The sequence below is a fragment of the Ethanoligenens sp. genome (genome assembly GCF_047718355.1).
In the GTDB taxonomy this organism is placed as follows: Bacteria; Bacillota; Clostridia; order Oscillospirales; family Ethanoligenentaceae; genus Ethanoligenens.
This window is the reverse complement of the sequence record NZ_JBDNLG010000014.1, coordinates 1-45,098: the sequence shown is the minus strand read 5'-3', so window position 1 is coordinate 45,098 and position 45,098 is coordinate 1. Positions and strand designations below refer to the sequence as shown.

General features: G+C 52.2%; 41 protein-coding genes and 3 tRNA genes. 31 read left to right on the top strand and 13 right to left on the bottom strand.

Features of this window, described 5'->3' with window-relative positions; genetic code table 11:
• The first annotated feature begins 186 nt into the window (after positions 1 to 186).
• Both ABF463_RS03865 and nrdR read left to right on the top strand, forming a co-directional pair.
• Entirely contained in the window at positions 187 to 468 is a 282-nt protein-coding gene (locus ABF463_RS03865) for a DUF6514 family protein (protein ID WP_415532235.1), read from the top strand.
• A 90-nt stretch (positions 469 to 558) separates the two neighbouring features.
• Positions 559 to 1,017 (top strand): transcriptional regulator NrdR, encoded by a 459-nt coding sequence (gene nrdR / locus ABF463_RS03860; protein ID WP_415532234.1) that lies wholly within the window; start codon positions 559 to 561, stop codon positions 1,015 to 1,017.
• A gap of 121 nt (positions 1,018 to 1,138) precedes the next feature.
• Here nrdR and ABF463_RS03855 read toward each other — a convergent pair whose 3' ends face one another.
• Together ABF463_RS03855 and ABF463_RS03850 are read right to left on the bottom strand one after the other, a co-directional pair.
• Positions 1,139 to 1,522, bottom strand: coding sequence for a DUF4363 family protein (locus tag ABF463_RS03855; protein WP_415532233.1), 384 nt, complete (start codon positions 1,520 to 1,522; stop codon positions 1,139 to 1,141).
• 28 nt (positions 1,523 to 1,550) lie between these two features.
• Entirely contained in the window at positions 1,551 to 2,255 is a 705-nt protein-coding gene (locus ABF463_RS03850; RefSeq protein WP_415532232.1) for a DUF421 domain-containing protein, read from the bottom strand.
• 213 nt (positions 2,256 to 2,468) lie between these two features.
• On the opposite strand from ABF463_RS03850, the gene ABF463_RS03845 reads away from it, so the two are divergent.
• The 10 genes from ABF463_RS03845 (at position 2,469) to ABF463_RS03800 (ending at position 15,322) form a co-directional block, all read left to right on the top strand.
• The gene (locus ABF463_RS03845; protein ID WP_415532231.1) at positions 2,469 to 3,374 is read left to right on the top strand and encodes a hypothetical protein; all 906 of its coding nucleotides are present in this window, start codon (positions 2,469 to 2,471) and stop codon (positions 3,372 to 3,374) included.
• A gap of 16 nt (positions 3,375 to 3,390) precedes the next feature.
• On the top strand, positions 3,391 to 5,496 hold the full coding sequence (ppk1, locus tag ABF463_RS03840; protein ID WP_415532230.1) for a polyphosphate kinase 1: 2,106 nt from the start codon (positions 3,391 to 3,393) through the stop codon (positions 5,494 to 5,496).
• Between the two features lie 201 nt (positions 5,497 to 5,697).
• Positions 5,698 to 8,460, top strand: a complete 2,763-nt coding sequence (secA, locus tag ABF463_RS03835; protein WP_415532229.1) for a preprotein translocase subunit SecA — start codon at positions 5,698 to 5,700, stop codon at positions 8,458 to 8,460.
• An 83-nt stretch (positions 8,461 to 8,543) separates the two neighbouring features.
• A complete protein-coding gene (locus tag ABF463_RS03830; protein ID WP_415532228.1) occupies positions 8,544 to 9,014 on the top strand; it encodes an RpiB/LacA/LacB family sugar-phosphate isomerase in 471 nt (156 codons plus the stop codon).
• A gap of 104 nt (positions 9,015 to 9,118) precedes the next feature.
• Positions 9,119 to 9,319 (top strand): CDIF630_02480 family spore surface protein, encoded by a 201-nt coding sequence (locus ABF463_RS03825; protein ID WP_415532227.1) that lies wholly within the window; start codon positions 9,119 to 9,121, stop codon positions 9,317 to 9,319.
• A gap of 577 nt (positions 9,320 to 9,896) precedes the next feature.
• Positions 9,897 to 11,210: an MFS transporter gene (locus ABF463_RS03820; protein WP_415532226.1), complete on the top strand. Its 1,314-nt coding sequence runs from the start codon at positions 9,897 to 9,899 to the stop codon at positions 11,208 to 11,210.
• Positions 11,211 to 11,458: 248 nt separating this feature from the next.
• Positions 11,459 to 12,475, top strand: coding sequence for a zinc-binding dehydrogenase (locus tag ABF463_RS03815; protein WP_415532225.1), 1,017 nt, complete (start codon positions 11,459 to 11,461; stop codon positions 12,473 to 12,475).
• A 71-nt stretch (positions 12,476 to 12,546) separates the two neighbouring features.
• The gene (locus ABF463_RS03810; RefSeq protein WP_415532224.1) at positions 12,547 to 13,302 is read left to right on the top strand and encodes an SDR family NAD(P)-dependent oxidoreductase; all 756 of its coding nucleotides are present in this window, start codon (positions 12,547 to 12,549) and stop codon (positions 13,300 to 13,302) included.
• Positions 13,303 to 13,419: 117 nt separating this feature from the next.
• Positions 13,420 to 14,196 carry a sugar phosphate isomerase/epimerase family protein gene (locus ABF463_RS03805; RefSeq protein WP_415532223.1) on the top strand — a complete coding sequence of 259 codons (777 nt, stop codon included), beginning with the start codon at positions 13,420 to 13,422 and terminating at the stop codon, positions 14,194 to 14,196.
• 151 nt (positions 14,197 to 14,347) lie between these two features.
• Positions 14,348 to 15,322, top strand: coding sequence for an NAD(P)-dependent oxidoreductase (locus ABF463_RS03800; protein WP_415532222.1), 975 nt, complete (start codon positions 14,348 to 14,350; stop codon positions 15,320 to 15,322).
• Between the two features lie 235 nt (positions 15,323 to 15,557).
• On the opposite strand, the gene ABF463_RS03795 is transcribed toward ABF463_RS03800, so the two are convergent.
• From ABF463_RS03795 to pdxS, 3 genes are all read right to left on the bottom strand, one after another.
• Positions 15,558 to 16,838, bottom strand: a complete 1,281-nt coding sequence (locus tag ABF463_RS03795; RefSeq protein ID WP_415532221.1) for a glycosyl hydrolase family 18 protein — start codon at positions 16,836 to 16,838, stop codon at positions 15,558 to 15,560.
• Between the two features lie 341 nt (positions 16,839 to 17,179).
• Entirely contained in the window at positions 17,180 to 17,752 is a 573-nt protein-coding gene (pdxT, locus tag ABF463_RS03790; protein ID WP_415532220.1) for a pyridoxal 5'-phosphate synthase glutaminase subunit PdxT, read from the bottom strand.
• 2 nt (positions 17,753 to 17,754) lie between these two features.
• The gene (gene pdxS / locus ABF463_RS03785; protein WP_415532219.1) at positions 17,755 to 18,633 is read right to left on the bottom strand and encodes a pyridoxal 5'-phosphate synthase lyase subunit PdxS; all 879 of its coding nucleotides are present in this window, start codon (positions 18,631 to 18,633) and stop codon (positions 17,755 to 17,757) included.
• Between the two features lie 91 nt (positions 18,634 to 18,724).
• Here pdxS and ABF463_RS03780 point away from each other — a divergent pair, with 91 nt between their 5' ends.
• Positions 18,725 to 20,185, top strand: coding sequence for a PLP-dependent aminotransferase family protein (locus tag ABF463_RS03780; protein WP_415532218.1), 1,461 nt, complete (start codon positions 18,725 to 18,727; stop codon positions 20,183 to 20,185).
• Positions 20,186 to 20,257: 72 nt separating this feature from the next.
• The gene (locus ABF463_RS03775; RefSeq protein WP_415532217.1) at positions 20,258 to 20,425 is read left to right on the top strand and encodes a hypothetical protein; all 168 of its coding nucleotides are present in this window, start codon (positions 20,258 to 20,260) and stop codon (positions 20,423 to 20,425) included.
• A gap of 68 nt (positions 20,426 to 20,493) precedes the next feature.
• Here the strand turns inward: ABF463_RS03775 and ABF463_RS03770 are convergent, their stop codons facing one another.
• The 5 genes from ABF463_RS03770 to ABF463_RS03750 form a co-directional block, all read right to left on the bottom strand.
• Positions 20,494 to 21,441, bottom strand: coding sequence for a tocopherol cyclase family protein (locus ABF463_RS03770; RefSeq protein WP_415532216.1), 948 nt, complete (start codon positions 21,439 to 21,441; stop codon positions 20,494 to 20,496).
• A 118-nt stretch (positions 21,442 to 21,559) separates the two neighbouring features.
• Positions 21,560 to 21,832 carry a DUF4321 domain-containing protein gene (locus ABF463_RS03765; RefSeq protein ID WP_415532215.1) on the bottom strand — a complete coding sequence of 91 codons (273 nt, stop codon included), beginning with the start codon at positions 21,830 to 21,832 and terminating at the stop codon, positions 21,560 to 21,562.
• A gap of 24 nt (positions 21,833 to 21,856) precedes the next feature.
• On the bottom strand, positions 21,857 to 22,315 hold the full coding sequence (gene dut, locus ABF463_RS03760) for a dUTP diphosphatase (protein ID WP_415532214.1): 459 nt from the start codon (positions 22,313 to 22,315) through the stop codon (positions 21,857 to 21,859).
• A gap of 69 nt (positions 22,316 to 22,384) precedes the next feature.
• Positions 22,385 to 24,478, bottom strand: a complete 2,094-nt coding sequence (locus ABF463_RS03755) for a DUF3656 domain-containing U32 family peptidase (protein WP_415532212.1) — start codon at positions 24,476 to 24,478, stop codon at positions 22,385 to 22,387.
• A complete protein-coding gene (locus tag ABF463_RS03750) occupies positions 24,475 to 24,840 on the bottom strand; it encodes a cell division protein ZapA (protein ID WP_415532211.1) in 366 nt (121 codons plus the stop codon). The genes ABF463_RS03755 and ABF463_RS03750 overlap by 4 nt, the downstream gene beginning before the upstream one ends.
• Positions 24,841 to 25,283: 443 nt before the next feature.
• On the opposite strand from ABF463_RS03750, the gene ABF463_RS03745 reads away from it, so the two are divergent.
• The 13 genes from ABF463_RS03745 (at position 25,284) to ABF463_RS03685 (ending at position 40,698) form a co-directional block, all read left to right on the top strand.
• Positions 25,284 to 25,820, top strand: coding sequence for a stage V sporulation T C-terminal domain-containing protein (locus ABF463_RS03745; protein WP_415532210.1), 537 nt, complete (start codon positions 25,284 to 25,286; stop codon positions 25,818 to 25,820).
• A 426-nt stretch (positions 25,821 to 26,246) separates the two neighbouring features.
• Positions 26,247 to 27,266 carry a rod shape-determining protein gene (locus tag ABF463_RS03740; RefSeq protein WP_415532209.1) on the top strand — a complete coding sequence of 340 codons (1,020 nt, stop codon included), beginning with the start codon at positions 26,247 to 26,249 and terminating at the stop codon, positions 27,264 to 27,266.
• 215 nt (positions 27,267 to 27,481) lie between these two features.
• Positions 27,482 to 28,354: a rod shape-determining protein MreC gene (gene mreC, locus ABF463_RS03735; RefSeq protein WP_415532208.1), complete on the top strand. Its 873-nt coding sequence runs from the start codon at positions 27,482 to 27,484 to the stop codon at positions 28,352 to 28,354.
• A gap of 40 nt (positions 28,355 to 28,394) precedes the next feature.
• Entirely contained in the window at positions 28,395 to 28,907 is a 513-nt protein-coding gene (mreD, locus tag ABF463_RS03730; protein ID WP_415532207.1) for a rod shape-determining protein MreD, read from the top strand.
• A gap of 100 nt (positions 28,908 to 29,007) precedes the next feature.
• Positions 29,008 to 31,179 (top strand): penicillin-binding transpeptidase domain-containing protein, encoded by a 2,172-nt coding sequence (locus ABF463_RS03725; protein WP_415532206.1) that lies wholly within the window; start codon positions 29,008 to 29,010, stop codon positions 31,177 to 31,179.
• A 250-nt stretch (positions 31,180 to 31,429) separates the two neighbouring features.
• Entirely contained in the window at positions 31,430 to 32,173 is a 744-nt protein-coding gene (gene minD / locus ABF463_RS03720; RefSeq protein WP_415532205.1) for a septum site-determining protein MinD, read from the top strand.
• A gap of 82 nt (positions 32,174 to 32,255) precedes the next feature.
• Positions 32,256 to 32,663: a methylglyoxal synthase gene (gene mgsA / locus ABF463_RS03715; protein ID WP_415532204.1), complete on the top strand. Its 408-nt coding sequence runs from the start codon at positions 32,256 to 32,258 to the stop codon at positions 32,661 to 32,663.
• Between the two features lie 177 nt (positions 32,664 to 32,840).
• Complete coding sequence (hisS, locus tag ABF463_RS03710) at positions 32,841 to 34,130, top strand: histidine--tRNA ligase (RefSeq protein WP_415532203.1); 1,290 nt, start codon at positions 32,841 to 32,843, stop codon at positions 34,128 to 34,130.
• A gap of 3 nt (positions 34,131 to 34,133) precedes the next feature.
• Positions 34,134 to 35,918: an aspartate--tRNA ligase gene (gene aspS, locus ABF463_RS03705; RefSeq protein WP_415532202.1), complete on the top strand. Its 1,785-nt coding sequence runs from the start codon at positions 34,134 to 34,136 to the stop codon at positions 35,916 to 35,918.
• Between the two features lie 96 nt (positions 35,919 to 36,014).
• The gene (locus ABF463_RS03700) at positions 36,015 to 37,031 is read left to right on the top strand and encodes an ABC transporter ATP-binding protein (RefSeq protein ID WP_415532201.1); all 1,017 of its coding nucleotides are present in this window, start codon (positions 36,015 to 36,017) and stop codon (positions 37,029 to 37,031) included.
• The gene (locus ABF463_RS03695) at positions 37,028 to 37,732 is read left to right on the top strand and encodes an ABC transporter permease subunit (protein WP_415532200.1); all 705 of its coding nucleotides are present in this window, start codon (positions 37,028 to 37,030) and stop codon (positions 37,730 to 37,732) included. Before ABF463_RS03700 ends, ABF463_RS03695 begins: the two co-directional genes overlap by 4 nt.
• A 15-nt stretch (positions 37,733 to 37,747) precedes the next feature.
• Entirely contained in the window at positions 37,748 to 39,265 is a 1,518-nt protein-coding gene (locus ABF463_RS03690) for a Gldg family protein (RefSeq protein WP_415532199.1), read from the top strand.
• A complete protein-coding gene (locus tag ABF463_RS03685; protein ID WP_415532198.1) occupies positions 39,262 to 40,698 on the top strand; it encodes a DUF4340 domain-containing protein in 1,437 nt (478 codons plus the stop codon). The genes ABF463_RS03690 and ABF463_RS03685 overlap by 4 nt, the downstream gene beginning before the upstream one ends.
• Before the next feature lie 99 nt (positions 40,699 to 40,797).
• On the opposite strand, the gene spoVAE is transcribed toward ABF463_RS03685, so the two are convergent.
• The 3 genes from spoVAE to spoVAC all read right to left on the bottom strand — a co-directional run bounded on the left by spoVAE (position 40,798) and on the right by spoVAC (position 42,721).
• Positions 40,798 to 41,154, bottom strand: coding sequence for a stage V sporulation protein AE (gene spoVAE, locus ABF463_RS03680; RefSeq protein ID WP_415532197.1), 357 nt, complete (start codon positions 41,152 to 41,154; stop codon positions 40,798 to 40,800).
• 13 nt (positions 41,155 to 41,167) lie between these two features.
• Positions 41,168 to 42,181, bottom strand: a complete 1,014-nt coding sequence (gene spoVAD / locus ABF463_RS03675; protein WP_415532196.1) for a stage V sporulation protein AD — start codon at positions 42,179 to 42,181, stop codon at positions 41,168 to 41,170.
• 96 nt (positions 42,182 to 42,277) lie between these two features.
• Positions 42,278 to 42,721 (bottom strand): stage V sporulation protein AC, encoded by a 444-nt coding sequence (gene spoVAC / locus ABF463_RS03670; protein WP_415532195.1) that lies wholly within the window; start codon positions 42,719 to 42,721, stop codon positions 42,278 to 42,280.
• A gap of 422 nt (positions 42,722 to 43,143) precedes the next feature.
• On the opposite strand from spoVAC, the gene guaB reads away from it, so the two are divergent.
• From guaB to ABF463_RS03650, 4 genes are all read left to right on the top strand, one after another.
• Entirely contained in the window at positions 43,144 to 44,616 is a 1,473-nt protein-coding gene (gene guaB, locus ABF463_RS03665; RefSeq protein ID WP_415532194.1) for an IMP dehydrogenase, read from the top strand.
• A gap of 139 nt (positions 44,617 to 44,755) precedes the next feature.
• Positions 44,756 to 44,832, top strand: a tRNA-Met gene (locus tag ABF463_RS03660).
• Between the two features lie 69 nt (positions 44,833 to 44,901).
• Positions 44,902 to 44,976, top strand: a tRNA-Glu gene (locus ABF463_RS03655).
• Between the two features lie 38 nt (positions 44,977 to 45,014).
• A tRNA-Val gene (locus ABF463_RS03650) sits at positions 45,015 to 45,091 on the top strand.
• Positions 45,092 to 45,098 lie beyond the last annotated feature (7 nt).

The window sequence follows — 45,098 nt, the reverse complement described above, 5'->3', positions numbered from 1 at the left end:
CCTATATATGGTAGCTCTTGTAAGATACATACAAAATGTACCTGACAATATTATGCAAATTATCGGATGCAACTTGACAAATAGCGCTTTTATCCGCATTCTCCAGCAAGTATAATACTCTTGTACGGCAATTCTAAAAGAATGATTACCGAAAAATGTATTGTACGTATCTGGGGGGAAATGCAGATGGAACAGCCAAAACAAACCGCTGAATTGAAAGAAGGGGAACGATGCGTCGGGGTCATTGATTATTCGTTGACTCTTTGCACTTGTGAAGTCGCATCGGTGCAGTCATATGGTGTGTCCGTTTTGTTCAAGGGCGCAGATGGTCTGTCGCGTTCTGCACAAGTGGATGACATCAGTTGTTCCCGGGCATGTGTCGAGGAACTGTTACATTTGCTCACGAAAAACACAGTGACACCAGCTACATTACATGATGTGGTCGAGGATTTTCTTGCAGCGTTGTGACCCGTCTGTTTTTTCACTGTTGGGGTGTTGAACTTTTGGGAGGACATGCTGACGCTATCCGAGCACTGTGTTCCCTGACGGAGGAAAAACATGAAATGTCCCTTTTGTGGATATCCCGAAAGTAAAGTGGTGGATTCCAGACCAACCGACGAAGGCGAACGTATCCGCCGGCGGCGGGAATGTATGCAATGCCAAAAGCGATTCACTACGTATGAGATGGTGGAGAGCCTGCCCTTGGTCGTCATCAAAAAAGACAACTCACGGCAAGCGTTTGACCGCCGCAAACTTCTTGGCGGGATGTTGCGCGCTTGTGAGAAACGTCCGGTTCCACTAAGTGTGCTGGAAAAGGCCACGGACGAGATCGAAAGCACATTGCAGGGAGCTTTGGAGCGTGAGGTCACTTCACAGAGAGTGGGCGAATTGGCCATGGAGAAACTCAAGAATATAGACGAGGTTGCATATGTGCGCTTTGCTTCGGTCTATCGCCAATTTCGCGATATCAACACTTTTTTGGAGGAACTCAATAGATTGCTGGACAGCCGCCATTAGATTTTCCTACTAACAATAAATCAAACGTCTTTCTATTCTCTAACGTGCACTCATGCAATATATCAATCAGAATAACCGTTTTGTTTCGTTCCGAAACGAGTAAAAGTAAATCAAGATGCCATTAGAGGATGTTTTCCCAGTTGATTTTTTCAACGTTCCAGAGATGGATAAGCTGCATTTTAAGCATATCGCACTCTGCGTCGAAGTCTGATGGCTGGTCATCTTTCAAATAGGCGGGCAGCTTTGCTACTGATTCGTTTACAATGTCGAGCTCGCTATGTTTCAGTATGGTCGGAAGAATGCGGCTGTTTTTCTGCCACAGGGAGAAGAACTGCCGCATCTTTTTTTGAGTGGCGGGGGAGTTGCCGCTTTGCTTGTAAGAACTCTGGACAGCTGCAATTGATTTTGCCATACATTGGGAACTTTTGGCCAAATAAATCTGGCTGGCAATCATCACGGCGATGATAAGGACTGAAATGATTCCCGCAATTTTCAATTTGTTCACGGCAATCTCCTTTCAATGGCGGAGCGCTTTATCCGGCTGCACGCGGGCCGGAAAGTGTACCGCCGTCTTTTTTTACAATGATGGTTTTATCAAGATTGTCTATCGTCATCAAAAACACGCCCGCCACGGTCAATCCCTGTGCGGAAAGGGTGGCATGCAGCCAATCCATGTCTTTCCCGGTTGAGCGCAGGGATTCAGGCAGCAGTTTGCCGTCGCAGATCAGAGTGGTTGGCAAACCGCCGTCCGGCGGGCAGGGTACGCGCAACATTTCTGCCGTGACCGGCGACTTGGCACAGATGGGAAAGACGCTGAGTTTTCCGTTGGTTTCCAATACGGCGATGGCCACGTCGCTAATGCTCATGTACCCGCAAAGGCGGAGCTCCTCCATTAAGTCGTCGATGGTGAAGCGTAGGCGGCGCATTTCCGACTGGTTGATCTGCCCATTCTGGATGAGGATACTTGGGCGGCCGGTGACGACGCGGCGCAGGCGAGTGCTGAGCAGTGTTAGCCCGGAAAGCGCCACTTCACAGGAAATGAGCGTCAGGATAGGGACAATCCCACTGGTAAGCGGTATGCCGGTGTCTTGCATGGGCACCGATGCGAGATCGGAAATCAAAATGGCAACAACCAGCTCGGAAGGCTGTAATTCGCCAATCTGCCGCTTACCCATAATTCGCACCGCGGCGATGACAATGACGTACAAAATAATGGTGCGTATGAATGCGATTCCCATGGAGACCCTCCTTGATGTGCAAAGAATGCCGCGGTGCCAATGACAGCGGGCAGGCTGCGCTACGATTATCTTGCGCTGCGTGCCGCGCGGTTATACACGTTGCACTTCATACGTTGAAACTGTTGGGAGGACATGTTACAATAGAAACGGATTTTAAGATTGCAATAAAATCGCCGGGCACTGTGCGTGGCAGAGAAAGAATGGACGAGAAAAATGAGAAGAGCAGTCGTGGATTTGGGCTCCAACACCATGCGTATGGAGGTCTATGACGAAACCGATGGAAACATGAAGCATATTGTCAGCGCCAAAGAAGTGGTGGGGATGATCGGCTACATGGAGGGTGGAACACTCAGCGAAGAAGGAATTGTCCGGGTGGTGGATGGGCTGTCTGCTTTCCGCAAAACAGCGGATGCCGTTGGCGTAGAGCAGATATGTTGTTTTGCCACAGCCGGTCTGCGTGCAGTGAATAATGCCGACGAGGTCGTGCGACGCGCCAAAGAGCAGCTGAATATGGATATTGATATTATCAGCGGGGAAGAGGAAGCGCGGCTGGATTTTGCGGGAGCGTATATCCCGACGGATGTTAAGGAAGGCTTGGTCGTTGACATGGGCGGCGGCAGCACCGAGATCGTGCGCTTTTCAGACGACCATATCGACAACTGCATTAGCCTGCCCTACGGCAGCCTGTATCTTTATAAACGCTTTGTCAAAAAAATCATTCCCCGTGCCGGGGAATTGAAAAAGATCAAGGAATTTGTTGACCGTCAGCTTGAATGCGTGGAATGGCTCAAGTCGGTGGGCGGACATATCTGTCTAATTGGCGGGACAGGCCGCGCGATCGCACGTCTGCACCGCGATGTGCATGGGCGCGGTACCGAACCTTTACAAGGCTATATGTTTGATGCAGCGGATATCGCCGCGCTGTTGCAGTGGGTGTTATCCCATCCGAAAGCTGGCGTGCGCAGTATCCTGCGGGTGGAACCGGAGCGCGTGCATACCATTCTGCCCGGCATGGCGGCGCTATCCCGTCTAGTCAGTTATGCAGGTGTATGCACGGTTTCCCTTAGCCGCAGCGGGGTGCGCGAAGGGTATATCAAATCCACTCAGATTGACAACTGACGACGAGGTGAACGAAATGTCCGCGTTATATATCAACCGCGAACTTTCTTGGCTCAAATTCAATGAACGTGTACTTGAGGAAGCATGTGACACATCTGTGCCACTCTATGAGCGGTTGCGCTTTTTGTCTATTTTTTCCTCAAACCTTGATGAATTTTATATGGTGCGCGTTGGCAGTCTGCTTGATCAGTCGTTGCTTGGCGGCAACACGGCGGATACCAAGACCGGGATGCTGCCGAAAGAACAGATTGCTGCAATCAACGCTGCCGTGCAGCAACTGTATCCGCGGCGGGATGCTGCCTATACGGAGATCCTGCGTAATATCGGCGTGTTTTCCCATGTGTCTTATAAAAGTCTGGACGGCGGCGAAAAGCGCATGACCCGTGCGTATTTTGAATCTGAGGTGCTTCCGCTGCTGAGCCCCCAGATTATTGACGCCAGACATCCGTTCCCTCATCTGGAAAACAAGGTGATCTATATCGGCGTGCGGCTTAAATGCAAGACAGGCAAGCTCTTTGGCATCGTTCCGATCACGCGGGAGATTGACCGGGTGTATTTTATTCCGGAGAGCAACAAGTTTATGCTGGTGGAAGATATTCTACTGCGCTTTGTGGATGAGGTGTTCGGTGTTTACGAAGTGGAAGCCAAAGGAGTTTTCCGTGTGACCCGTAATGCTGATATCGATGTGCAGGAAGGCATGTTTGACGAAGATATCGACTATCGCAACTACATGCAGGAGATTATCAAGAAACGCGGCAAACTTTCCCCGGTGCGTTTGGAAACAGACCATGCCGGCGATGCGGAACTGCTGGGCTTTTTTCTTTCCAAACTGCGGCTGAACCGGAACCAGTGCTTTGTCACCACCTCGCCGCTTGATTTTTCATTTGTCGGCGTTCTGGAGAAACAGATTGGTGCGGAACAGCGCGCGGAATTGGTTTTTTCGCCGTTGCGCCCGCGATGGCCGGCGGGTGTGGTGCGTTCTGACTTAATCAGTCAGGTCTTGCAGCGCGATATCCTGCTTTCCTATCCGTTTGAAAGCATGCGCCCTTTAGTGGAACTGATCCGGGAAGCGGCGGAGGACAGCAAAGTCGTGTCCATCAAAATGACGCTTTACCGTATCGGCCACCAGTCACAGATTGTGCAGAATCTCTGCGCCGCAGCCGAAAACGGCAAAGATGTCACCGTGTTGATTGAACTGCGCGCCCGCTTTGACGAGCAGAACAACATCAATTGGTCGCGTTTGCTTGAAGACGCAGGCTGCAAAGTGATTTACGGCATCGAGGACTTCAAGGTGCACGCCAAGGTTGTGCTCATCACCCGCAAACAAGGACATGGACTGGAGTATATCACCAACATTGCTACCGGCAACTACAATGAATCTACGGCACGGTTCTATGTCGATCTTTCCCTTATGACGGCCAACCCTGAAATCGGCGAGGATGCGATGGCGTTTTTCCATAATGTCAGCATCAACAACCTCAACGGGGTGTACCAGCATCTGTTGGTGGCGCCTTCCTCACTCAAACAGGGGGTCTTGTCCTTGATGGATGCCGAAATCGCCAAGGCACAAAATGGGGCGCCGGGGCGTATCATCGCCAAGATGAACAGCATCACCGACAAGGAGATTATCGACAAGATGATTGAGGCCTCGGAAGCAGGCGTAAATGTGGATTTGATTGTACGCGGCATTTGCTGTCTTTGCCCCGGCGTGCCGGGTAAGACCGATCATATCCGGGTGCGCAGTATTGTCGGCCGCTTCCTTGAGCACTCCCGTATCTATATTTTTGGGGAGGACAGCGAGGCCAAAGTTTATCTTTCTTCGGCTGACTGGATGACCCGCAATACCGAGCGCCGGGTAGAGGTTGCTATCCCCGTATTGGACAGCCGTCTGGCCGGACGAATCATGGGGATTGTGGATATCCTGTTGCGCGACAATGTGAAGGCGCGCGAATTGCAGCCGGATGGTTCCTATGTGCGCGTCAGCAGAGAGGGAGAGGACCTCAACAGTCAAATGTATTTCTACCGGCAGGCGTATCGTGCTGCCGAACAGGTGGAGGAAAAACCGAAAAGGAACTGGTTCGACGCACTGGTTTCTCGTATCCGATTTAACAAAAGAAAATAATGTTGCATTTTACACAGGTTTTACATGGACAAATGCGTTTTTGGCGGGCTCACTGTTACAATGGAATAAAAGTATGGTATAATAGGTAGATATGAAGCAGTCCAAGTGTTTTGACCGGGGGCTGCGGATGAGAGCGAGCACAATGGCGTGTGAAAACAGGAAATTGAGATAGATGTATGAAAAAGTATGACGAGGTGCAGCATGAACATCATTGAACACATCATCGGTTCCCACTCCAAACGGGAGCTGAAGAAGATACGCCCCATCGCTGATGCGGTGCTGGCGCTGGAAGACACCTACAAAACAATGTCCGAGGAAAAGCTGAAAGCAGTGGTGCCGGCACTGAAAGAACGTATTGCAAACGGCGAATCGATAGATGCCGTTTTGCCGGACGCCTTTGCACTCACAAGAGAAGCATCCGACCGTGTGCTGGGGATGCGCCATTTCCCTGTGCAGGTGGTAGGCGGCATCGTGCTGCATCAAGGGCGTATCGCCGAGATGAAAACTGGTGAAGGAAAAACTCTGGTGGCGACACTCCCTGCCGTCTTGAATGCGCTGGACGGTAAAGGCGTGCATATCGTGACCGTGAACGATTACCTAGCCAAGCGCGACAGTGAGTGGATGGGGAAACTTTATCGCTATCTGGGGCTGTCCGTCGGGCTGATCTTCCACGACATGCCGAATGACGCCCGCCGCGCGGCTTATGCAGCCGACATTACCTATGCCACCAACAACGAGCTGGGGTTTGATTACCTGCGTGACAATATGGTGCTCTATAAAGAACAGATGGTGCAGCGCGGCTTTCACTTCGGCATCGTGGATGAAGTGGACTCCATCCTCATCGACGAAGCGCGCACACCGCTCATTATCTCCGGCCCGGGCGACAAGTCCACCGAGATGTATGACCGCGCCGACCGCCTGGTCAGCACCCTTAAACTGAAAAAGGTGCGGGAACTCGATGACAAGGAAAGCAACGAGGAGATCGAGGAAGAGGGCGACTACATCGTTGACGAAAAGGCGAAAACAGCCACTCTTACCCCGTCTGGCGTGAAAAAGGCCGAGTTGTTTTTCGGACTTCAGAATCTGATGGACTCAGAAAACATCACCACCCTGCATCATATCAACCAAGCAATCCGCGCACATGGCATCATGAAGCGCGATGTGGATTACGTGGTGCGCAAAGGACAGGTTATCATCGTTGATGAATTTACCGGTCGTCTCATGGTGGGCCGTCGTTACAATGAGGGTCTGCATCAGGCTATTGAAGCAAAAGAGCATGTGAAAGTGGAGCGCGAATCCAAAACGCTTGCCACCATCACATTCCAGAATTTCTTCCGTCAGTACCACAAGCTCTCGGGCATGACGGGTACGGCGCTCACAGAGCAGGAGGAATTCGAGGAAATCTATAAGCTGGATGTGTTGGAGGTTCCCACCAACCGCGATATGATCCGTGTGGATCATCATGATACGGTCTATAAGTCGGAAAAGGGCAAGTTCAATGCGGTGATCGAGCAGATTGTGGAGAGCCACAAAGACGGGCAGCCGGTACTGGTGGGCACGATCTCCATTGAAAAATCCGAACTGCTCAGCCAGATGCTCAAGCAGCGGCAGATTCCGCATAATGTACTCAACGCCAAGTATCACGAGAAGGAAGCGGAGATTGTCGCGCAGGCAGGTAAACGCGGTGCGGTGACCATAGCGACCAACATGGCCGGACGCGGTACGGATATCGTGTTGGGCGGCAACGCTGAATATATGGCGAAAGCGGAGATGCGCAAGCAAAAGTTTGCGGAGGAACTCATCAGCGAGTCGACAGGCTTTGCCGAGACCGATGATGAACAGATCCTGCACGCACGGGAAACCTATAAAGATTTGTATAAAAAGTACCATGATAAAACCGATGCTGAGGCTGAGGAAGTACGGGAAGCGGGCGGCCTGTTCATCATCGGCACAGAGCGGCATGAATCCCGCCGGATTGATAACCAGCTGCGCGGGCGCGCCGGGCGGCAGGGTGATCCCGGTGAATCGCGGTTTTATATCTCGCTGGAAGACGATCTTATGCGGTTGTTTGGCGGCGAGCGTATTCAGGGCTTGATGGACACGTTGGGTTTGGACGACGACCAGCCCATTGAGAATCGCCTCATCACCAGCTCCATCGAAAACGCACAGCGGAAGGTCGAAGGTAAAAACTTTGGCATCCGCAAAAACGTACTCCAATTTGACGATGTCATGAACCGCCAGCGCGAGATTATCTACGGGCAGCGCCGCCGTGTGCTGGACGGCGAAAGTATGCGCGAATATGTCATGGGCATGATCAAGGAAAGCGTGGAAAGTGCGTTTGCCCAGTTTGTGGGCGGCGATACACCGGACGTGTGGAATCTGATCGGCCTGCGAGAATATTATATGGGCTGGATGACCAAGCCGGACGACTATGTGTATACCCGCGATGAGTTGGCCGCGTTGGAGAAAAAAGAAATGATGCAGCGGCTCATCGACCGCACCGTTCAGATATACAGCGCGCGTGAAGAGGCCTTTGGTGAAGAAGTGATGCGCGAATTGGAACGTGTCATTCTGCTGCGTGTGGTGGATGAGAAATGGATGGACCACATCGACGCCATGGATGCGTTGCGGCAGGGAATGTATCTGCGCGCGTATGGACAGAAGGACCCGGTTGTCGAGTATCGCATCGAGGGCTTCCAGATGTTTGACGAAATGGTCGCGTCCATCCGTGAGGACGCCGTGCGCTTGTTGCTGACCGTGCAGATTCATCGGGAGGAAGCGCCGGTGCGTGAACCGGTATCGCCCGTTCAGAATACCGAACATGTCGGCACGCCGACCTCGGGGACGGATGATGGTCCCGTTAAGAATAAACCCATTCATGTGGGCAAAAAACCGGGACGCAACGACCCCTGCCCATGTGGCAGCGGCAAAAAGTATAAGAACTGCTGCGGCCGTGACGACTAAGGTGGGTGCAACCTATTCAAGCGTGTGCAACCACAATTGTACGGCCTCAAAATGAGGGGTGTACGAAAATCGGGAGGCTTGTCATGAAGATTGCAATGGCGAATGACCACGCAGGATATGCGTTAAAAGAAGAAATTAAAGCAATTTTGCAGCAGCAGGGGCATGAGGTGCTGGATTTCGGCACGCATGATACAGATTCCTGTGATCTGTCGGATTTCGTCTATCCCGCAGCGCTGGCGGTCGGCAGGGGCGAGGCTGACCGCGGCATTTTCGTGGATGGCGTGGGGTATGGAAGTGCACTGATTTCCAACCGCATCGCAGGCGTGACAGCGGTGGTGTGTCAAGACCCGTTTTGCGCAAAACTGGCGCGTCAGCATACGGACAGTAACGTGCTTTGCATTGGCGGCAAAATCATTGGCTCGGCGATTGCGCTGGAGATCGTGGATACCTGGATGCATACGGACTTTTTTGCCGGACAGGAAAAGTATGAGCGCCGTGTCAAAAAAGTGGATGAGATTTCCAAGCGGCATCTGCGCCCGTTGAATGAAATTTGAACAAATTCTGTTAAATTTTTTGTATCCTCATGTTTGCAAAAAAAGAGCACACACTAAAGTCGGGCATGGAAACATGCCCGACTTTGCAAAATGAGGTGAGCAAAATGGTGATCGATGGATTTCTCGACCGGAAACATCTGTATTTGAAGCACCAGCCCGCCATCCTGAAAAAACAGGAGAACGGGACGTTCATCATGAATGCCATCACACAGAAAGACCATGAGCAGGAAGACACCAATGTGGCATTGCCGTCCGAGCAGAATGTAAAGGCGGCGCGTGATTGGGTCAATTACAACAAAAAGTAGTCCCGTAAATGGGAAATCCCCAATGGGGTAAAATGGCCAAACGGTTGTTTGTGGACCGTGTACAGTAGGAATTGTTCTGCTGTACACGGTCCTTTTTTGGCTGCTTATAATCAAGCGTATGAAGAAGAAAGTCTCGTATGCAGCATTCGGCGTGTAAAAAATTTGTATTGTACATAATAAACAAAAAAAATATTATTACATAGTACAATATATCTATTGTAGATTGTGGCAGGCAAGACTATAATAATGCTTATGGAGCACATCTCTAAAATATTTTTACACATATGAAAGTATTATATGCAGGATGCATATAATACTGGGGATGGGTAGGAATGTTGATGAGCAGGAGCAATATGCAATTTATATTTACCGGTTTAGTAAACCGATAAACATAAAAGGGGGTGTATCGATAAAGCATTTTTACGCAGGCACTGTGTCGCATCATTACCAACTCTAATAAATCTTTTTACTCAAAGCCGATGTATATCAGCAGCAAGTCAAATATGGTGCCTTTAATGTATACCGGTAAACAAAACCGGTTTGTATGTGTCATGTTTTGAGAAAAGAGGAGATTATTGTGCAAGAGTTGAGAGCATCATTATCCGCGAAAAAGCGTTGGATCAGAATTGTCCCGATCGCATTTATTACATATAGTCTGGCATATCTTGATCGCTCTAATTTTGGTTCTGCGGTGGCCGGCGGCATGACCAGTTCGCTGCATATCACGGCGGCAGCCACGTCTTTATTGAGTTCGTTATTCTTTTTTGGCTATTTCTTTTTCCAGATTCCAGGCGCAATGTACGCCGAAAAAAGAAGCCCCAAGAAGCTGGTGTTTGTTTGTCTTATCATTTGGGGCGTGCTGGCCTCGGCAACCGGTATTGTTAATAATGTAAAATATCTGTATGTTATCCGCTTTTTCCTTGGCATTGTGGAAAGCGCCATTATGCCTACGATGTTGATTTTCCTGAGCAGCTGGTTCAGCAAGTCAGAACGTTCCAAAGCAAATTCCTTTTTGATGCTTGGCAATCCTGTGACAATTATGTGGATGTCCGTTGTATCGGGATATCTGTTGGACAGTTTTGGCTGGAAGAACATGTTTATCATCGAAGGCATTCCACCCATTGTTTGGGCGATTGTTTGGTGGATTGTGGTTAAAGACAAACCGAGTCAGGCTAAATGGCTGACCCATGCAGAAAAAACTGAACTAGACATGGTGTTGAGAGAAGAACAAAAAGAGATTCCTCCCGTCAAAAACTATATGGCCGCATTCAAAAAACCACAGGTCATCGCACTTTCCCTTCAGTTCTTTTTCTGGAGCATTGGGGTATATGGATTTGTGATGTGGCTGCCTTCCATCCTTAAGAACAGCAGTAAGATGGGTATCACGAATATTGGATGGTTGTCCGCGCTGCCGTATCTAATCGGTACGATTATGATGGTGACGGCTTCGTATTTCTCCGATAAGACCATGAAACGCAAAGTGTTTGTCTGGGTGCCACTTCTGGTCGGTGGGATCGCTTTCTATCTCTCTTTCCGTGTGGGCTCATCGAATTTCTGGCTCTCGTATGTTCTGCTTTGCATCGCGGGCGGCGCAATTTATACCCCAAACGGCACGTTCTTTGCTTTGATTACTGACCTGCTCCCCAAAAATGTCGCCGGAGTCGCTACAGCTTTAATCAACAGCATGGGTGCTCTGGGTTCGTTTGTCGGTTCATATTTTGTTGGATACCTCGATGGAGCCACGGGTAGCCCCGCAGCCTCGTTCCTGCTGATGGCTGGTTCGCTAATCGTTGCAGTCGTACTGATGTTCTTTGTACATAAAGATAAAGTGACGCTTATCGGGAAAACAAAGGAAAATCCGGTTTTGGCAAATGCTGCGGCCATTAAATAATTTTGTTTACACATCTTGTAAACCGATAAACAATGTATTATAACAAGAAGTGAATCAGTGTCATGTGCTGCAGGCGTTTCCGCATTGTTGCCATGAAACTGTTCCACGCGCCAGGACAACACTGTTGTGGTTTGGCCTGTACGCCAAAGGATAAAAGACAGCAGTACACAATTCTGACAGTAGAAAACCCAAGGACCGTCTGCTGCACAGGCAGGCTGGCCTTTGCATTATGGAAAGGAAGAAATCGTATGCGTTCAGTCGTTATCTCTGGGAAAAGAAATATGTCCGTCGCGGAAAATCCAGCGCCTGCTCAGGTATCAGGTACCGTGCTGGTGGCCCCAAAGTATGTAGGCATATGCGGTTCGGATTTGCATTACTATTATGATGGCGCGGTTGGCGCTTTCGCCATCCGAGAGCCGTTGACACCGGGACACGAAGTCAGCGGCGTGCTGGCGGAGGATACCGTGGTAGATGGAAAGACCATTTCAGCCGGTACACCGGTTGCTATCCACCCCTCCACATGGGGGACACCTGTGCCGGGCCTTGAGGACAAACGCGAGGTCTGGCCGGGTGGGCGCTATCTGGGTTCAGCGGCGACAATGCCGCATACACAAGGCGCAATGACAGAACGCCTGGCTGTCCGTCCGGATCAGCTTCGTGTTCTGCCGGATACACTGCCGCTCAAGCGCGGTGCGCTTGCGGAACCGCTGGGGGTAGCGCTTCACGGGCTGTCACAGGCTGGGGATGTCCGGGGCAAACGTGTTCTGGTTTCCGGTTCCGGACCGATCGGTCTGTTGGCTGTAGCGGCGGCCTCGGCTCAAGGGGCAAAGGAAATCGCTGCAACCGATCTTCTTTCCGGCCCGCTGGAGCGCGCCAAAGCACTCGGCGCGACCCAGACGATTCAACTTGGTCAGGGTGCGGAGGTGCCGCAAAACGCGTTCGATGTCGTTCTGGAATGCTCCGGTACGCCGGGAGGTGTTACACAGGCATTCCTCGCGATTGCGCTGGGAGGCGTGATCGTGCAGGTGGGGATGTTGAAAAATGAAGCAAGTGCCATCAATTTGTCCTCCATTTGCGCGAAGGAAGTAACCTTGCGCGGCACTTTCCGGTTCGACCGGGAATTCGATGACGCAATCCGCATGTTGGACGAAAATCCGTCTATTGAAAATGTGATTACCCATGTGTTCCCTATCAACGAGGTGGAAAACGCCTTTGCCGTCGCCCATGACGCGCAGGTCTCAGGGAAAGTGTTGATTGCACTGTGATCAAAGAAGATTTGCGCCGTATCCAAATACCCTGTATTTTTATTTTATCTATTTGAAAAGGAGTCTTTACGATGAAAAAGGAAATTTCTTTAGAAGGTAAAACCGCGCTGGTCACCGGAGGCGGCCGTGGCATTGGTTTGGGCATTGCGAAAGAACTGATTGACGCTGGCGCGCGTGTTATCATTGCCGGGCGCACCGAAACGGAGTTGGTCAAAGCCTCAAAGGAACTGGGCGACGCGCACTATGCGCTTATTGACCTTGCCAAGCACGAGACAATTCCCGGTGCCATTGCAGATCTCCTGCAAAAGGAAGGCCCTATTGATGTGCTGGTTAACAATGCGGGCATCCAGAACAACAAAGACGCGTTGGATTACAACTATGACGAATTTTTGAGCCTGTTTAATGTGAATGTTTTCGGAACCTATCTTGTCACGCGTGAGATCTCCCGTGCGATGGTCGAGCGTGGTACCGGCTCGATTGTGTTCATTACTTCCACGGCTGTCCATATTGGTTTGACACGTAACCTGGTTTATTCCGGAACCAAAGGAGCGCTCAGTTCCATGGTGCGTGCTTTTGCCAGTGAATTGTCGCCCAAAGGTGTGCGTGTCAACGGCGTGGCGCCGGGCTGGATTGAAACCGTACTGACAAAAGAATCGCTCCGTCGTGTGCCGGAACGTCGTGCAATGGTGGAACATCGCACCATGCTTGGCCGGTTGGGCACCGAAAAGGATGTGGGAATGGCGGTCACGTTCCTTGCTTCGGATGCGGCGCAATATATTACAGCAGTCGAGATTAAGGTCGACGGCGGCATCGCGGCCTCTCTGTAAAATATAGGCGTATATTGTCGTATGCAAGTGGCTGACCGATACTGCGGCCATGCAGATTCCGGTATACTTAAAAACAGATTCGCATGGCAATTGCCTTGCATGAAAGGATGAAGCCATATGAAAAACGACATCGTCGTCACTATGAAAGCCTTTGAAAAAGAAGTGGTTGCTGGGCAAAAGCAAAGCGCGCTGCTGGACAGGGTGGCTATGTTGGAAAAGAATGGCGGCGTGGAACTTCGGCGTGAGCTGATGTGCGATGTGCCGGGAGAATGCAAAGAGATTCGACGTGCCAATCAGAGCAAGAACTTCCCATTTATCTATTCGGTGCCGGATACATTGTTTCACGCCAATGAAATAAATCTGCATGTTATAGAAGGCTATGTCCAGGAAGCGGTTGAACTCGGTGCGAAAACGCTGAAACTATCCACAGGTGAAGTTGATTTCAGCGATCGAAAACGAGTTGCTGAACAGATTAAATCGGCGGTTCAACTATTTACGGCTGCCAGGGTACACCTGACGATTGAGAATGATCAAGCGGTTGGTGGGAAACTGGAGCATGTTCGGTCGCTTTTGGAAATCTGCATAGAGAATGCCTACCCGGTCGGGCACACATTTGATACGGCAAACTGGCTGTATGTAGATGAAGACCCCATCGAGGCTGCCGAGACTATGAAACCGTATGTGGATTATATCCACCTGAAAGATGCCGCCCGCACAAGGGACGGCATGGTAACTGCTTTTGCCGGAAAAGGAGTGTTGGATTGGAAGAAGCTGTTTCAGATTCTTCCTAAAGATTGTCCGGTAGGATTGGAATTCCAGATTGACGATCTCTCGGAGGGCAAAGCCTTGATCGAACAAATCAGGCAGACCCGGATGGCAGTCGCTTCTCTCTAACCGTGATTGAATAAGCAAAAATTGTGTATCGCATTGGAAATGGCACAGTGAGAAAGACGGGGCAAGCTCCTTACCAGTCTGAAAAACAGCAGAAAATCACCGATTTTGATCGTGTGATTGCAAACCGATATTCTGAAAGGATGAACCCGCGATGAAAAAGATTCTGATTGGCAGTGGTATCCCCAAAGTTTGTGTTGAACCGTTTGAAGGTATTGTAGATATGACGATGCCGCCGGTTGTGGGAGAACGGTTTCCCCAAGACGAAGTTCTACGTCTGATACCGGAATATGACGCCTTCTTTTGCTTTGGGACACCGCTTACAAAAGAAATATTAGACGCTGGAAAAAACCTGAAAGCTGTCGCCAATTTTGGAGTCGGCTATGACAATATCGACTGGAAATACGCAACAGAGAAAAATATTTTTGTTGTCAATACACCGCAGTCGGTTTTGCAGCCGACAGCCGAGTTTACGGTAGCCTTGATTATGGCCATATCCCGCGGCATATTGATGTATGACCGCAAGCTGCGCCGTGAAAAAAAATGCTCTTCCGAGCGGTTTTTCAATCGGGATTTGATGGTGTATGGCAAAACACTTGGCCTGCTGGGATTTGGCCGCATTGGAAAGGCGGTTGCGCAAAAGTGCCAGGGTCTGGGGATGCACGTTATATATTACGACCCCTACCGTCTTTCCGAAGAAAAGGAAAAGGAACTTGGGGCAACGTATATGCCGTTGAAAGAAGTCGTTTCAACAGCCGACGTTCTTTCGCTGCATATGCCATATACATCTGAGAACCATCATTTGTTTAACTATGACCTAATGAAAACAATGAAGAAAACCGCATATTTGATCAATGCAGCGCGGGGCCCGATTGTGAATGAAGCCGATCTGGTCAAAGCGTTAAAAGAAGAACGCATCAGGGGGGCGGCTATCGATGTCTTCGATAATGAGCCAAATGTTTCTGATGAACTTTTGGAACTTGAAAATGTCGTCGTAACCCCCCATGTCGCCAGCTGTATTTTTGAATCGCGCGTCGGGATGGCGCAGGAAGCATTGAAGGGGCTGATAGGTATCCTTGAGGGAAATCACCCGGCTAACGTGATCAATCCACAACTTTTTAAAAAGTAACAGGCGCTGATTCCACGGTCCAGGGGACGGTTGCGTCTTACAGCATAGTGGGTCTTACAGTCACACATGCGGATGCCTCATTCCGGGACGGCCATACAATACGATAGACGATACCATAAAAAGCGGCGGGTAACTTTAAGTTGCCCGCCGCTTTTTATGGTTGGATTTTCTTGTTAGGGTGACTTGAACAATGCATTTTTGCTGGCCTCGCGGCTTATGGACCTTTTGGATGCTTTTATAACACCTTTGTGACATTAAAGGTAGAGGAAAGCACGAACCAATTTGTCGGGAATGGGCGTCCGATTGTCCAGTAACTGATGCCTGCCAACCCAAATTCAGTGACAAGCTTTAGTTTTTGCTGGATGCTACGGGCGTCCTCAAACCATACAATATGTTGTCGGCGCTGTGCGTCATAGTAGTTGTAAAAAGGCGATTGGGCTGTATTGTCATATTGGATAGCGGCGTTGTTGGCGATGGCGCGCCGGACAGCTTCCACATTGGAAAACGTGTCGGCGAGCGTGCCGCGCTGATAGGGCAATGTCCAGTCGTAGGCATAGTTGGGGATGCCCATTAAAATTTTCTTGGGCGGGATGACTGAAACGGCATATTGCACCACGCGGCGCACCTGGTCGATGGGTGCGATGGCTTGAGGCGGCCCCGCTAAATAGCCCCATTCGTAGGTCATGAGAATGACGCGATCGACGATGCGCCCGTGCGCAGCGTAGTCATGCGCTTCGTAAAGCAAGCCTTGTTGAGTAGCATTCAGTTTGGGCGCGACGGCGGTAAACACCAGATGCCCGTCCTGATGCATCACATCCGTGATGCGGGTGAGGAATGTGTTATAAGCCTCCCGATCCTGCGGACGTATGTATTCAAAGTCCACATTCAATGCATAATAACCTTTTTCCCGCATGGTGTTTTGGATATTCTGTACCAATGCATTCTGCGCGGTCGGGTCATTCAGAACCGACTGGCCAATCTCGGTGCTGAATCCGCCGCTCTCACGGATATTGGCGATAACCATGACGGGTGCAACACGGTTTTGGCGCGCAAGATTGATGAGCGGTGTGTCGTCAAGGGTTTCCAGGCTGCCGTCCGCCCGTACCCGGTAGGCGAAGATGGACAAATAGGTAAGCAACGCGAAGGTGCGCTGCAAAAGTGCGGTGTCGGTGTTTGGAAATGCATAGCCGTTGACTTCGATGGTGCCTTGTTTGGCTTGTGGCGGAGGAATAACAACGATTTGACCCGGATAAATCCGACTGCCGTCTCCGACATCCGGGTTTTCCTCCAAGATGGCGGCAGGCTGCACACCATACCGCTGTGCAATGGCAAAGATGGAATCGCCGGGACGCACGGTATAGATACGTCGCCCCTGTGGGACAACAACGGCTTGCCCTACCGCTAATTGATCGGGATTGGACAGATCGTTAGCCTGCAACACGCTCTCGGAGGTCACGCCATAGCGTCTGGCAATGGAGTAGATGCTTTCGCCGGGTTCGACTACATGAATGATCAATAGAATCGCACCTTTCCTTCAAGCGGGCGGCGGGCGGTGCCCGCATTTTTCGGTAAAGTATGTGCGCGGTTTATAACGGCATAGTCTATAGCAATTGCTGTAAACACATCAATAAATTTGAGTGGATTGGCGGAATGTTTCGGTCGCCTCGCATTTTTACTATATGTACCCTTTCGGGGAAATAGCACCTTTTAGGATATGGCGCACGGAAAAGCAGGTTGCGTTTGTGCGGATGTTTCTTTATCGGGAGGCCACATACGGTTTTCCGTAATGCACAGACAGAAGGAGAGGCAGCAAAAAGCGCTGTGCAAGCTCATTGCACAGCGCTTTTTGACAGGTATTTATGCGATCTGCCCGACAAAGTAAGCGTGAAAACGCGGGTCGTCGGTCAGCTCGGGGTGAAACGAGGTCGCAATCATATGGCGTTCTTTTGCGGCAATGATTCTACCATCCTGTACGGCGAGCGGCTCCACATTCTCACCGATTGACTCAATCCACGGTGCGCGGATAAAGACCAGCGGGAGCGGTTCGGGTGAAACGGCAGGAAGCACGGTACTGGTAGAGAAGCTGTCGAGCTGCCCGCCGTAGGCGTTGCGCCGCACAGTGATGTCCATCACGCCCAGATGTGCCGGTTCGTGGTCTGTGATACGTTTTGCCAATAAGATCAGCCCGGCACAGGTTCCCCAGATAGGCAACCCCTGTTGGATACGCGTCCGCAGAGGTTCCAGCAACCCGAAGTCACGCAGCAGCTTACCTTGCGCGGTGCTTTCGCCGCCCGGCAGGATGATGCCATCCACCTGCGCCAGATCTCTCGTGGTTTTGACGGGACAGGGGAGAATACCGTCGAGCTTTGCAAGCTGCCGCAGATGCTCACGGAAAGAACCTTGCAACGCCAGTACGCCGACTGTTTTCATTGTTACCAGCCCCTGACAGCCAGCCGTTCGTCCGGTTTAATGGTCGACAGCTCAATGCCTTTCATCGGTTCACCAAGGTCTTCGGAGACTTCCGCGATGATGTCCGGCTTGTCGTAATAGGTGGTCGCTTTGACGATGGCGCGCGCACGTTTTTCTGGGTCGGCGGATTTGAAGATGCCCGAGCCGACGAAGACCCCTTCGCTGCCGAGCTGCATCATCAGAGCCGCGTCTGCCGGGGTGGCAATGCCGCCTGCGGCGAAATTAACCACCGGCAGTTTGCCGGTCTTGATAATCTCTGCAACCAAATCGTATGGCGCCGCCAGTTCTTTGGCTGCAGTCATCAGTTCATCTGCCGGCAGGTCTTTCAGATGCCGGATGTCTGCTGTGATGGTGCGCATATGGCGCACAGCTTCCACCACATTGCCGGTACCTGCCTCGCCTTTGGTGCGAATCATTGCCGCGCCTTCGCCGATGCGCCGCAGTGCTTCACCCAGATTGCGCGCTCCGCAGACGAATGGGATGCGAAACGCGTGTTTGTCAATATGGAAACGGTCGTCCGCGGGGGTAAGCACTTCGCTTTCATCTATGTAATCAATGCCCAGTGCTTCCAGCACCTGTGCTTCGACCAAGTGGCCGATACGGCATTTTGCCATGACGGGGATGGTTACCGCATTCTTAATTGCCTTGATGATCTTGGGGTCGGACATGCGTGCCACGCCGCCCTCTTTGCGGATGTCCGACGGCACACGCTCCAGCGCCATGACGGCCACCGCGCCCGCTGCCTGCGCAATCTCTGCCTCTTTCGCGGTTGTCACGTCCATGATGACGCCGCCTTTTAGCATTTGCGCTAGATTTTTGTTCAATTCATACTGGTTACTCATAAAAACTTCTCCAAACTGTTGCGTTACAATCTTACTGTGCTATTATTATATAAAGTTGTATAGTTTGGATTCAAGGACAAAGTGTGAGATTATGCTGGATATTGTATCGATACAATTAAAAGAAACGGAGCTGCCGCTCTATCAATCGCTGGCAGAGGCCATTGAACGGCAGCTGCGGGAGAGGGATGTGCTTAGTGGGGAGCGTTTGCCGTCTGTTCGCACGTTGGCAAAACAGTTAGGCGTAAATCCTTCCACTGTGGTGGCGGCGTATCATCTGCTGGAGAAAAAAGGGGTGGCGTACACCAAGCTGGGGAGCGGCACCTATCTGCTGCCGCCGACCGTCCCGCCGCCGCAGGATGATCTGGAAGGTCTGTTCGGCGATTATGCCGAGTTAAATAGCGGCAGGCTATCTTTTTCCGAAGGCATGATTGATCTGGCAGGCAATGCTCCTGCGGCAGATGTGTTCCCGGTGGCGGAATTCAAAAAAGCCATCAATACGGTCTTGGACACAGACGGTGGATATGCATTTTCTTATCAGGAGAGCGAGGGGTATTACCCACTGCGGGAGATTTTGGCCTCTTTTTCCGGCGCGCAGTATGGCATTCGCTGCTGCCCGCAGGAGATACTGGTGACGGCTGGCGCGCAGCAGGCGTTGGATTTGCTCTGCAAAGCAATGCTTCACCCGGGCGACACCGTTTTCGCGGAGATGCCATCCTATATTGGGATGCGCTCGGTATTTGCGCTGCATGACGCCAAATTGTTTGGCGTACCGATGGAGCCGGATGGGCTGAGTCTGGATATTCTTGCGTATTACGCACAGAAATATCGCCCGCGTCTGCTATATACCATGCCGGTCTACCAGACGCCCACGGGCGTGAGCATGTCGGCGGAAAAGCGCCGCCATTTGCTGAAACTGGCCGCGCAGTACGATTTTTATATCATTGAGGATGATTTGTTTTCGGATATCAATCTAAAAGGGGAGCGGCTCTATCCGCTGAAATCAGAGGATGCAGACGGTCGTGTCGTGTATGTCAAAAGTTTTTCCAAGCTGCTGATGCCCGGCATCCGCACAGGCTATGTTATTGCGCCGCAAAACCTGTTGGAGCGTCTCTCCGCAGTCAAATATGCCACGGATATCTCCGGTTCTGGGTTGATTCAGCGGGCACTCACGGCCTATTTCCAGAAAGGCTGCTGGAGTGAAAATATTGTGCAGATTTCCCATGCATATCAGGAAAGGGCGCAGGCCGCATTGGCAAACGTGTCGGAATGGAAACGATTCGGTGTGCGCATTGGGGAAGTGCGGGGCGGATTTGGTCTTTGGCTGACTTTGCCGGAAGGCATTGCCGACCGGGAAATTTATTATCGCTGTAAAGCCCAAAAGGTGCTGATCGCGCCCGGAAGCCTGTTCTATATCACGCCGATGGCGGGGTTTGAGCGGCATCTGCGCATCAGCTTTGCTTCCTCGCGTGAAGTGGAAAAAGGGCTTCGCGTTGTGGGTGAATGCATCCGGTCGGTGGTCAATAAACATGCTGACCATACCATTTTTATTTAACTGGGATTGGTCGGGAATGCTTGCGCGCCGGTTGCCGTGCGAAAAATGTGCGATACCATAGGGGGTGATGAAATGTGGTCTTTTGTTATGCACGCGTGGACTGTATTGGTGCAGTGTCTGGTATATGAAATCCTCTTTGCGGTGCTCGCGGTGCTTATTATGCTGCGTGGTACGCTGTTTTTGCAGCCGTTTTGGATTGTGAAAGAATGGATATCCGGTTTCCGGCACCGTAAAAATTAAAACGCATAAGCCCCGTACAAAGGGTTTATGCGTTTCCGATTGGTAAGTCACTGTATGAGACAAGATGATTATGCTTGTTTTGTCAATTTTAGCAGATCGCCCACAATTTCAGCACTGGCATCTGCACTTTGTCCCTGAAAAACGGTGTCGCCGCCGCATGTGGCAAGCCGCACCGATAAATCGGCGTGGGGGTCTTCTTGGATTTCCCGGTTCATTCCCTGTGTTCCCGGCGCACGCAGGGTCAAGCCTTTGTGTATGATAAGGCGCAGGAAAAGCCGATGGAACGGCGTGCGGAAGATGAGATGCCATGCGCCGTCTTCCGTGCGGCAGATCGTGGAGAGTCTGGTGCCGGTATAGGTGGAAAAGAGATATCGCTTTTGCCCGGTGTATAAAAACGCAAGAATGCCGGTGAGCGCCCCGCCCGGCAGCGGCACACGGGCAAGGCAGAGCATAAAGGTGCTTAGGCCGAAGTGTGCTTGTGTCCAGAGATAGGGCTGGGGGAATGCTTTTCCCCAGTCTTTTTCCACATAACCAATTCCGCCGGTAAAGTCCATCGTCCCGGTATCGTCAGTCAAGGCGCCCGCCAGCGTACTGCGGATGGTGACTACGCCGTGACGGCACTGCAACCATGGAACAAAGGCGAACGGCCCCATCATGCCGGTGTTTAGCCGATGGGCGCAAAACGGTACCCGGTTGGTAAAAGAGATGTCTCCATGCAGTTGGGGTTCTCGCAGATGAATGGATGTCGAAGAAAAATGGTTTTCTCCAACGGAGATTGCAAAACGGTCTTGGCGAAACCGAAAAGCACTGAACGGATATTCTTGATAGGAAGAAGTACCCTTTTCCCCGTTTAAAATTTGCAGGTAGGCATGGGGCTGGGGGTTCAAGCAAATCCCGGGAATGAGTGAAATGGAGTGACTGCCGTTTTGCAGCCGGAAATACCAACCCTCAAAATAAGGCGCTTGAGCATATTTCCCTTGAAAGGTTTCGGGAAGCAGGCAGTCTTGAAACGGCATAGGCATCCTCCAGGGGCACACAGGTGTGATGTACCATAACAGTATGCCCACATGGTGGGTGCTCCATGCGCGCAAAGGAACGTGCGTCTACTCCGTTTTTGGAATGAGGAAAGGCGCATCAATTGATTTTGCGGTAGATAAGGATGGCGGCCAAAATGCAGAGTACTTGTGTCAGATTGATGCGCAGACCCAACCCGAAAGAAACGCGCAATACGGACAGGTCAAGCGTGACCGGCTGGGTATCACCAATCCCAAAGGTTTTGGTGTAGGTCAGAAAGCCCGCCCAGGAAAATTGTTGCAGAGCGGCGGCAATCACGCCGCCCGCCACAATTGCAAGTATCAGGAAAACAATGAGCAAAAAAACATTTCCGCTTTTTCCAACAGAACGCATGATGTCGACCTCCTGTTCATATATTCAGTAGCGCCCGGTGGATCCAAAACCGCCGCCGGCACGAGCCGTCTGTTCCAATTCTTTCACTTCGACCAACTCAGGTACGCAGACGGGAGAGATGACCAGCTGTGCAATCCGCTCACCCGGCATGATGACATAGGCCCTGTCCGAGAGATTACACAGCCCTACGATCAATTCACCGGTGTAGTCACTGTCGATGACCCCTACGCCGTTGGACAGCGCGATGCCATGTCGTACTGCCAATCCGCTGCGTGCGTAGATGAAGGCGGCATATCCGTCGTCCGGTAATTGAATGGCGATACCGGTGGGGATGGATACCAACCCGTGCGGCGCAATCTTTACCGGCCCGCGCAGGGCGGCAAATAGATCGAATCCGGCCGCTCCGTTGGTGGCGCGGTGCGGCTTTTGGATTTCTACCCCATCATGCGGGACCGTTTTCACTTTCAGAGTGACTTTGAACATCGCTGTTCCTCCATGCTTCCTGTGAATTTATCGAAAAGTCGATCATAATCGTGTACTGGTTTGCTGCACCTACAGCACGCCTCTTTTGTATAAACCGCGTGTAAATGCGCCGGATGGTGCGCTGCCCCTGCGAAACGACCGTAAAGCTGCCGCGACTTCCTGTGGGGTTTCGGTCGTAAAATACAGCTGCAAGAAGGAAACGCCGGTATTCCACAAAGCCTCCTGCTGGTCGCACATCCAAAGCGGTCGATCGTTCAGTATTTCCACACAATCACCTGCGGCGCCGCATACCACCGGAAAGTGGCAGTTTTTTCGGTCGGTCAAAGAGCCGCCGCAGGCATGCCCGATGCAGTGCTGCCCGTTTTGCAGCGGGCAGTTGCGCGTCAGCATCAACGGTAAGCGTCCATATGCCAGCAGGCCCGTACAAGCCCCGGCGATCCTGCTTATTTGCCGCAGAGACGCCTCAAAAGAGAGGATACAGTCGACCGCCCCTGCTTCCATGTAGGCGTCCAGCGACGCACTGTTGACACAGTTGAGAGAATAATCGCCATGAATCGTAAAACCTGCGTCTTGTGCTGCCGGAAATGCGCCGATATTCCCGCAGAGTGCATGAGTCACGCCCAGTTCCTGCGCACCGCGCAAAGCGGGTGCGAGCGCTTTCGCGGAACCGAAAAACGCGCGCGGCATCTCTATCCCCAGTGGCAGCCCGCTGTTTGCTGCCTGCTGAAGCAGAGCGGGCGCATGGGCGTATACATTCGCCGGCAAATAGATTCGGTCAATACCAGTGAAATCTGCCGCTCCCAGTTGCTCCGCAGAAAATAACCGCACACGGGTCTGCTTTTCCACAGCTTCTGGCCGTTTGGTGGAAAGAACCGGCATGGCAAACGCGATAGAATGCGGCTGCGTACGTAATGCCAGCAACTGCTCAAGTGCATGCCGGCGGAGTGCGTTCAGTTCCCGCACAGGCAAAGACAACCCATCGTCCAATTGCACCTGCATCTGTCGGACAAAAAACGGCGTACCACCGGTCTTGTCCAGTTTTTCTTCTACCGTCAGGTTGTCCAGCGCATGGCTGACGGCAACTTCTGGACAAGGTCCAATGCTTTCCGTGATATGTCCGTCTTCGTCTGACGCTTCCAAAACAGTTGGCGTCCCTGCCTGAATAGTGATTTTGAAATCTACCGGGATGCGTCGTGTTTCCACCGTCCCTACCCGCAGGTGCGCGATGGCTTTCTGGCTGTCCAGCACATCCTCGTGGCTGCGTATGCCAAACATCGACCGGCCGCGCCGTCCGTCAAAATAGCCCTGTGTAAACCCCGCGCGGGAAAATAACGCGCGCAGTTCCTTCAACTGTTCTTCATCGACAGGCTTGTTACGCACGGCGGCAGCATAGGCACGTACCGCTGCCGTCACATATTCCGGGCGCTTCATCCTCCCCTCGATCTTGAGGGAGGCAACGCCCATCTGTGCCAGCTGGGAGATCTCCCGAATCAGAGAAAGGTCTTTTAAGGATAGGTCGTGCCCGGTGCCGCCGGGTACGGAAAACGGCAGACGGCAAACCTGTGCGCAAAGGCCGCGGTTACTGCTTCGCCCACCAAGCATGGCACTAAAATAGCACTGCCCCGAAACACTCATGCAGAGCGCACCGTGTACAAACACTTCTACTTCAGGGGTGCAAGGGCCTTCATTTTGGCGCAGCGCACTGGTGATTTCATTGATTTCGTGTGCAGAGAGTTCGCGGGCAAGCACCACGCGCGACACGCCCATTTTGGCGAGGGCACGTACCCCCTCGACGTTATGCACCGCCATTTGGGTAGATGCGTGCAGGTGAAGACCCGGAGCCGCCATATGCGCAAGACGCAACGCACCGATATCCTGTACGATCAGTGCGTCTGGTTCCATGCGGCATAGCCGTTCTAAAAAGGCCAGCGCATCTTTCCATTCGTTTTCAAACAGGATGGTGTTGAATGTGATATAGGCCTTTACCCGGCGCGCGTGCAGCCAGCCGATGGCCTCTTCCAGCGCCGCATCATCAAAATTCGTAGCGTTTCGCCGTGCGTTAAACGATTGCCCGCCGAAATACACGGCATCGGCTCCTGCGAACGCGGCGGCACGCAGCGTTTCCCACGACCCTGCCGGGGCAAGCACTTCCGGACGGTTCATTTGCTGCCTTCCGTTTTGCCCAGTTTGGCGCGCAACGTGATATTTTCACGCTCCAACTCGATCTCTCGGCGGCGCAGTTCGGTTGCTTCGCTCTTGGCGGAGGCGGCTTCTTCAAGGTAATCTTTGATTTGCGCACGCAGATTGTCGGCCGACTCGGTCGCTTTGGCCGCTTCGTCGCAAAATTCCAGCGCGGCAAAAACGGCCGCCATGGTGGTGGACATGTTGGGGGATCGATCCATCAGGTTTTGGAGGTAGTGTTCCACTTTGTCGGCTACCGTGCGAATATATTCTTCACTGTCATGCGACACAATATAAAATTCATTGCCGCAGATTTTCAGTTTCACTCTACTTTTTTCGCTCATCCGTCTGCCTTTCCCGGTTCAGTTTCAATTACACGCGGTATCGTCCGCTTCAACGGACGAAAACGGCGGACAACTATTTGATGACACGAGAATTTTCCATGCCCGCAGCCGGGGCACATTTTGCAATTGCCCGCATCACACAAAACGCCATACTTTTCAATAATTATAATACATTCGCCGCATCTTTTAAATGGGAAAGCACAACTTTTCTTCCATTTGGCATCATCCGTCATAAATCGCCCAAATCGTACAGGTTTTTCTTTTAAGTACAAATCCTCTCTTTACAGGTATAATGCGTTTCCCGAGGCAGATACTATATGCGATGCAAAAAAAGCCCGGTTTTTCACATTGAAACAGAAAAGGCGAAAAACCGTGATGCATTTGTACAGCCAGTTTGTCTTTTACAGACCGGCACACCGCGTAAACAAGAGGAGGTAATTCGTTTGAAAGCAACCGGCATCGTCCGACGCATAGACGATCTGGGCCGCGTAGTCATCCCGAAAGAGATCCGCCGTACCATGCGGATACGCGAAGGCGACCCACTTGAAATATATACCGATAATGACGGCGAAGTGATTTTCAAAAAGTATTCTCCCATTGGGGAACTGTCCAATTTTGCCGCGCAGTTTGCGGAAGTGCTGGGCAAGTCTTCTGGGTATCCTGTCCTCATCTCGGACAGAGATCGCATCATATCCGCCTTTGGCATCCCACGAAAAGAAGTAATTGAACGCCGGGTGAGCGAGGAACTCGGGGCGCTGATGGAACAGCGCCGGCCCTATCTGAGCGATGGCGCGCACCATTTGATAGCGGTGGATGGCATGGAGAAAGATGTGGCGGTGGCGGTGCCCATTCTTGCCGCGGGTGACATGGCAGGTGCAGTCATCCTGTTGGCCACGGAGGAAAACACGGTGCCTGGTGACTTGGAATTGAAACTGTCACAGACGGCAGCCAACTTTCTGGCCAAGCAGATGGAGGAATAGGTTCCAACCGGCATATTTGCAAAAAGGGCTGTGTTTTCATGATTTAAATCGTCATGGAAACACAGCCTTTTCTGTTTTGCGTATAGGCCGCCTGATTTCTGCTCAATATCCTGCTGCAATATATGCAACAAGACGATACGGAAAATGCATGAAAAGATATTTTCACCAATGTATGCAGCATTTCCCGGCCTGTTAAATTTTAGTGCGTAAAAATTCAAACAAAATGGGCAAAAGTGTTGTTTCTGTTTCAAAACTGGATTATAATAAAATAAGCATTCTTTGCTTAGGGAAATGATGCGGGGCTTTGCCCGCCTATTTTCCCAGCAGGGCTTTTGCTCGTACAATCGGTTCGCGTCCGTGCGGCCCGAACAGTTTGATAAATAAAAAATCATAAAAGCAACGGATTTGAAAGGGGCACAAGCCATTATGTCCATGTTTTCCCATGATATCGGCATAGATTTGGGTACGGCGAATACCTTGATTTATATGAAGGGGAAAGGCATCGTCCTGCGTGAGCCGTCGGTTGTGGCAGTCGATGTGAAAACCAACCGCGTATTGGCCGTCGGCAACGGCGCAAAGCAGATGATTGGCCGTACCCCAGGTTCCATTGTGGCCATCCGCCCGCTCAAAGACGGCGTTATCGCCGATTTTGATATCACGGCAAGTATGTTGAAGGAATTTATCCGTAAGGTGACAGCAGGCAAATTTTCCAAACCCCGCATCATCATCTGCATTCCTTCGGGCGTAACGGAAGTGGAAAAACGCGCGGTGGATGAGGCTGCCTATCAGGCTGGCGCAAAGGATACATTTCTGGTGCAGGAGCCGATGGCAGCTGCCATCGGCGCGGGCCTGCCCGTGGATGAAGCCACCGGTTCTATGGTGGTAGATATCGGCGGCGGCACGGCGGAAGTCGCAGTGATCTCGCTTTCCGGCATCGTTACCTCCCGTTCGGTGCGGGTGGCGGGTGATGAATTCGATGATGCGATTATCAATTATGTCAAGAAAAAATACAATCTGTTGATTGGTGAGCGCACTGCGGAAGAGTTGAAAATTGCGCTGGGTTCCGCCTACCCGTATGAAGACGAGGGCGACAGGCAGATCAAGGGACGTAATTTACTGGACGGCCTGCCCAGCAACGTCACCATTACTTCCGCGGAAGTGCGGGAGGCGCTTGCCGACCCGGTCGCGCAGGTGGTGGATGCCATTCGATCCACATTGGAGCGCACGCCGCCGGAACTTTCCGCGGACATCATCGACCGTGGCATTATGCTTACGGGCGGCGGTGCTCTGCTGCGCGGACTGGATGAACTGATTGCCAAAGAGACCGGCATCCCCGTCAATGTGGCTGAACGCCCGCTTGACTGCGTGGTGGACGGCACAGGAAAAATGTTGGAAGACATGTCCGGCGCGCTTGCAAACGTGCTTTTTGACGCAAAACGCCGGTGATTTCAAAAAATGTATGCGGGGGTCTTGGCGCTTGGCGTACAAGGCCCTTTTTCCATCCCGTTGTGCATAGCTGTGGTTTCACATATTGTTCATAAACTTTTGATATGCTGGATACCGCAGAGCATGGTGCTGTCACGATGTGGGCAGCACATGAGCGCCGTCTGCGCAGGCAGGTCTTTCAGTGTCCTGCGCGTACAGATTTACAGGAGGGTTCCATGCGCGATTTTTTCAGGAGCCTGCAATTCAAAATTTTTGCGGCCGTCGCACTGGTTCTTGTTGGATTGATGCTGCGTTCGGCATTGGGCGGGGGCACATCCACCGCCACAGCCAGTGTTTTCAGCGTTGTTGTTTCGCCAATACAGCAACTGTCTTCTACGGTTTCGGATTTCTTTTACAACGCGTTTTCCAGCATTGCTACCGCTGGACAGTTGCGCACTGAAAATACGGCGCTGAAAAAACAGCTGAGCGACCTGCGTTCCCAATTGGTCAATTATAATCAAATGCAGCAGGAGAATGCCCAGTATCAGAAAATGTACAGTATTTCCAAAGAGCACCCCGATCTCAAGCTGTTGCCCGCACGTGTCATCTCCCGTGATCCAGGCCAATGGTACTCCGCCTTTACCATTGACAAGGGGTTGGTGGATGGCATTAAACCATATGAACCGGTGGTCACACCGGATGGTTTGGTAGGCGAGACCACCGAGGTAATGGCCACGACGTCTGTTGTTACCACCATCCTTGACCCTACCGTCAAAGTCAGCATCGTGGTCAGTGAGAGTGGGGATTTGGGGTTGGCACATGGAGACCGCAATCTGGCTGCGAAAGGCCTGCTGGCCATTGATTATCTGCCAAAAGACAGCGCTGTGGCCACCGGGAATATCATCGTCACGGCCGGTCGCGCGGGCGTGTTCCCCGCGAACTTGAAAGTCGGTCTGGTGCAGCAGGTCAAAACACAGAATGCGGGCATTACTCTGTATGCTGTCTGCAAACCGCTTGCAGACCCGACAACTGTCAAGGATGTGACTGTCGTCACTGATTTTACGGGAAAAAGCACTGATACGTCCAATACGCCGTCTGCATCAAAATGACGGGTCGTTTCGCAATTCTATAGGCAAGGAGGCGGACACCATGCACATCTTCTACCGGAAAAATACATGGAAATGGCTGGCATATGCGCTCACATTGCTGGTCGTGGCGGCACTCCAGACCACGCCGCATTTGTTTCCTACCATTTCCAATATTCGCCCCGTTTTGCTTATTCCGCTGGTCATTGTGGTGGCTATGCGGGAAGGCACGGGACCCGGCGGTGTGTTTGGTGTGTTGGCGGGATTGCTCTGGGATATCTCTGGCGGGGCGCCCTTTGGGTTCCACGGCTTTTTTCTGATGGCAATTGGCATCTTGGCTGCATTGCTGGTCAGCGAGATTTTTCACGCGTCCTTGTTCTCCGCGTTGCTGTTTGGATTTGGTTTTGAATTTTTGATGGAACTGATTTCGTGGTTTTTTTTGGACTACATGACGGGTGGGCAGGATTTTGTTTATGCACTTGTCAGTGTGATTCTGCCTACGGCAATCTACTCGTTTGCTTTCGTCATTCCATTTTATTTTTGGGCAAAGTATCTGAATCTTCGCTTGACAGAGTAATTTGTTTAGCGACCCTTCATCCCTTGTACCCACAGGGCAGAGGCAGGATGTTTGCTATCAGGAATGAACGCCGATACGAAGCGGCAGAATGGAGTTTTGCATGAATATCCGCAACGCGCGTCTGTATGTGCTATACGGCCTGATTATCGTCATCCTTGCCGGTTTTGTCTTCCGCCTGATGCGGTATCAGATCACCGATGGGGCGTCCTTTCGCACGCAGTCGGAAAAGACCACGATTCAAAGTACGGAAATTGCCGCGCCGCGCGGAGAGGTTTTGGATCGTTATGGACGTGTGCTGGCTACCAATACGGTGGGATACTCTGTCACTTTGCAAAAAGCGGCATGGCCCTCTGCCAACCAGAACCAGAACATCCTGAAGATTACGGACATTTTGGCACAGGACGGAGAGGCGTGGTTGGATACACTGCCCATTGGTCAGGCAGAACCGTGGGCTTTTACCGCCAACAGTGATGCCCAGATCAAAACTCTGCGCAAATTTTTAGAGCAGACGGTAGACAACATCCCCACATCCACCAAGCTGAATAAAGTGACGCTGAACGAAAAACAAAAGGCGAAGTTTGATGCGGATGAAAAAGCGACTGCTCCTGAAATTATGGCCCGGCTGATCAAACGCTACAAGATTGCCGGCAATTACACACCCGCACAGATCCGTACGATCGTTGGGGTGCGCTATCAGATGGAATCAGCGGGTTTTTCATACACCTATACATACACGTTTGCCAAAAATGTGAGCCTTAACACGGTCAACCGACTGTCGGAAAACGGCGGCAATATCCCAGGTGTCCTCATTACCCAGCAATACACCCGCAGCTACACAAGCGATACGTTCGCGCCGTTCATTATCGGCACGGTCAGCCCGATCTCGTCTGATCAGTGGAATAATACGCAGGACCCTTCGGCCAGCTTGAAAAACAAAGGGTATTCCATGGATGATATGATCGGCAGCGGCGGCGTAGAGAGTAAAATGGAGCAATATCTGCGGGGCACCAATGGTACGCAGAATGTTTTAATCAACAAAGCCAAAGAAATCGTTGGCACCGAGACGGCGACAGCGGCCAAACCCGGCGACAACGTGGTGCTTACGATTGACGCCAACTTGCAGCAGATTGTGCAGGATGAACTTCCGGTCGTCATCAACCAGGTGCGTGCCGCCTCCGGTGGCAGTACACTCAATGGCGCGGATGCCGATGCGGGTGCTGCGGTGGTGCTGAACGTAAAAACCGGCGAGATCCTTGCCATGGCCAGCTACCCGACGTATACACGCACACAATACACGCAGAATTATGCCGCGCTGAGTCAGGACAGCAGCCATCCGCTCCTCAACCGCACGATTCAGGGTACCTATCGGCCAGGTTCTACCTATAAACCCGTGACAGCTATTGCCGGATTGATGTCCGGGGTGATTACACCTACCGAAACTGTCTATACACAGACATGGTGGACTAAATACGGCGCCCATTTTTATGACGATACAACCAACTCCAGTAAAAACGTTGTCACAGCACTTGCAGCTTCCAGTAACTACTTTTTTTATACAGTGGCAGACCGCCTGTATATGTCCGGACAATTGGCTAAGCTCGAAAGCGCCGCCAAAGCACTTGGGCTTGGCCAAAAATCCGGCGTCGAGCTACCCGGTGAACTGTCCGGCGAGATTTCCGGTCCCGCCGATACCAAAGCCCGCGGTGGAATTTGGTATCCCGCTGACGCCGCACAGTCTGGAATTGGGCAGCTCAACAACCTGTACACGCCCCTCCAGCTGGCACAATACGTGGGCGCTATCGCAAACGGTGGCACCTATTACAAGGCGCATATTGTAAAAAGTGTGAAATCTTATGATAATCTGCAGACCATTGTTGACAACCAGCCCCAACTCGTCAACTCGGACTTCAAGATTACGGATTCTGTCATCCAGATCGTCAAGCAGGGAATGCTACGCGTGACTGAGGGGAACGACGGTACGGCATCGAGTGTGTTCCAGAACTTTCCCGTCAAATTGGGAGGCAAAACCGGTACAGCGCAGACCAATAACAGGCAGAATTATAACGGTGTGTTCATCAGCTTCGCGCCGTTCGACAACCCGGAAATCGCCGTGGCCGTGGTGGTGGAAAAAGGCCATAACGGATTCCAAACCGCACCGGTCGCCCGCAGCGCCTACAACTATTATTTTGTGGGTGACCAGCAGTTCACGACGGATGCGCTGCCAAGTGTGTCTTCCCCGCTTCCAGCGGCAGCCGGCTCCCTGCTACCGTGATATTGGCTGCGGGACTTGCAAGGTTTTTTTCAAGCTGCGGATAACGGATTTTGCAAAGCCAGCCGGCGCAGAAACCGAATGCTGTCCGCTTTGTATAAATGCATGAGCTTACGCGGCTGCACCGCGTTTTTTTAATCCACATTTCTTTGACTAAACGCCCTGCCTGTGATAGAATGATAAATGGTTTCGTTTGTCAACACCTGCAGGCCGAGGGGCCTGGTTGAAATATGATACGGTATAGGTAGAAACAATGGGTAAGGTGATAGCGGTCACATCGGGAAAAGGCGGAACCGGTAAATCGACCCTTGCGGTTAATTGCGGCATGGCGCTTTCCCTTCTTAAAAATAGAGTGTTGCTGATTGACACCGATGCAGGTCTTCGCGCGCTGGATATCATGCTGGGCATATCCGATCGGGTGGTTTATGATCTCGCCGATATCCTAAGCGGGCGGTGTGAACCGGCGAAGGCCATCGTCAAAACGCCATGGGGGCGGCTCTCCCTGCTGCCCGCGCCGGTTGTGGAGGACGAATGTGACTCTGCGGAAGCATTGTCTGAATTGTGCAAGCAGCTCAGGCAGTGCTTCGACTTCATCTTTCTGGATTCTCCGGCGGGTATGGGCAAATGGGCGCGCGCTGCGGCAGCAGCGGCCGATCAGGCCATTCTGGTCGTCACCCCCGACCCCGTCTGCATTCGCGACGCGGATCGTATGGCAGGGCATGTCCTTTCACGGCATGTGGATGATATCCGCTTAGTCATCAACCGCGTGCAGCCCAACATCCTGCGCAAAAAGCTGGATGGCGGCTTGGATGTTATCATCGACGCGGCGTCTGTGCAGCTTATCGGCATCGTGCCGGAAGACAGACAGATTTCCTTAGCTGCCTATGACGGAAAACCTGTGGTACAGACGCTGCATACGCGCGGCGGCGCCGCAGAAGCGTACTGCAACATTGCGCGCCGACTGTGTGGCGAAGATGTCCCGCTGATGGATATCTGAACCACGAACCCTTTGCAAGCCGGACAATCGGCCCAACCGCCCTTCCATTCCCGGCACGTACAAACACATGGAGGTTTGCACTATGAACATTGCCCTAATCGCACATGACGCTAAAAAGGAACTGATGGTGCAGTTCTGCATCGCTTATTGCGGCATTCTCAGCCGGCACACCATTTGCGCGACCGGTACCACCGGCAAACTGGTTGCGGATGCGACCGGCCTTGACATACAGCGCTTTTTAGGCGGCAGTCAAGGCGGCGACCAGCAGATTTCTGCCCGCATCGCCTGCAACGAAATAGACCTGCTGCTCTTTTTCCGCGACCCGCTCACACCCAAACCCACCGAACCGAAAGAAATGAGTATGCTGCGTCTCTGCGACGTGCATAACATCCCGTTGGCCACCAATATCGCCACTGCGGAAGTATTGGTGCGTGCGCTCGACCGGGGTGATTTTGACTGGCGCGATATTGTGAACCCCAAAAGTAAATAGCATGATCTGCAAGGCGGGCGTTGTGCCCAGCCCCGCTCGGGAACGCTCCCGGGACGGGGCGTTGTTCTGTTCAATGCAGAAACGCGGCAATCCGGCTCGTCTTGCTTTGTTGATATCCCACAAATGTGCCTCTTGCAGGCTGCCCATTGCACACAAACCGGATAAAAGGAGAACACGATGGCTAATCTTTTGCACGCGCCGCGCGGCACACTCGATGTGACGCCGGATCAAACTTACAAATGGCGGCATGTAGAGCAGACGGCCCGCAGCGTTGCCGCCCGGTTCGGGTTTGAGGAAATCCGTTTCCCTACCTTTGAATATACGGAACTGTTTGCGCGCGGTGTGGGAGACACCACAGACGTGGTGCAAAAGGAAATGTATACATTTGAGGACCGCGGCGGACGCAGTATCACCTTGCGCCCGGAGGGCACGGCTTCCACTGTGCGCGCTCTGCTGCAAAACGGTATGGCGGGCGGACCGCTGCCGCTGAAATTGTTTTATCTGATCTCCTGTTTTCGAGGCGAACGTCCACAGGCAGGCAGATTACGGGAATTTCATCAATTTGGCGCGGAGTTGTTTGGCGCGGCAGGCGCGGCGGCGGATGTGGAACTGATCGAACTGGCAGGTTCCATCCTGAAAACGCTGGGCGTCACCGGCCTGCGGTTGGAACTGAACTCGATCGGCTGTCCGGAATGCCGCAAACAATACCACGCCGCCTTGCGGGACTATTTTAAGGCACGCGAATCCGAACTTTGTGAGGATTGCAAGGGCCGTCTGGAGCGCAACCCCATGCGTATCTTGGACTGCAAGGTGCCGGCCTGCAAAGAGATTGCCAAAGACGCGCCGCTGGTGCTTGACTATCTCTGCGAGGACTGTAAAGCGCATTTCGAGGAGGTCAAGGCACGGCTTGACGATGCGGGGCAAGCGTTTGTCATCAATCCGCGCACGGTGCGCGGGCTGGATTATTATACCCGCACAGTCTTCGAGTTCGTGGATGAAGCACAAGGGCTGACAGTCTGCGGCGGCGGGCGGTACGACGGATTGGTTTCCCAGCTCGGGGGACCGTCACTGCCGGGACTGGGCTTTGGTATGGGACTGGAGCGGCTGCTTATCCTAATGGAAGCGCAAGGCTGCACGTTTCCGTCCGCACCAAGAGGGCTGGTCTACATTGCGCCGCTGGGGGCGCAGGCATCCCTGAAAGCGGCGGCGCTCACCCGTACGCTGCGGGAGGCAGGCATTGCCGTCGAGACTGATCTGGTCGCCCGCAGCGTTAAGGCACAGATGAAATATGCGGACAAGCAGGGCTTTGCCTATTCCGTTGTCATTGGGGATGCGGAGTTGGAAAAAGACGAAGCGACACTCAAGTCCATGCGGGGGGACGGTGCGCAGGTCGTGCCGCTCACGCCGGACGCATTCCGCACTGCCGTGTGCGCGGCCACGGCGCAAACTAAACAGGAAGAAGGCTGACCCATGGCGGATACCATGCAGGGACTGAAACGAACGGATTATTGCGCGGCATTTACGGAAAACGATGTGGGGAGAGAAGTCGTTGTCTGCGGCTGGGCCGCCAAACGACGCGACCTCGGCGCATTGCTTTTTATTGATTTGCGCGACCGCAGCGGCATCTTGCAGCTGGCGTTTGGCGACCAGACCGCCCGTGCTGTTCTGGAAAAGGCGCAGACGGTGCGCAATGAATATGTGCTGGCTGCCAAGGGGACTATTCGCCTGCGCGAAACGCCCAACGACAAGCTGCCAACCGGTAAGATTGAAGTGGCGGTATCGGAACTGCGTATTCTTGCCAAGGCCGACACCCCGCCGTTTGAAGTGGCGGACGGCGGCGCGGTCAAAGAGGAGATGCAGCTGCGCTATCGGTATCTGGATCTGAGGCGGGCGGAGATGCAGCGGAACCTGTTAATGCGCCACCGCATTGTCAAGTCCGCACACGATTATTTCGACCGCAACGGATTTATTGAGATTGAAACGCCCAACCTCATCAAAAGCACACCGGAGGGCGCGCGTGACTATCTGGTGCCCAGCCGTCTGCACGCAGGCAAATTTTATGCCCTGCCGCAGTCGCCGCAGCTCTATAAGCAGATTCTGATGTTGTCGGGCTTTGACCGCTACATGCAGATTGCGCGCTGCTTCCGCGATGAAGACCTGCGCGCTGACCGTCAGCCTGAATTTACCCAAATTGATTTGGAAATGTCGTTCGTGGACGAGGATGATATTATGACCATCAATGAGGGGTATGTCCGGCAGGTGTTCCAAGAGGTGCTTGGCAAAGAGGTGCCCACACCATTCCAACGGATGCCCTATGATGAAGCAATGGCGCGTTTTGGCAGCGACAAGCCGGATGTGCGCTTCGGCATGGAGCTCCACGACCTATCTGAAACCGTGAAAGGCTGCGGCTTCGGCGTGTTTGAGGGTGCGCTGCAGGGCGGCAGCGTGCGTGCCATCACGGTGGATGGCGGTGCGGACAGCTTGTCCCGCAAGGAGCTTGATAAGCTTGCAGCATTCGTCAAGGATTATGGCGCCAAGGGGCTGGCATGGCTCAAGTTGGGCGATACAATGAACGCATCCTTTGCCAAATTCGTTTCAGAAGACATGCTGGTTGCCATCTCGGCGGCGGCAGGCGCAAAACCCGGCGACGCGGTACTGATTGTGGCGGATACCAACTCCACGGTGGCCTGCACGGCACTCGGTGCGCTGCGTCTGCACCTTGCCGTCAAATTCGACCTGATTCCCAAAGACACCTTCGCTTTTCTGTGGGTGACCGATTTCCCGCTGTTCGAGTACAGCGAGGAGGAGGGACGGTATATGGCAATGCATCACCCGTTCACCGCCCCGGCGGAGGAGAGCCTTGCCAAGCTGGAGACCGACCCCGGCGCCTGTTACGCCCGTGCCTATGACATGGTGCTCAACGGCGTGGAAGTGGGCGGCGGCTCCATCCGCATCAACGACCCGGATTTGCAGAAACGGATGTTCCGGGCGCTTGGCCTTTCGGACGATGTGGTCAAACAGCGGTTTGGCTTTCTTACCGAAGCATTCCGGTACGGTGCGCCGCCGCACGGCGGAATGGCCTATGGCCTTGACCGGTTGGCTATGCTTATGCTCGGCTGTGATTCTATCAAGCAGGTCATTGCATTTCCAAAAGTGCAGAATGCCTCCGAGTTGATGGCGGGCAGCCCCGATGCGGTGGAGGAAAAGCAGCTGCGTGAGCTGCACCTTTCTGTTTCTCCGGCAAAAGATATTTAAAGACTATTCACATTTTACTGATTGGTCTATGATAATATAAAAAGTATGGGCCCGGGCAGGGCAGTACCGGAACAAAAATCGGGAGGGATCTTTCCAATGATTGAAGTCAGCCACCTCACCAAGCGGTATGGTGAAAAATATGCCGTGCGTGACATCAGCTTCGATGTCAAGGACGGTGAGATTCTCGGCTTCCTTGGTCCCAATGGGGCAGGCAAATCCACCACGATGAACATTCTCACCGGTTACCTTTCTTCTAATGAGGGTACGGTGAAGATCGACGGTGTGGACGTACTGGAACAACCACTCAAAGCCAAGAAGAACATCGGCTATCTGCCGGAACAGCCGCCGCTTTACCCCGATATGACTGTAGATGAATACTTAACGTTCGTTTTCGGGCTCAAGCAGTGTAAGCTGGGGCGGGAGGCGCATCTTGCGGAGATCTGCGGATTGGTGCGTATCCAGAACGTGCGGGGGCGGCTCATCCGTAACCTCTCCAAAGGATATAAACAGCGTGTGGGCATCGCGCAGGCGCTCATCGGAAATCCCGATGTGCTGATTCTCGATGAACCCACTGTGGGACTTGACCCCAAACAGATTATTGAGATCCGCACACTGATCAAACATCTCAGCCGGAAGCACACGGTCATTCTCAGTTCTCACATCCTGCCCGAAGTGCAGAGCGTGTGCGAGCGTATCGTCATTATCAATGAAGGACGCATCGTTGCAGACGATACCACCGCCAATCTCTCCAGCCAAATCTCCACCGACCACAGGCTGATTGCACGCATCGCGGGACCGGAAAACGAGGTGCGCGATGCACTCTCCGAACTGACGGGCGTGCGCAAATGCGTTTCTCTGGGCGAGCATGAAGCGGACAGCCTTGACTGGCAGATCGAATGTGACGCGGGGCAGGATATCCGGCGCGCGCTGTTTTCCGTTCTTTCAGCTAAAGAGTGGCCGCTGCTCGCGCTCGATACCGGTGAACTGACGCTGGAAGACATCTTCCTGCGGCTGACCACCGACAGCACCGTGCTGCCGGCGAAGAGGACTGCCGCAGACAATACGGCAGAGGAAACGGCGCCTGAACAGCAAGGGGAGGATGACAACGCATGAGTGCGATTTTTAAACGCGAGCTGCATACCTATTTCACCACGGCGTCTGGCTATGTGTTCCTTGCCGTGTTTTACGCGCTTTCCGGGTTCTTTTTATTTTCGGTCAATCTGGCGGGCAGCACCACCAATCTCGGCGGGCTGTTTTCCGCATTGCTGCTCGTTTGGGCCATCCTAATCCCCATCCTGACCATGCGCTTGCTCAGTGAGGAACGTCGGCAAAAGACGGATCAGCTGCTGCTCACCGCGCCGGTGCGGCTGTTCGATATCGTGTTCGGCAAATTTCTCGCCGCGCTTACCATCTTTGGCGCGGGAATCGGCATTGTGGTCATTTACGCACTGGTGCTGGCTGGGCTTGGAAGAGTAGATTTTTGGGCGACGGTGGGCAGTTTTATCGGTATCATTCTGCTCGGTGCGGCGCTCATCTCGATCGGCCTGTTTATCTCCAGCCTGACTGAAAATCAAGTGGTTTCCGCTGTGGTCAGTTTCTTTATCATGCTCATCCTGTATTTAATCGACATCATTTCCTCAGCGGTCAACAATGCGGTTGTGTCGGCCATTGTGACGAATATCTCGATCTTTTCACGGTTCAAGAATTTTTCGCTGGGTGTTTTTAACCTTGGCGATACCGTTTTTTATATCAGCGTGGCGGCTCTTTTCCTGTTTCTGACCGTCCGGCTGCTTGAAAAAAGAAGATGGGCGTAAGGAGGGTACAGAGAAATGGCCAAACAAGAACAAAAGAATGAACAGACCCCAAAGACATCAAAAAAATGGAAAGCACCGGCATTTGTGCATCAGCGCAGCTTCCGTTATGGCAGCGCGGCCACAGCTTTCACCATCATTTTCATCGTGGCCGTCATTCTCGTCAATGTGCTGGTCACGGCACTCAGCGCCCGGTTCCCGCTCAGTGCGGATATGACTGCCAACCACAAGAACCAGCTTTCCGCCAAATCCATCAGTTACATCCAGAAAATCAACCAGGATATCAATATAGACATCCTTGCGGATCAATCTGCCTATACCAATGCGCCGAATTATAATTCCTGCTTGCTTATCATGCAGCAGTACGCGCAGCATAATTCCCATATCCACATCAATTTTATCAATCTGGATAAAAGTCCGACCTACGCTGCCAAATATCCGAAAGAAACGCTCAGCGCTGCGGATATCATTGTTTCCAGCGGCAGCAATTATAAGCACATTGCGTCGTCGGATTTGCTTACCACATCAAGCGACAGCACAACCGGTTCCTCCACGGTGACAGGCAACAACACCGAGCAGCAGATCGACACAGCCATCGCTTATGTGACTGCCAAATCGCTGCCTACCGTGATGGTCTCCTCCGGTCATAATGAAACGGACAGTTCTTCGCTGACATCCCTGATGCAGAAAAACAATTATCAGATCGAAACCAAAAATCTGTCGACCGATGGCGTGGATCAAAACGCGAAGATGATCATCATCAACGCACCCACAGCCGATTTCACGGCAGACGAGATTACCAAGCTCGATACGTTCCTGACCAACGGCGGCAAGTATGGCAAAACCGTATTTCTTGTCTTCGATCCGCAGCAGGCATCCATGCCCAATCTCGAAAGTTTTGCGGCAAAATGGGGCATCGGCGTCGGCACCGGCGTGGTCTATGATACGACCAACCGGTATCAGGACAGCTACTTTAACGTGCTGGAGGGACAAACCAACAGCACCTATGTGGGTACGCTGCAAAGCGGCCTGCACGCTTATCTGAGCGTTTGCCGCCCGCTCAGTCTGCTGTTTAACAGTCAGGACGGTGTAACCACCGCGTCCATTGTGGCTACCGAAAGCACGTCTAAACTGTGGAATCCCGGCACCGTCAACAGTTCAACTGCTTCAAGTTTCCAGCCGGCCGACAGCGATAAGGCAGGCCCGTTCAATGTGTTTGCCGTGGCAACCAAGACGGCGACTTCGGGTTCCGAATCGGTCAAGTCGAATGTGTTGGTGCTCGGTTCCACCAATTTCTTCAACTCGTCGGTCATTGCGCAATCCAGTCTGACCAACTCTACGATTTTGCTGAACACGCTCAGCAATGTCATCGGCTTTAACCCCGGCATCACTGTGGAGGCAAAAGACCTCACCTCGCAGGCGCTCACCATTACGTCCGGTCAGGCTGTGGCCATCGTGGTGATCTTTGCCATCCTGTTGCCCATTGCCGTGCTGGTCACCGGTCTTGTTATCTGGCTTAGGAGGCGTCACCAATGAACCGTCAGGCACGCAACATCGTGATCGCTGCCTGCGTGGTGGCGGTGCTCGGCGGCAGTGTCCTTTTGATTAACACGCTGTCGGGTGCGAAAAAGAATGCTTCCTCTTCTGCGTCCTCCGACACATCCTCCACCGCGAGTTCCATCAGCTTGCTTTCCATCAAAAGCGGCACATTACAGTCGCTGCATGTGTTGAACGCGGCAGGCGGTTATACGATCACCTTGTCCGGCGGCACGTACACCGTGGACGCATTGAAAGATGCTCCGTCCAACCAAGCGGCAATCCAGACTAAAGTCAATGATGTGCTGGGGCTGAAAGCTACCGCACTTATTGCGAAAAATGCGTCTGACCTCGCTGCCTATGGCCTTGCCTCACCAGTTGCTACGGTGGACATCCACACATCTGATGGGAAGACCACCACTGTGAAGCTTGGAAACAAGGCTCCGTCAGGCAATGGCGTGTATGTTTTGAAGCCTGATACGAACGATGTTTATATCAGTTCCACCATGATGAACGACGACTTTTCGCAATCGGCATTGCAATATGCCAGCACGACGGTGTCGTCAATGAGCGCATCCGCCAACCTGAGTGCGTATAAATTTGGCGGCACGGCACGCACCACACCGTTTACCGTTGCAGTAAAACAGCAAACATCTTCCTCAGGCACGAGTTCTGCCGCCGCGAGCAGCGCGACTTACACATATGCGGTTTCACAGCCATTTGCTTATGATGCCAATAGCACCAACCTTGGCAAGATCACCACCGCTTTACAGAGCTTAAGCGCCACCAGTGTGGCCAGCGTGGACGTGTCGGCAGACACACTTGCCAAATATGGTCTTCAAAATCCAGCCTATACTCTTACCTATACGGTCGATGGGCAGGATACAACGCTTTCGTTCGGCAATGCCGATGCGAGCAGCAATACGGTTTACATGACCATTAGCGGTAAAAAGGCTATCTATCAAGTGGATACCTCGTCTGCGGCTGTTTTCTATAATTATCAGCTTTCGGATGTGTTGACCACGTCGATCTTCACGTCTGATATTGACTCGCTCAAAACGCTGACTGTCCAATCCGGCAGCGAGACGCACGCCTTTACGTTCTCGGGTTCCGGTGACAAGCTGGTGGTGACGTCGGGCGGCAAAAAATTGGATACCAGTAATTTCCGCAATTATTACCAGACGCTGCTGGCTGTCACCACACGCGGTGGCGCCGATAAACCGTCCGGTGTTTCACCGTCCATGACCATCACTGCCACCTATAATGACAACACACCGCAGCAAACCATTGCATTTCTGCCGATTGGCAGTGACAAAGCGTTTGTGCAAATCAACGGGGTAGGTGCTTTGTATGTGTATAATTCGCAGATTACCCCCTTGCTGACGCTTGCACAAAATTTGGAAGCGGGCAAAACGGTTGCGGCACCGTCGTAAGCTGTGTTTTACATCGTATAAAAAGGTCTCGCACTGGATAAAAGTGCGAGGCCTTTTTATACGATAAGCATTTTTACGACAAATCATAAACATACCCATTTATGATTTGTCGCCGGGTTTAAAGATCAGTGCAACAAGGTAACCGAAGAAGATAGCCGCCGCAATGCCGCCCGCCGTGGCAATGACGCCTCCGGTGAACACGCCCAGAAATCCTTTTTGCCGTACAGCTTCGTGCACCCCATTCGCCAGCGCATACCCAAAACCGGTCAAGGGTACAGTCGCACCTGCCCCACCGAATTTCACCAGCGGCCGGTACAGCCCCAATGCGGTGAGGACTACGCCTGCTGTCACAAAGGTGACCAGAATGCGCGCAGGTGTCATTTTTGTTTTGTCGATCAGGATTTGTCCAATAATGCAAAGAATGCCGCCAACTAAAAACGCCCGTAAATATTCCATATGCTCCTCCCGTTCAACGGCTGGTGGACAAATGCACGGCATGTGCCACCGACGGGATGGACTGTCCTTGCTGCACACTGGTCGGACTCATCAGCACGCCCGTAGCCATAAAAAGCACCTCGTGCAAATTGCCGCTTTTCATATTGTTTAAAATGTGGGAGCAAAGCACCGATGCCGCACAGCCGCAACCGGAACCACCGGCGTGCACATCCTGTTTGTCCCGGTCGTAGATAATTAAGCCGCAGTCGTTATAATTTGCGCCCAGCGTGACGCCCTCTTTTTGCAACAGTTGGCGCAGCAGATTGCTGCCCACAATGCCAAGATCTCCGGAAACAATGAGATCGAAACTGTCCGGTGAGATGCCGGTATCGTCAAAATAGTGCTGCAAAGTGTCCGCTGCCGCAGGCGCCATTGCCGCCCCCATATTGCTCAGGTCCTTAATGCCCAGATCAACTATGCGGCCAAATGTCAGCTCTCGGATATAGGGTCCGTCGCCTTCTTTATTTAGAATAACGGCACCTGAACCGGTGACTGTCCATTGTGCGGTGGGTGACCGCTGACCCCCATATTCCAGTGGCAGACGGTATTGCCGCTCCGCCGAGCAGAAATGCGACGATGTGAGCGCTGCCGCTACATTGGCAAAGCCGCCTTCCACAAACACAGATGCCATTGCCAATGATTCCGACATGGTGGAACACGCGCCATACAACCCCGCAAACGGGATGCCGGATTCACGCAGCCCGTAGCTGGTGCTGATACATTGATTGAGCAAGTCGCCCGCGAAAATGATATCCACCGTGCCCGGGGTGATGTTGGCTTTGCGCAGCGCCTTGTTTAGCGTGTCACTCTGCATCCGGCTTTCCGCCTTTTCCCATGTTTTTTCCCCAAAAGAGGTATCCTCTTCAATCTGGTCGAATTCATCTGCTAGTGGACCTTCGCCTTCCTTTTTGCCGACAATGGATGCATAACCCATGACTGACGGCGGATGATCCAACCGAATCGTATACCGTCCAACTCTTGTGGCCATACGCTCCCCTCCTTTTTGTCTGATGGATGTTTTGCTTTAGAAAATGCGAATAGCCGGCCTGAGGACTGCGCTGGCCATATGGTTCGCTGTGTACCTTTAAAACAGTTTAAAAATCCATAAAACAAATCCATATAAAATAGACGCCGTAATGCCATAAACCAGTACGGGGCCGACAATTGTGAACATCTTTGCACCCAGTCCCAAAACGAATCCCTCGCTTTTGAACTCCAGAGCGGGGGAGACGACCGCATTGGCAAACCCTGTGATTGGGACAAGGGTACCGGCTCCCGCGTATTTTGCCAGTTTGTCGTATACATGTAGCCCCGTTAAAAATGCGCCCAAAAAAATCAGTGTGATGGTTGTCGCATTGGAAGCATCCAATTCTTTTAAACCAAAATGTTGATAGATGTTGGTCATAATCTGCCCGACCGTGCAAATCGCCCCGCCGCTTAAAAAAGCCCAAATGCAATTCTTTACAATTGGCGAGTTTGGCGATTGGGTGTTGGTCATTTGTGCATATTGCTTTTTTGTGACTGCCATAAAGCAACTCCTTTCTGCGTTTTCCCAGAAGACGGTAAAAGCTCTTCATTATTTGCACAACGTTATTTTTACCATCCGTATAGATGCCTATGCGCTACATTTTTTGTATCATTTGGAAATCGCAGCACCGTTCGGTTGCATTCACACGTACTTTTAACCATGTTTTGCATTAAAAATTGCATTTTTAAAAATTATGGTTGTCAAGCGTATTTCGATGTGATAGAATAAAAAATAATCATTAAAAATCCGTAGAAGAGATATTTGCTTGCATTCTGTCAGGAATGCAACAAGGGCGTCCAGTGATCGTTTTGACCTGCAAAACGTATCCGGATGTTTTTTTATACCATCCGTTGGAATCAATCGGGATTTTTACGGGAATCATTGATTTTACAGAGAACAGTTGCGAAAGGGGTTGTGCACAGGTGCTCAATACAAACACCGGTGAAAAGTTTTTAAAAGAGGGCTTGACTTTTGATGACGTTTTGCTGATTCCGGCCAAATCCGATGTGGTTCCGCGCAATGTGGATGTCCACACGCGTCTTACTAAAAAAATACGCCTGAACGTCCCAATCATGACGGCAGCCATGGACACGGTGACAGAGTGCAAGATGGCAATCGCCATTGCACGTGAGGGTGGTATCGGCATTATCCATAAGAATATGTCCATTGAGCAACAGGCTGAAGAAGTGGACAAGGTAAAGCGCAGTGAAAACGGGGTTATTGCGAATCCATTTTATCTTTCCCCGCATCACTTGGTTCGTGATGCCGATGCTCTTATGGGCAAATATCGCATTTCAGGTGTGCCGATTTGCGAGGACGGCAAACTGGTGGGGATTATTACCAACCGCGATATGCGTTTTATTACGGATTTTGATACCAAGGTCAGCGACGTTATGACCAAGGAACATCTGGTTACGGCACCTGTGGGCACCACGCTGGAACAGGCGAAACTGATTTTGATGAAACACAAAATCGAAAAACTGCTCATTGTAGACGATCAGGGAAAACTCAAGGGCCTGATTACGATCAAAGATATCGAAAAATCGGTGCAATATCCTGCTTCGGCACGTGACGATAAAGGTCGGCTGCTTTGTGGTGCGGCGATCGGTGTGACCGCAGACGTGCTGGACCGTGCGCAGGCACTGGTGAAAGCGCAGGCCGATGTGTTGGTGCTCGACAGTGCGCACGGGCATTCAGCCAATATTCTGGATTGTCTGAAAAAAGTGAAGCAGCATTTCCCGGATGTGCAGGTCATTGCAGGCAATATTGCTACCGCGCGTGCGGCTGAAGAATTGATTGAGGCGGGCGCAGATGCTGTAAAAGTCGGTATTGGTCCCGGTTCCATCTGTACCACCCGTATCGTTTCGGGCATCGGGGTTCCCCAAATCACTGCTATCTATGATTGTGCCTGCGCGGCGGCGAAATACGGTGTGCCGGTCATTGCGGACGGCGGTGTGAAGTACTCGGGCGATGTGGTTAAAGCGCTTGCGGCAGGAGCTGAGTCGGTCATGATGGGTTCGCTGTTTGCCGGCTGCGAGGAATCTCCTGGGGAAAGCGAAATTTATCAGGGGCGCAGTTTTAAAGTATATCGAGGCATGGGCAGCCTTGGCGCGATGAATTCTGGCAGCAGAGACCGTTATTTTCAGGAAAATGCGAAAAAACTGGTGCCAGAGGGTGTAGAGGGCCGTGTTCCTTACAAAGGGCCGGTTGCTGATACCGTCTTCCAAATGATTGGTGGGGTGAAGTCTGGTATGGGTTACTGCGGCTGCCACACCATCCCGGAACTGCAGGAAAAGGGCCAGTTTGTCCGCATTACTGGGGCAGGCTTGAAAGAAAGCCATCCACATGATATCTATATCACAAAAGAGGCACCAAACTATTCGCTTAATCCTTGAATGGATTTTGACTCTATATAGACGTGTTTGCTTTGCATCAATATTTATGAGAAAAATGTTGACAGGCTCTAGAGGGATATGATATAATATACATCGTCCCTCGGAGAAAACAGCGTGTCGAAATGACACGCTTTTACATGGCGGCATAGCTCAGTTGGCTAGAGCATGCGGTTCATACCCGCAGTGTCGTTGGTTCGACTCCAACTGCCGCTACCAGTGAGCATTCGGTTATCCGGATATGCCACGTGATGCAAACTTGTTTCCCATGCACGTCATTATATAGTCGGCCCGGTGGTCAAGCGGCTAAGACACGGCCCTTTCACGGCTGTAACAGGGGTTCGATTCCCCTCCGGGTCACCATACAAACAGCGGCGTGGTTATTCCACCCGCTTCTATTGGGACGCATAGCTCAGCAGGTTAGAGCGCTTGCTTCACACGCAAGAGGTCTTGGGTTCGAGTCCCGATGTGTCCACCATGAATCC

Excerpts from the sequence above, each read along its gene's own strand:
- ABF463_RS03700 (WP_415532201.1), top strand. The coding sequence starts at position 36,015 with ATGATTGAAGTCAGCCACCTCACCAAGCGGTATGGTGAAAAATATGCC.
- spoVAC (WP_415532195.1), bottom strand. The coding sequence starts at position 42,721 with ATGGCAGTCACAAAAAAGCAATATGCACAAATGACCAACACCCAATCG.
- ABF463_RS03685 (WP_415532198.1), top strand. The coding sequence starts at position 39,262 with ATGAACCGTCAGGCACGCAACATCGTGATCGCTGCCTGCGTGGTGGCG.
- spoVAD (WP_415532196.1), bottom strand. The coding sequence starts at position 42,181 with ATGGCCACAAGAGTTGGACGGTATACGATTCGGTTGGATCATCCGCCG.
- ABF463_RS03825 (WP_415532227.1), top strand. The coding sequence starts at position 9,119 with ATGGTGATCGATGGATTTCTCGACCGGAAACATCTGTATTTGAAGCAC.
- minD (WP_415532205.1), top strand. The coding sequence starts at position 31,430 with ATGGGTAAGGTGATAGCGGTCACATCGGGAAAAGGCGGAACCGGTAAA.
- dut (WP_415532214.1), bottom strand. The coding sequence starts at position 22,315 with ATGTTCAAAGTCACTCTGAAAGTGAAAACGGTCCCGCATGATGGGGTA.
- ABF463_RS03765 (WP_415532215.1), bottom strand. The coding sequence starts at position 21,832 with ATGCGTTCTGTTGGAAAAAGCGGAAATGTTTTTTTGCTCATTGTTTTC.
- ABF463_RS03845 (WP_415532231.1), top strand. The coding sequence starts at position 2,469 with ATGAGAAGAGCAGTCGTGGATTTGGGCTCCAACACCATGCGTATGGAG.
- hisS (WP_415532203.1), top strand. The coding sequence starts at position 32,841 with ATGGCTAATCTTTTGCACGCGCCGCGCGGCACACTCGATGTGACGCCG.
- ABF463_RS03740 (WP_415532209.1), top strand. The coding sequence starts at position 26,247 with ATGTCCATGTTTTCCCATGATATCGGCATAGATTTGGGTACGGCGAAT.
- ABF463_RS03690 (WP_415532199.1), top strand. The coding sequence starts at position 37,748 with ATGGCCAAACAAGAACAAAAGAATGAACAGACCCCAAAGACATCAAAA.
- pdxT (WP_415532220.1), bottom strand. The coding sequence starts at position 17,752 with ATGAAAACAGTCGGCGTACTGGCGTTGCAAGGTTCTTTCCGTGAGCAT.
- ABF463_RS03850 (WP_415532232.1), bottom strand. The coding sequence starts at position 2,255 with ATGGGAATCGCATTCATACGCACCATTATTTTGTACGTCATTGTCATC.
- ABF463_RS03805 (WP_415532223.1), top strand. The coding sequence starts at position 13,420 with ATGAAAAACGACATCGTCGTCACTATGAAAGCCTTTGAAAAAGAAGTG.
- nrdR (WP_415532234.1), top strand. The coding sequence starts at position 559 with ATGAAATGTCCCTTTTGTGGATATCCCGAAAGTAAAGTGGTGGATTCC.
- ABF463_RS03800 (WP_415532222.1), top strand. The coding sequence starts at position 14,348 with ATGAAAAAGATTCTGATTGGCAGTGGTATCCCCAAAGTTTGTGTTGAA.
- ABF463_RS03725 (WP_415532206.1), top strand. The coding sequence starts at position 29,008 with ATGAATATCCGCAACGCGCGTCTGTATGTGCTATACGGCCTGATTATC.
- ppk1 (WP_415532230.1), top strand. The coding sequence starts at position 3,391 with ATGTCCGCGTTATATATCAACCGCGAACTTTCTTGGCTCAAATTCAAT.
- mreD (WP_415532207.1), top strand. The coding sequence starts at position 28,395 with ATGCACATCTTCTACCGGAAAAATACATGGAAATGGCTGGCATATGCG.
- mreC (WP_415532208.1), top strand. The coding sequence starts at position 27,482 with ATGCGCGATTTTTTCAGGAGCCTGCAATTCAAAATTTTTGCGGCCGTC.
- ABF463_RS03775 (WP_415532217.1), top strand. The coding sequence starts at position 20,258 with ATGTGGTCTTTTGTTATGCACGCGTGGACTGTATTGGTGCAGTGTCTG.
- mgsA (WP_415532204.1), top strand. The coding sequence starts at position 32,256 with ATGAACATTGCCCTAATCGCACATGACGCTAAAAAGGAACTGATGGTG.
- ABF463_RS03755 (WP_415532212.1), bottom strand. The coding sequence starts at position 24,478 with ATGAACCGTCCGGAAGTGCTTGCCCCGGCAGGGTCGTGGGAAACGCTG.
- ABF463_RS03830 (WP_415532228.1), top strand. The coding sequence starts at position 8,544 with ATGAAGATTGCAATGGCGAATGACCACGCAGGATATGCGTTAAAAGAA.
- ABF463_RS03750 (WP_415532211.1), bottom strand. The coding sequence starts at position 24,840 with ATGAGCGAAAAAAGTAGAGTGAAACTGAAAATCTGCGGCAATGAATTT.
- ABF463_RS03780 (WP_415532218.1), top strand. The coding sequence starts at position 18,725 with ATGCTGGATATTGTATCGATACAATTAAAAGAAACGGAGCTGCCGCTC.
- secA (WP_415532229.1), top strand. The coding sequence starts at position 5,698 with ATGAACATCATTGAACACATCATCGGTTCCCACTCCAAACGGGAGCTG.
- ABF463_RS03865 (WP_415532235.1), top strand. The coding sequence starts at position 187 with ATGGAACAGCCAAAACAAACCGCTGAATTGAAAGAAGGGGAACGATGC.
- ABF463_RS03810 (WP_415532224.1), top strand. The coding sequence starts at position 12,547 with ATGAAAAAGGAAATTTCTTTAGAAGGTAAAACCGCGCTGGTCACCGGA.
- ABF463_RS03695 (WP_415532200.1), top strand. The coding sequence starts at position 37,028 with ATGAGTGCGATTTTTAAACGCGAGCTGCATACCTATTTCACCACGGCG.
- spoVAE (WP_415532197.1), bottom strand. The coding sequence starts at position 41,154 with ATGGAATATTTACGGGCGTTTTTAGTTGGCGGCATTCTTTGCATTATT.
- ABF463_RS03815 (WP_415532225.1), top strand. The coding sequence starts at position 11,459 with ATGCGTTCAGTCGTTATCTCTGGGAAAAGAAATATGTCCGTCGCGGAA.
- pdxS (WP_415532219.1), bottom strand. The coding sequence starts at position 18,633 with ATGAGTAACCAGTATGAATTGAACAAAAATCTAGCGCAAATGCTAAAA.
- aspS (WP_415532202.1), top strand. The coding sequence starts at position 34,134 with ATGGCGGATACCATGCAGGGACTGAAACGAACGGATTATTGCGCGGCA.
- ABF463_RS03770 (WP_415532216.1), bottom strand. The coding sequence starts at position 21,441 with ATGCCGTTTCAAGACTGCCTGCTTCCCGAAACCTTTCAAGGGAAATAT.